This is a genomic window from Pseudomonas sp. 300 (assembly GCF_055803035.1).
The window spans coordinates 702,860-749,737 of the sequence record NZ_JAVLRV010000001.1; the positions used below are offsets into that span (position 1 = coordinate 702,860).

Genomic DNA, 46,878 nt, shown 5'->3' on the forward strand with positions numbered 1-46,878 from the left:
CAGGCGTTGCGCGAAGACGGCCCGGCACTGGTCGACCTTCGAACGTGCCCGGCGCTGGCCGAGTTGTGCTACAGCAATACGCAGGCCTGGCGTGGATTGCTGATCGTCAGCGAGGTGCCGTCATCGCAATTGCTGGCGCATTTACGCCGCATGCTTACCGTGACTTGCGGGCTGCATCATCGGGCCTTGTTGAATTATTACAACCCGAACACGGCCAGTTACTTTTTCGACGCCTGCGACGCCCGGGAATTGAGTCGCTGGCTGGGTCCGATCAGCCAGTTGCACTGGTTCGGCGGAACTTGGGCCGATCGCGCGATCGGCAGTCAGGGCTGGCAGCAGTTGCTCAACCCGGGGCTCGCCGTCAGCCAGTTGGCGGTCGAAGAATGCCTCAGCCCCCGTCAGCGCGAAACCCTGCAAACCTGCCTGCTGGAACAGCATGCCTGGCACTGGAGCCAATCCACCGGGACCGATTACAGCCGCCTGTGGTTCCATGTGCAGGAAGGGCTGGCGCTGGGTTTCAGCGAACGGCCGGTCCTCGATGGCTGGTTATGGCTACGCTTGCAGTACCCCCGCGCATCGCTGGTGCCGCCGTTGTCGGGGCTGACCCAGCAGGAGCGCCTCGATAGCCTGCGCAATCGGTGGCAGAACGATCAACCCTGAACACGAGGTTGTGCATTGATGGCGAGCACTTTGCGGCGACTGTTCAACCTGGCAATCGGCGGGTGTCTGTTGTTCGCGATGACGGCGTGCTCGCCACTGAAATTGCTCAATGCCCTGACCCCCGACGGGAGTTTCGACAAGACCGAGGGCATCGCCTACGGTGCTGATCCACGGCAAAAACTCGATGTGTATGTGCCGCGTCATCTAATGGCAAACGCCCCAGTGGTGGTGTTTTTCTATGGCGGCAGCTGGAACAGCGGGTCCCGCAGCGATTACGGGTTTGTCGGCGAGGCTTTGGCGTCCAGGGGGATTATTGCGGTGCTGGCGGATTATCGGTTGTATCCGCAGGTGCGTTATCCGCTGTTCCTGGAGGATGGCGCACACGCGGTTGCCTGGACGCACGAACACATTCGGCAGTTTTCCGGGAATCCGCAGCGGTTGTACCTGATGGGCCACAGTTCCGGGGCGTACAACGCGGCGATGTTGGCGCTGGACCCCGGTCTGCTCGGGGCGGTGGGCTTGTCGCCGCACAACCTCAGCGGCTGGATCGGTCTGGCGGGACCGTATGATTTTTTGCCGATCAAGAATCCGGACGTACGACCGGTGTTTTTCTGGCCGGATTCACCGCCGCAGTCGCAACCGATCAATCACGTCAGTCGTGGCGCGCCGCCGGCTTTGTTGATGGCCGCGACAGACGATGATCTGGTCAACCCGACGCGCAACACCGGCGGGCTGGCACGCAAGCTGCGCGAGGCGGGCGTGCCGGTGCAGGATCTGTACTTTTCGCGTCCCGGCCACGCCACGCTGGTCGCGACGCTGTCACGACCGATGCGCGGTCTGGCGCCGGTGCTGGAGCAGATCGCCGCGTTCGTGAAGGCGACGCCGGGTCAGTGAGCCCGACCGCTGAACCAGCCGTCGTTGTTGTGCAGAAACCAGGCAATTACACCAAGGGTCAGGCTGCGTAGCACCATGAACAACAGGAAAGTTATCCACAGTCCGTGGTTGCCCAAACCTTGCAATGCCCAGCCAAATGGCAGCAGCAGAATCACGGTCAACAGCATGCCGTTGCGCATTTCACGGGCGCGGGTTGCGCCGATGAATAGCCCGTCGAGCAAGTAGCTCCAGACCGCGATCAAGGGCAGGGCGGCGAGGTAGGGCAGATAGATGAATGCCGTGTCGCGCACGCTCTGAATGTCGGTCTGCATCTCGATGAACAGGTGCCCGGCGAACAGAAACAGCACGGCAAACCCCAGGCTCGCCAACAGCGACCAGCCACAGGCAACGACCAGTGAGCGGCGCAGGGCATCACGGTCGCGAGCACCAATCGCATGCCCGCACAACGCTTCCACCGCGTGGGCCAGACCATCGAGCGCATGGGCGGTCAGCAGCAGCCCGTTGAGCAACAAGGCGTTGGCCGCGACGGTGGCGTCACCCAGGCGTGCGCCCTGTACGGTGATCAGGAAAAACACCGATTGCAGCAACAGGCTGCGGATGAAGATGTCGCGGTTGACCGCCAACAACGGCCGCCAACTCTGCCACAGCGCCAGCGCGGCCCAGGCGATGTGGCCGGGGTAGGCGCGCAGGGCCTTGCGGGTCATCAGCAGGCCGATCAGCGCGCCGGTCCATTCGGCGATCACTGAGGCCCGGGCCGCACCGACTACGCCCCATTCCAGGCCAAGGACAAACCACAGGTTCAGCGCAATGTTGACCAGGTTGGTGCTGAGCAAAATCGCCAGCGGCGCCCGGGCGTTTTGCGTGCCGAGGAACCAGCCGACCAGTGCATAACTGGCCAGCGCCGCGGGCAGACCGAACAATCGCGTGTGGAAGAATTCGCGGGTCAACTGATCCAGTTCTGGCGAAGGTTGCATGAAGTGCAACGCGACACCGCTCAACGGAACGCCCAGCGCACCCAAGGCAATGGCCAGCCCCATGGCCAGCAACAGACCCTGCAACAGAATCTGCCGCAACGCCGCGCCATCCCCGCGTCCGGCGGCCTGGGCGGCAAACCCGGTGGAGCCCATGCGCAGAAAGCCCATGGCCCAGGCGAGAAAGGTATACAGGCTGGCCCCGACCGCGACGGCGCCCAGTTGATGGGCGTGAGGCAAGTGGCCGATGACCGTGCTGTCGACCAGCGCCACCAGCGGCACGGAAATGTTCGAGAGGATCATGGGCGCAGCGAGCGCCCAGACCCGGCGATGGGTCGGGCGGTCACGCCAGTCGGCAATCAGGTTGGACATGCAGGCTCCTTGGAGAGCCGGCATTGTAGCGGTAGATTCCGAATCAGCTCAGTGAACACAATCTATAAAACGTCACACGTCCAATGTGAGAGCGGCGGTGCGACGATTCGACTTGCCCGAGATGAGGCCGGTAAATCCACCACCTATGTTGACTGTCAGGCCGCTATCGCGGGCAAGCCCGCTCCCACAGGGATTGCTGGTGTCAGTGGATTATCCAGCTCAACAACCACAACCCCAGCAGCAACCAGATGATCCCCATGATGATCGACGCATTCATGAATGCCCGGATCGCTGACCACAGCAGCATCAGCCCCAGGATCAACGCGATGATGTTGATGATCGACGTATCCATGCCCAGCGCGCGGGACAATCCTTCGACGAAGTTGCCGCCGGCGTTGCTCAACAGATTGAACAGGCCACTGAGGGCGTCAATGATAAAGCGGATGACCGAACCGAGCGCCTGGCCGAGCCATTCGAAAAAACTTTCTACCTGCATGTCGTTAACGTCCTGATGTAAGTGGTTGAGCCTTGGGCCATTGATCGCGCTGGCGAGTTCCCTGCAAGCATAGTGGTTTTGCGGCGTGTGCCGCTTGCCTTAACGTTGCATCCCCCCGAAGCTATACGCCTTCAGGAGAGCCCGATGAACCTTGTTGAACTGACCGAACGCCTGCACGCCATCCGTGACCGCAATGACTGGCGGCAATTTCACAGCCCGAAAAACCTGGCCATGGCCGCGAGCGTGGAAATGGCCGAGCTGGTGGAGATCTTCCAGTGGCTGAGTGAAGACCAGTCGCGCCAGTTGCCGGCGGACAAACTGGCCCATGCCGGGCAGGAGGTCGGTGACATCGTGCTCTATCTACTGCTGCTGTGCGGCGAGTTGGGGCTGGACATGAATGAAGTGGTGCGCAGCAAGCTCGCGGACAGTGAACGGAGGTTCAGCCGATGAGCGACCGTCATTTCGATCAGCTGGCAACCCGTTTCGCCGAAAAGATCTACGGCGGCGCCAAGGGCGCGATCCGCCTGGCGGTGCTTCAGGCCGACCTGGCCGAAACCCTGCCTGACCGTCCGCTGCGTGTGCTCGACATCGGCGCCGGCCTTGGCCATATGTCGTTGTGGCTGGCCCAGCGCGGGCATGACGTGACACTGGCCGAGCCCGCCGAGCCGATGCTGGAAGGCGCCCGCCAGCGTTTTGCCGACGCCGGCCAGACGGCTACTTTCATTCAGGCGCCGTGGCAGGATTTGCTCGGCCAACTCACCGAGCCCTACGATCTGGTCCTGTGCCACGCGGTGCTGGAATGGCTGGCCGAACCCCATGCGATCCTGCCGGTATTGCATCAATTGACCCAGCAGGATGGCTGGTTGTCCCTGGCCTTCTACAACCGCGATGCGCTGATCTACCGCAACCTGCTCAAGGGCCACTTCCGCAAAATGCGCAAGAACGACATGGCCGGTGAAAAGCAAAGCCTGACGCCGCAACAGCCCCTCGATCCACGAGAATTGGCGGCGCAACTTGAAGGCCTGTGGCAGGTCGAAACCCAGAGCGGGGTGCGGGTTTTTCACGATTACATGCCGGTGGAATTCCAGGCTCGCGCCGAATTGGTGGATTTACTCGAAATGGAGCTGGCCCACCGGCGTCACCCAAGTTTTGCCGGGCTTGGGCGCTACTTGCACTGGATCTGTCGACCGGCCTGATCGGAGCGCGAAATGAAAACTCGTTCAGGGTTGCTGGTGATTTGTCTGGGGTTGGCTGCCTGCCAGGGCACCAATCCCTATGTGGCAAGTTCCAAACCGTTGCCGCCGGCGCCACCCGAGGCGGCCAACACCTTCGATCGCAGCGCCTACCCGGCTGCGCCGCGTGACTACGGCCGCTACCGCAGTTGGGCCTGGCTCAATGGGCAACTGCCGCCGGGCTCGGCGTGGGCGGACTCGGCGCAAGTCGCCGAAGCCGTGAGCAATGCCCTCGATCAACGCGGCTTGCGCCCGCTGCACGACAATCGTCCGGCAGACCTGTTCGTCAGCGCCAATCTGCATCTGGAAACCCGCTTGCGGCAGGTTCAGGACGACTATGGTTATTACGGCGGCTATGGCGGGTACAACCGTTACGGCAGTGGTTATGGCATGTACAACACGGTGCCGATCGTTCGCACGTATTCGGAACAGGTCGTGGTGGTGAGGGTGGACCTGTTCGATGCGCAAAGCGGTCAACCGGTTTGGAGCGCGAGCGCCGAAACCGCCAACAAGGGTAGCCAGAGCGCACGCGCCGATGCCATACGGGAGGCTGTGGAAAAGGCCATGTCGGCGTATCCTCCCAGTTAGCTTCTGCAATCAAGAAGCGTTCCGCAGGTTCATGTCTTCAACCGGAGAATCATCATGTTCCGCCGTCTCGCTTTACTGGCCATCGCCGCGCTCCTCAGTGCCTGCGCCGGCAACCAGGTCAATCATGACTTCGACGCCAGCCGCGACTTCGCCGCCTATCGCAGCTGGAGCTGGAAAGACCCCGCCCTGCAATATCGCCCCGATGACCCACGGATCAAAAGCGACCTGACCGAACAGCGCATCCGCCAATCGGTGGCCGATCAGCTCGATCAGCGTGGCCTGCGCCCGGCCGCTTCGGGCAAAAAAGGTGATGTGAGCGTGCAAACCTACCTGATCGTCGAAGACCGTCAGCAACAAGTGACGACCAACTACGGCGGCGGGTGGGGCGGCCCATGGAATGGCTACTGGGGCGGGCCGATGTACAACGAAACCCGCAACATCAGCTACAAGGTGGCGATCATCCAGATTGACCTGCTCGACGGCAAGGACGGCAAACTGGTGTGGCGCGGCAGTGACGAACAAATCCTCAGCCGCTCACCGAACCCGTCGGACCGCAGTACGGCGATACGCGAAACGGTCGGCCGGATACTTGCCAACTACCCACCCAGGTAAACCGGCATCCCGCCCCCACAAGTTTTTTTGGGCGGGGATGGCGGGTTGCCAGCAGGCTCTCCCAGCCTTGTCTACACTGCTTTTCACCAATGGAGGTTGCGCCCGGCAGTGCGCCGGCAAAGGAGTGCGCCATGTCTCCCCGCTTGCAGTTTCGCGGCCCGGCCCGGCAACGGGGGGCGATCGGATTGATGGCGGCCCTGACCCTGGCCATGGCCCTGGGCTTCACGGTGCTGGTCATCGACAGCGGTCGGCTCTATCTGGAACAACGGAAGTTGCAGCGGGTGGCGGATACTGCGGCACTTGAGGCCGTGACCCGCGATGGCAATTGCCTGCCCGGGCTCAGCGCTGCCAGTTACGCCACGCAAAGTGCGACGCGTAATGGTTTTACCGTCAACGCCACTGGCACGCTGACGGTCAGTTGCGGCACCTTGCAGACCGGCGCGGACAACCTGCGCGCCTTCAGCGTCGACTCGACAAAAAGCGCCGCCGTGCGCGTCATCGCCACCCAAACCGTTGCCACCAGCGTGGCCGCCGGCATCGGCGCTTTGCTGTCCGGCGGGCCCTTCGCTTTAACCACCCAGCTCAGCGCCACCGCCGTGGCGGCCGAGCCCAAGCTGACATTGGCGCAACTCAGCATTCGAAGCAGCCTCGTGGGCGCCGATACCTCCCGATCGAACCTGTTGAACCCGCTGTTCTCGACCCTGTTGGGCGGCAACGTCAACCTCTCTGCCGTGGGCTGGGACGGTTTGATCAAAACCGACGTCAACCTGTTGCAGTTCATGGATCGACTGGCGATAAAACTGGGTGTGGCGGCGGGCGACTACACCACGTTGTTGAACACGCAAGCCAGCGTGACCCAGTTCATCCAGGCCGCCGCCGATGTTCTTCCCTCCAACGGCTCCACGGCGACCGTCAAGACCGCGCTGGGTAATCTGCAATTGGCGGCCACCAATGCCTCACCGATCAAGTTGGGTGACTTGCTCCAACTGCAAACCGGCGCACAAGCGGCCAGTCTCGACGCCACGGTGCAACTGTTCCAGTTGGTTCAAGGGTTTGTGCAACTGGCGAACAAGAACAGCGCGGTGGCCGCGGTATTGCCGGTGAATGTGTTGGGGCTGGCTGGCATGACCACCCGCATCAAAGTCATTCAGCCGCCGCAGTTTTCTGCGGTAGGGAACCCCGCGCTGGCGAAAGTGGCACCGCTGGGCGCGAACAAAATATACGTGCGCACTGCACAAATCCGCATCCTCGTGTCGGTAGACCTGACGTTGATCAATGTCGTCTTGCAAACCGTCAATGCGCTGTTGCAGACGGTCATAGGCCTGATCAATACAGCTCTGGCGCCGGGCTGCATCCTGGGGAGCTGCACCCAGACGGACCTGCAATTACTGCCCGATGGATTGAACCTCGACGTCGGTCTTGAAGCCGGTGTCGGCAGCAGCTACGTCACCGATTACTCCTGCGTCAGCTCTGCAAACAAGAGCCTCACCGCCACCACCAATATTTCCGCGGTGCAACTCAAGGTCGGAAAAATCGATCCGGTGATCTGGCTCTCCTCTTCCGCGGCGCCCAGCCTGTCGCCGTTGACCTTGGTGGATATCGGCTCCAAGACCTGCCACTTGCTTAGCTGCGGCGCACGCACACCGTTCGGGGGCGGCGGTTTGGAACTCATGATAGACAGTCCTGTTGGCGGCACCACCGAGCCCAATTACACCTTCGCCAATCCGCATGAGGTCAATGTGGCCCCAGACCCCACGCACCCGGTGACGGTGTCGGGTGTCGTGGGCAGTTTGAAGGGGACGCTTACGGGTATGACGTTGATTCAACACCCCCCAACCATTGGCAGTCTGTTGGGGGCGCTGCTCAATACCTTGCTGTCGACGCTGGCCGATGTGACCCAGCTTCTGGTCACGGCCATCAGTGGCCTGATCACGCCACTGATTGACCCGATCGTCGACAGCCTGTTGCTCAACCTCGGCATCGACGTCAACAAAGTCGACGTTGGTTTTAACCTGACCTGCGGGCAAAAAGGCAAAGCCTATCTGGTGATCTGATCGTCCACGACAATCGGCAGCTCGATACAGAACCGTGCGCCCTCGGCCGAGTTCCGCACGCTGAGTTTGCCGCCCATGTTCTCGACGATCCCATAGCTCACCGACAAGCCCAGCCCGGTGCCGACGCCTACTGGCTTGGTGGTGAAAAACGGTTCGAAGATCCGCTCCAGCAGGCGTGGATCAATCCCGCCGCCGTTGTCCTCGACCCACAGTCGAACCGACTGCGCATCACGTTCGGCGTACAGCGAAATCCACGGTTTGAATTGATGATCAGCCTCACGTTTGACGAGGAGCGCATCCCGGGCGTTGACCATCAGGTTGATCAGTACTTGTTCCAGCTGATCGACATGACCGCGCACCAGAGTTTCGAAGCCGGTCTCGCTGACCCGCAACTCGACACCTTTGCCGCGCATGCCTTCGGCCAGCAACGACAGTGTGCCTTCGATGGCTTGAACCGGATTGAAAGGGTGCTGTTCGATCTCCGAGCGGCGGCCGAACACCCGCATGTGATCCACCACCCGCGCCGCGCGCTGGACCTGCGCATCGATGCGGTTGAGTTTGTCGGTCAGGTAATCGATCTGCACATCGCCGTTACTCAAGCGCTTGAGCACATTGACGATGGCCATGCGCATCACGTTCAGCGGCTGGTTGATTTCATGGGCCAGGCCGGTGGCCATTTCGCCGAGCGTGGCCATTTTCGCGCTCTGGGCCAGTTGCTGTTGCGAACGGCGGACTTCGGTGTTGTCGCGGCCCACGGCCTGAACCTCAAGCAAGCGACCTTGCGCATCGAACACGCCGCGATCCGACCAGACCCACCAGGCGTGTTCCCGGCCCGGCAGCTGCAGGTTGATTTCCGCCGTGCTGACCGGAAACTCCGGGCTCAGTTGGCCCAGCCGGCGCAGAAACGCTTGCTGTTGTTCTGCCGACATCCAGCTGCCCAGGTTCACGCCTGGCAGTTGCTCGGGCTGGCATTCCAGATACGTCGCCAACGGGCGGTTACCAAAGGTCAGGGTCAGGTCCGGCCGATAACGGCAGATCATCGCCGGTGAATCCTCGACCAGAATCCGATAGCGCTCTTCGCTTTGTTTGACTTGCTCGGCGGCCAGGGTCGCGTCGGTCACGTCCAGCCATAACCCGACGGCTTCGACCGGCAGGCCAAGGTCGTCGCGTAACAGCTTGGCTTCGTCGAGCAACCAGTGGTAGTCGCCGCGACTGTCACGCAGGCGGTAGCGCGCACGGACCGACCCTTCGCGAAGCAGTTGCCGAGAGCGCTCGAAATAGCGCTCGCGGTCCTCGGGATGAACCCGTTCTACCAGTGCTCCAGCTGCGCAATCTGCGAGGGTCCACCCCAGCAAAGGCAACAGGCTGTCGCTGAAAAAGCTCGGTTGCAGCGCACCTTCGGCATAACGCTGCACATAGATCACCGCCGGTGAACTGGCGATCAGGTTGTCCAATCGGGCATGAGCCGCCGCTGCCTGCTGCTCCTGATTTTTGATGTCGCTGATGTCGAGCATGAAGCCCACCAGCCGGCGGTTTTTGCCGATGCCCAAGGCCTGGCCCTGCAGGCGATACCAGATCGGCGTGTCGCGCTGATGCAGGCGCACACAGAGCAGCAAAGGCGTGCCCTCATCCTGCAAGTCTTGCAGGCGACTGCGCAGTTCTTCGCGGTCGGCGGGATGGATCTGCTCAAACCAGTCAGGCAGGGGCAGGCGTGTGCCGGGCAGGTCGAGGGTGCTGGCCAGCGACGGCGCCAATTGCACCTCGGTACCGTCGCTGAAAACCTCCCACCAACCGGTGCCCAGCAGGGCTTGTAACGAGTCCAGTCGCTCCAGTTGCACATGGTGCCGATGCTCGCGCAAGCGCTCCAGCAGCGGGCCGGCGAGCGCCGCGGTGAGCTGCAACCAGTCGCGGGCGTTGACGTCGGGTGCTCGCTGCTGCACCGGGTAAAACCCGCACAGCAACCACGCGACCACGCCTTGCGCATCGTGATAGGGCACTGCAAACCCTTCAGCATTGCCGAAAGTGGCTTGCAGGCGCGGGTGCTCGCCGAGGGCAAGAGGCTGCGGGGCCGAACCGTTCAAACTGTCGAGCCCGGTGCCCAGGCGCTGACCGTTTTGCCACAGTTGTGGGGCGTCGAAGCCAGCGTAGTGCTGGTGGATCTGCCAACCGTCTGCGTGCTCATCCTGCAACGCCAAGGCGATGCAGGGGACTTGATAACGCTGCGCCAGGCTCTGCAATTGCTCCGCCAATACCTCGGGCAGACGCGCCAGGCTGCACAGGCGCAACTGGTCGCCGATCTGCGTCGCGAGCCATTGGGATTGTTCGCGGCTGCGCGATTGCTGGCGTTCGAGCAACAGGTCGCCGATGTCCAGCAACTGCAGCAGCCAGGCGTCAGCCCACGGCTGCACCCAGCCGCGCAGGTGCAGGGGTTGCCCGCTGAGGCTGTAAAAGTCCAGATCCAGCGGTTGCCCTTGCCAATCGGCCGGCGTGCCTTCAACGGCGAGGCCGCTGTGGGGCAGGAGAAAATCCAGCAGGTGCGGCGCCCGCGCGGCAGTCAGTTGCTGGGCCAGCCCATGCCGCAGCGGACCGGTCAGATGAAGCACTCGGCCTTCGGCATCCAGATGCATCTGTAAACCGACATCAGGCACGCTCAAGCGGTTCGGAGCGTCCTGGGTCGGTGGCGGTTGGCGGTTGAGCAGGCGCCCGAACAGTCTGTCCCCGGAACTCAAAATTGCAGGCTCGAACTGGCGGTGAGCGTGGCCGGCAGATTGGGTACCGAGCCGATCCCCGGCAGGGTCAGAAACGGAATGACTTGCCTGAGTTTGCTGGTGGGGTAGTTGATGGAGACCTTCAATACCCCGCCCGCGTAAGTGGCGGTGGTATCGGTGGCGACATTGAAATTCAGCGCCGCCGGAATCCAGGCCAGTTGCCGGCTCAGTTCAGCCGTGGCAACGGTCTTTATCACGGTGTCGTAACCGGGGGTGTTCGGGTCGAGTGCGACGCTTTGGCGCACGGCTTCGGCGGTCGACTGGTTGAACGATTGCATAAGCAATAGCGGCAAGCTGTAGGTGACGATGCCGTAGAACACAGCGAAAAATATGACGAACACCAAGGCGAACTCAATCGCGATGGCACCTTTTTGCTGGCGGGGGAGGTTTGTTTTCATGAGTGCGTCTACCCTGACAATCACTGCGTAATGTCAGCATAGAATCATTCAGCCAAAACGGACGTTTTTTACCGAATGCAGAGTTTTTTCCTACTGATTTGGCTGACGCTATGCGCCGCGCAGGATATCCGGCAGCGGCACATCGCCAATCACCTGACCCTGGGCGCAAGCGTGGTGGCACTGGTGTTTCTGGGGTGGACCGGCCGCACCTGGCTCGGGGCCGAAGCCGTGCAGGGTGGTTGGGCTTTTCTGTTGGCGCTGGCCTTCACGTTGCCCGGCTATGCGGCGCGGCGCCTGGGCGCAGGCGATGTGAAACTGATGACAGCGTTGGCTCTTGCGACGGACGGTATGCATGTCCTTGGCACATTTATGGGCGCCGGATTGGCCAGCGTAGGTTGGCTGCTGCTGGCGCCAAGAGTCTGGCTTCATATGAGTCAAGGCCTTAGGAATCATCTTCGATATCTAGGGCCCGGAACGTCAAACAAGCAGCCATTTGCACCGTTTGTATTGCTGGGTTTTTTGCTCTCCCTCGCCTGGATTCAGTAGTCACCTGTTCTATGTACATAGTCAAAAAGTACGTCTACTTTCAAATCAGTAGTTGTACAGCCCGCGGCTGTCGGTAAAGGAACAGCCAGCCTTTGGTTTTGCAGGGAGTTGCATGTGAACAAGCCTACCTCCGCAGTGAAAGTCCTTGTGGTCGATGATCAACCCTTGATTGTTGAAGAACTTTGCGAGTTTCTTGAAAGCAGCGGTTACCGTTGCGTGCCATGTGAGTCCAGCGCGCAGGCAGTCGAACGATTCGCTGAAGACGTGGACATCGGCCTGGTGCTCTGCGATTTGCACATGCCCGGGCTGGACGGCATCCAGTTGGTCCAGGAACTGCAAAGGTTGTCCGGCAAGCATCGGGCATTCGAAGCGATCATGCTCACCGGGCGCGCGGACAAGCAAGATGTGATCAAGGCTTTGCGTGCCGGGATTGCCGATTACTATCAGAAGCCGATTGACCTGGATGAGTTGCTCGAGGGCATTGCGCGACAGGAGGTGGCATTGCGGGAGCGGCAGAAGAGTTTGCAGCTGGGGCATTTGAATCAGAAGCTGCAGTACCTTTCCGAGTCGATCGATGACCTGTATCAGGATTTGGACAAGGTTCGGCGTAGTCCGCCGTTATCGGGTTCTTCTGATAGCGATGTCAGTGAGCTGGATCGGATTGAGATCCCGGCGGTTTTCAATCAACTGTCGCCCAGGCAGTTGGACGTGGCGCGTTTGGTGGGCAAGGGGCAGACCAACTATCAAATTGCCTGTGAGCTGGGGATTACCGAAAACACGGTGAAGTTGTACGTGTCGCAGGTGCTGCGGTTGACGCACATGCATAATCGGACGCAGTTGGCGTTGGCGTTGTCGCCCAGCAATTCGGGTTTGCGCCAGAGGGTTACGGCTCACTAGCACTGTGCGTCCGCTCAATGATTGGGCTTGTCAGCGAAGGCATCCAGAATCCCCAACCTTTCGCTGGCAAGCTGTTGCCTGCATGATGCGGGACCTGCGCATCCATCGCGCCACTTAGGCTCGTTAAGGGGGGCTGTTATCCCCCCGATCCACTGTCAACCTTCCCGCCCTCATCCTGATCGAAAAACTGCGGGATCTCATGCTCATAACTCTTCAGCCAGCGCTGCATGCTCAACTCGCGTTCCGTCGCGGTTGAGGTTTGCTGTTGGGGGGACGCTGCCTTGTTGCTTCTCTGCAATTGCAGCCAGCCTTCGGTTTCCTGTTGTTGCGGCGACGCCGGGCCAGCGTCGATTGCGTGCGCAGCGATAGGCAGGGTCAGCAGGCCGAGGCAGCAGATCAGTGTCGTTTTCATGACGTCTCCCTATTGAAGGCTCGGGGCCGCGACGGCGGCGACCTGGTTGGCATTGGCCGGGACTGCTTTGCCCGGGGCCTTGAGTTTTTCCGCGCGGGCCTGGGCTTCGGTGACTTGGGCAGGGCTCAGGCCAAGGCGGCTGACCAGTTCGGCGGCGCGGCTCCAATCGTCCTGGTAGATCAGCAACGTCACCAGATTCAACGCCGCCAGTTGATCGCTTTGTTTGAGTTCCATCGCCGTCAGAAACTCGAAGCGCGCATCTTCGACGCGCAATTGATTGAGGTACACCACGCCGAGGTCGTTGCGGATTTTTTCATCGGTGGGTGCCAGCCGTGCTGCGCGTTGCAAGTGGGTTTGAGCCTGGCTGTTATCGCCCTTCGCGGCGGCGAGTTGGCCCAGGCCGTGTTCGGCTTCGGCCGTGAGGCAACTGCCGAGCAGGCTGCGGTACAACGGCTCGGCTTCGCTGCGGCCCAACAATCGGTAGACCCTGGCCTTGCGCAGGCGCACGTCGGCGAGGTTGTCGGGCAGGCTTTGCAGGTTGGCCAGGCTGGCGTGCAGTTTGCCATCGTTGGCCATGTCGTCGGCCAGGTTCATTGATAGCTGCTCATCGGAACTCAGCTTGCCGCAATGGGGGGTGTTGGTCAGGGCGTTCCAGGGCGTCTGGCCGTTGCTCGCACAACCGCTCAGCAGCAGCAGACTCAAACCGGCAATCATTGCTTTCATCAGGTTCCCTCTAGGAAGCAAAGGCCCGGGCCAGGGCGGTAAAGCCGGGGCCGGCCAGCACGATCAACAACGCCGGGAAGAGAAACAGCATCATCACGACGGACATCTTGGCGGACATCTTGGATATGTATTCCTGCAAGCGCGTCAGGCGCCGGTCATCGAGCAACTGTTTGAGGGCCAGCAGGGATTTCATCGCGCCGCCGCCCTGGTGAATCAACTGCTGAAGGATCACGCAGGTGTCGGTGAACTCATCCACCGCCAGCAACCGGGTGGCCTTGTTCAGTTCTTCGCCCAGCTCCAGGCCGGAATCGACACGGGCCAGCACCAGGCGCAGTTCATGGGTCAGCGCCGGCAGCAATTGTTTGCCTTCGTTGCTCAGGACGCGCAGCGACTGCTCCACGGCCATGCCCGATTCGAACAGGATGCGCAGCAGCGGGATGAAGGTGGAGATCTCCATGGCCAGTTGTTTTTGTCGACGTTTGGCGGCCGCGGCCAGCAGGCGTTTGGGCAGCAGGTAGCCGATGCCGGTGGCGAAGGCCGGGGCGATCCAGTGGTTTTCCACAGGCGCGAAGAACAGGCTTTGGACCAGCACGCTCAAGGCCAGCGCGAGTACCGGCACGCCCACCTGGAACGCCGCGAACAATGAGCGTCGCCGGGTACTGCGCCAACCCAGACGGTTGAGCAGGATCCGGGTTTCATTGTCCAGATTGACCGAGCGCTGGCCGATGCGGCTGCTGCCCAAGGCTTGCAGCCAATGCTCGACGCGTTCGGCGTTCGGCGATTTGCCATCCAGCCGTTGCGCCACCTGTCGGACCTGCCGCTGCTGCTTCAGCAATCCACTGATGAGCAGGATCCCGGCGGCCAAAAACAGCAGCGCGCTGATCAGCAAGGGGATCTTCATACGCTGCGCAACATGCGCCAGAGCGCAAGGCTGCCCACCAGCTGCAGGCCGAACGCCGTCGCGAGCATGATTCGCCCGGAATCGTCGTGCCACATGGCGAGCAAATAGTGAGGATTGGCCATCAGGAAATAGCCGGCCAGGCCAATAGGCAAACAGCCCAGTACCCACGCCGTGACGCGGGTTTCACCGGTCATGGCGCTGAGCTGGCGCGCAGCCTGTTCGCGTTCGCGGATCATCTTTATCAGGTTCTCCAGCAGCTCGCTGGCGTTGCCGCCGTAGCGATGGTTGACCTTCAAGCCGAGGGCAAACAAATGCAGTTCGTCTTTTTCATACAACCTGGCGAGGTCGGAAGCGGCGTCCGGCAAACTGACCCCCAATTGCACGTTGCGTTGCACCCGGCCCATGGCCTGTTTCAATGGATGTTCCGCAGTCTCGATGGCGCCCAGCACCGCATCCGCCAACGTTCGCCCGGACTTCAGGCTGCGCACCGAGTGATCGAGTAGCTGCGGCAGTTGTTCGATCATGCGTTTGAGCCGGCGCTGATAACGCCAACTGACATACAACCGCACCGCCAAGGGCGGCACCAGCAACAGCAGCAGGGCGCCGATCCAGCTGCCGACGGCAAAACCGAGCAGGATGCCAAACACCCAGAGTGTCAGCCACAGGCCGATGCGCTCGGTGGGGCGGCCGAGGCCTGCGCGTAAAAACGCCCGTTCCAGGCCGGTCCACGAGGATTTCTCGACCACTCGCTGCGGCTGCTCGTGGGCCAGTCGATCAAGGACCCGATCGGTCCCGGACTGGCGAATACCGCGATAGAACAAGCGCACCGACAACCCGAACAAACCCAGGCAGACGAGGATGAGCAGCAGCGGTTTGAGCATGCCGGGGCCTTCAATACGCGGAGGGAGAAAGCGCCGACTCGCGGCGCAGTTTGTCGCCAGCGGGGTTGACCGCCTCGCGCAGGAAACCGAACCCGCCGCGCCGGTCGAGACGGAACAGGGTGTTGGTGACGTAGACGTCGTCGCGGATGCCGATCACCTCCACCACTTCGCTGACACAGCGGCGGCCATCGGGCATGCGCGTCAACTGAATCACCACGTCCAGCGCCGCGCAGATCATTTGCCGCAGGGTCCGTTCGGCGATGGTGCGGCCGGTCAGGCCGACCAGCGTTTCCAGACGCAACAGCGCATCCTGGGCGTTGTTGGCGTGCACGGTGCTCATGGAACCGTCGTGGCCGGTATTCATCGCGGTGAGCACATCGACCACTTCGACGCCGCGAATCTCGCCGAGGATGATTCGGTCGGGACGCATCCGCAGGGCGTTGCGGATCAGGTCGCTGGCCTTCACTTCGCCGTGGCCCTCGGCATTCGGCGGCCGGGTTTCGAGGCGCACGACGTGCGGGTGGCCGAGTTGCAGTTCGGCCACGTCCTCGATGGTGACAAGCCGTTCGTGCGGGCTGATCAACTGGCTGAGGATGTTCAGCAACGTGGTTTTGCCGGTGCCGGTGCCACCGCTGATCAGGATGTTGCAGCGTTTGCCCACGGCCTCCTGAATGAACTCCAGGATCGCCTGATCGATGGTTTGCATCGCCATCAGGTCGGTGCTTTTGAGCATGTCTTTGCGGAATTTTCGAATCGACAGGCACGGGCCGTCGAGGGCGATCGGGGGAATGATCGCGTTGACCCGGCTGCCATCCGGCAAGCGCGCATCGACCATCGGCGATGACTCGTCCAAGCGTCGGCCGAGGGGGGCGAGGATCCGCTGCATCACGCGTTCGACGTGATGCGCGTCGATAAAACGCAGGTCGCTCTGATGCAGGACGCCGTCGCGTTCGACGAACACCCGATGCGGCCCGTTGACCAGGATTTCGCTGACCGCCGGATCGCGCAGCAGCACTTCCAACGGTCCGAAACCGGTGAGCTCATCGACGATTTCTTCGGCCAGACGCTCCATCTCATAGCGGGAAATCGCCAGGTGCAAACGGGCGATGTACTCGGCTACTTTGTCGATGACGAACTGCGACAACACTTGCCGCGAGCCTTCCAGCAGGTTTTTTCCCGACTCTTCAATGGCGTCGATGATGTAGCGGTGCAGCACCAGTTTGAGGCCTTCGTGGTCCGTGTTGCCAGTGGTGGTGCGCACCGGAGCGCCGAACAGTTTTTCGCCGTTCATGGCGTGCCCCTCAAGCGGGTGAACCAGCCCGCCTTGGGTTTCGTCAGGCCTTCGGAGCGCCTGGCCAGGCATTCGCCGAGGTTCCGCAGGCTTTGGGTCAGGCCTTCGCGGGGGGCCAGTTCAAACAGGGTGACGCCCTGGTTTTTGGCATTGAGGCGTACTTCCGGGCTGTAGGCGAGCGTTGCGATGACTTCCATGCCGAAGCTTTTACCCAGGGTTTCCGAGTCCGGCGGAACGTTGCGCAGGTAGCGGTCCACCAGCAGTCGGGCGTGATCGAGCTTCATGCCTTTTTCGCGCCAGAGGGTGAGCAGGGCCAGATTACGGCGGCAGTCGATCACGTTCTGGTCGGTGTACCAGATCAACTTGTCGCAATGGCTGACAAAGGTGCGCAAGGCTTCACTGTCGGACTGGCCGGTGAGGTTCACCACGATGTGCTGGAAGTGTTGGCGCAAGGCGCTGAGCAACATGTACAACTCGGCGGCGCTGGTGTGGTCCAGGGGCTCATCGTTATTGGCATAGGCGAGGATTCGCAGCCCGGCATCACAGCTGGTGAACGCGCTGTCGATCAGCGTCGCATCGAGGCGCCGCAAATGCCGCAGGGCATCGCCGAAGTGAAACGAGCTTTCCAGGCCGAGCAGTGCCAGGCTGTCGCCGCGTGGCAGGCCAAGGTCGAGCAACAGCGTTTGCTGCCCACTCTTCTGCACCACTTGCGCCATGTGGGTGGCAAGCAGTGCCCCGTCGGCGTTGCTCTGCACGCCGTAGAGCACGGTCAACCCGCCCAGTTGTGTATTCGGCGCCACCGACGGCATGCGTTTGCTCAGCCGGCGCACCAGGCCGGCGACCTCACTGGAGCGCGAGCCATACGCGACGAAATCCCGGGCACCGGCGCGCATCGCATTGAGTACCAGCTGATTGTCCATGCCGTCGCCCAGCGCGACGATCGCGAGCATCGGTTTGGCTTCCAGCGCACCTTCGATCAATGCGCTCTGGGCCACCACGTGTTCACGATCGAGGCCGACGAATACCAGGGTGGCGAAGGTCACGTCCACCAGCGCCAGCAACTCGTCGAGGCTGCCGCCACCGGCGCTGACCACCTGGCCCAATGGCGCGAGGGCGCCTTGCAGCCACTCAAGGTCGGTGCTGTTGCGTGTAATCGCGAGGAAGGTCTGACTCAGGCTTGGACTCTGGCTCATTGCGATAACCCGCTGCGTTTGTCGAAGTTGCCGTTTTCGAGGAAGTACAGGCGATACCAGTTCGGGTCGTAGTTGCGCAGTTTTTCCCCGGGCAACGAGGGCAACTGTGCGTTGGCGGCCAGCGGTTGCACCAGGTGCGGCGTGACAATCATCAGCAGTTCGCGTTCTTCGCGCTTGAGCTGAGAGTTGCGGAAGAACGCACCGAGAATCGGAATATCGCCCAGCCCGGGAAACTTGCTGACTTCGGACGCGTTGTGCGTGCTGATCAAACCGCTGATGACGAAACTCTCGCCGTCGGCCAGCGAGATGCTGGTGTCGGTGCGGCGAATGGTGAACGCCGGCACGGTGGTGCCGCCGATGGTCACGCCGTTGTTGTAATCCAGTTCGCTGACTTCCGGTGCCACTTTGAGGGCGATGCGGTCGTGGCTGACCACGGTCGGCGTGAGCGTCAGGCGGATACCGAACTCCTTGTATTCGATGGAGTAGCTGTTGCTGTTGGCGCTGGGCACGGGGATCGGGATTTCACCACCCGCGAGGAAACTCGCACTCTGTCCGCTGAGGGCCACCAGGCTTGGTCGCGCCAGGGTGTAGGCGAAGCCGCTGCCTTCCAGGGCGTTGACGATACCGAGGAATTTGCTGCTGCCACCGCCCCAGACAATGTTGAAGCTGTCGTTGAGCAAGGGAATGCTCGGCGCCGCGATACGTGGATCGATATTGAACAGCGGCACGACGCCCGGCGTGACGCCGGTGTTGGGTACCGTGCCAGGGGCGCCGAAGAGAAAGTTGTTCGAGGCCTTGCCGAAAATCGAGGTGCCGGCCTCTTTCAGTTTGGTCCGGCTGACTTCGACAAAGCGGATATCGGTCTGCACTTGCGACGGCAGCAACGGGTTATCGGACGGCAGTTGCGTGGCAGTGGTCATGGCCGCCGTGGCCCGCCCCTGAACGAACACCATGCTCTGGCGCGGTGCGCTGGCGCAGGCTGTCCAGACCATCAGGCTGGTGGCGCCGGGCGCCATACCAGTGAGCAAAAAGGCTTGGTTGCCATTGACACGCACGTCGGCGATTTTCGGATCGCCCACGGCCACTCGCGTGATCGCCACCGGGGCCTGCACCTCCTTTTGCAGCCCTTCTCCGACTTCCAGCACTGCCGGCAATGCCGCGAGTGCGGCGCAATTTCCAACGGCGGCGAACGTCGCCGTCAGCGGCAGTCCGCTTAACAAAGTGACCCAGAGCAGGCCTTGAAACATGGGCATGGAACGTCTGCGCATTTAGATGCGTCCTTGCACGATTCAGGGAGTTTGTTGCGTGATTTCGTTGCCGCGAATGACTTCCACACTCGACTTGCGCGGTGCTGCGACGATGCTGCTGGTGGTGATGGGCTTGGGCGCGGGCGTCATGGCCAATTGGTTGAACTGGATCAGCTCGCGGTTGGTGTCGGCGAGGTTGGCCGAAGCCTCGCTTTCGCCAGCCCAGTAACGGGCCAGGCGTTTCTCCTCGGCGCTGCGTACCGCCAGGCGCAACACCCCGGCCTGAGCCGCAAGCATCAGACGACTCAAGAGTGCTTCGGGAACGGCGAGCACCACCGTCCGCGCGCTGACGCGCGACTGTTCCTGCTTGAGCTTTTCTTCGCTGCTGTGCGCCGGGCTGGCGGGTTGGCCGTCGTTGGTCAGCCCCAACTGCTCGCCGACCGCGAGTACGCGCAGGGCCGGGACCACCAATTGAGCCGATGGCTGCGGGTTGTTGCTGTCCAGACGCAAAAACAGCAGCACATCTACATAATCCCCGGGCGTCAGTTGCCCTCCAGCATTGATAACTTCATCGACGGCCACGGCGAGGGCGCGCTCATCGGGGCGAATCATTCGCGCCAGTTTGCTGCCGGCCTCGAAGCTTTCGTCATTGAGCCAGGTGCCGGCGGCCAGGGCGCGCCAGGTCGTCTTTCCGATGGCTTGATCGATCCGGCTCAGGCTGCCGGCGGGGACGATGGCGAGTTTTTCCACGGCCACGTCGGCTGCGGTGATTTGCTCGAACGGCGCGAGGTCCCGCAGCAGTACTACCACCGGATGACGGGTGGGATCCTCGACGGAAGCAGGTGCCTGTGGGGTGGGATCGGACGAACCCCTGTCAACTTGCGCGACAGGTTCGGCAGTGGGTTGACGGCTTAGCGTCAGGCCCCAGTAACCGGCAATCATGGCGCCCACCAGCAGCACGCCGGCCAGGCCCAGGGTGACACGACTGTTCATAACGGCTCTCCCTTTCCTGCTGCTCAAACAACCTCGTCTTTTCCAACGAGACAACTTCTCAAACAGGCAGCTATGAACTTGAACTATTTCGCTATTTGACGGTAGCGCAGCTAGAGCGAAACGCCATTACTGCTTTGAAAATAACTGGCGAAGGGCGCAAAGCATGCGGTTTTTTTAACGTCAACGAAAGGGCTAGTACTTTAGTGATAATTCGTTTTTACAGTTGTTGGCAGGGGGAATGCCGACAATGCTGATGCTGGCATAGGGGAATCATGTTGCGACAGCGCAACACCCGCCGCCATCAAGGAGAAATGTCATGTCCTTCACCAAGCTCGCTCAGAAGATCAAATCCGAAATCGCTTTTTACAAAGGTTTGGCAAAAGACACTGAGGGGGCTTCAGGTATCGAGTACGCGATTGTTGCGGCGATGGTGGCTGTAGTCATTGCGGGGCTCAGTGCGGGAATGGGCACGACGATCACGACTATCTTTGGAAAAATCACCACGGCATTGGGTGGCACTCCGTAAGTTGCCGCAATTAAAAAATCCAACGTTAGCGATAGTTCATTCCAGGTGTTGCCTATGAACGCGCCCGCTGTTGCGCGCCAACAACTTCTGCTGGTCGATGACGAGGAAGATGCGTTGCTTGAACTGGCAGAGTTGCTGGAGGGCGAGGGTTTTGATTGCCTCACCGCCACGTCGGTCAAGCTCGCGCTGCACCACCTGACTCGTCACCCCGATATCGCGTTGGTCATCACTGATCTGCGGATGCCGGAGGAGAGCGGCATGTCGTTGATCAAGCGGTTGCGCGAGCACACGTCGCGTCAGCATTTGCCGGTGATTGTGACGTCGGGGCATGCGGACATGGAGGACGTCAGTGACATGTTGCGCTTGCAGGTGCTCGACCTGTATCGCAAGCCGATTTATCACGTGCGGTTGCTGGAGACGTTGAACACTCTGTTTCCGCAACCACGGCTGAATCTGGCGAGTCCTTAGCAATCCCCCCAACACCATCGGACCCTGTCGGCGCTGCGGAGTGACGCTTCGACTTGCCAGCGATGACGTCCTGAAGTCCCAATCGCTCAGCCTTTGCGGTTTCTGCAGGGGCGGGGTGCCCGGCCTACAACTGATAACTGAAACTGATGCTGTACCTCGGCTTGCGATTGAACGTATCCAGCGCCTCATCCGACATCGGCTTGGCCGCTTCAAGCGCGATGTTGTAGTACTTCGCGTCGCCAAATCGCAATCCGACCGCCGCCGAGGACAGGTTGTTGCCCTTGATCGGCAACTCGTTGAACCAGGTCCTGGCGCGATCCATCACCACATAAGGTTGCAGCACCCTGACCCAATTGCCGTCGCGGTTGAAGCTGTAGTTCAGCTCATACGCCACGCCCCAACCCTTGTCGCCCGAGGCCTGGTCATCGGGGTAGCCGCGGCCGAAGTTCTGTCCGCCGAAAACCGCGCGTTCACTTTCGGGCAAGGTGTCGTCGCTCCAGTACAGCGCGGCCGAAATCACTCCCTGCCAGTTGTCGAAAAACTTGTCGCTCTGCACCCCTGAGAACCGCAAGCGAAAGAAGTCCAGGTCTAGCTCAGGGTTGTTGGTTTTTGCTCCCATGCCGTCGATGCCCTGATACAGCCCGCCGCTGAGAATGCGCAGTTGTTTTTCATCGGCCTTGCGCCAGTCGCTTTCGAAGGCGAGGGCGCGAATGTCGGTGCGTTCCTCAAGGGTCAGCGGGAAGCCGACGACCTGATAACGCGTCTTGTCGTTGACCGCGTACAACCGCGCACCAGCGCCGAGCAGCTCGTTGGGCGAAGCAATGAACGGGTGACTGAAGCCAATGGAGTAGCGATCGTTTTCCCGGTGCGGTTTGAGTTCGATGCCGTTGTCCAGTTGCACGTTGGTGCCCGGGTCGGCGCGGTAACGCGAGGCGGACAAGGCCAGCTGCGTGCCTTCTGCGTTGAGGAACTGGTTGTAGTCCAGGCGGTAATAATGCTCATCGTCGTCCCCGGGTGGAAACAGTCCGCTGAGGCTCAGTTGTTCACCCATGGCCGTCTGCGAGTTGCTGCTCGCGCCGAGCAAGGCCTGGGTGCCGTTGCGGTTGTCCTCGGTCGCACTCAGTGAGCTGGTAAACGGCTTGCGACTGGCCTGGGCAACGAGGTAAGCCGCGCCGTCGGTGGTGCCCGGCGGCGGCACTTGTGCCTGCAAGGTCACGCCGGGAATGCGGCTCATCAGCGTGGTGTAGCGCTCGAAAGTCTTGCGCGTCAGGGGGCGCTCGGTTTGCAGTTTGGCCACCAGTTTGTCGAGCAGACCCTTGACCCGCCCGACGTCGCCCTGCAACCGGTAATCCTTGATGTAACCCTCCACCAGCACCACGCGCACCACGCCATTGTCGAACGACTGTTGAGGCAGAAACGCGTAGGACAGTAGATACCCGTCCTGTTGATAGCGACGCGTGATGCTGCGGGTGGCTTCGATCAGATCGGCGAGGCTGGTTTCGTGGCCGAGCAACGGCTGGAAGAGCGTTGCCAGTTCGCCGAGCGGGTAAATCGTCCCGCCTTCGATCTGCACGGTTTTGAGGGTGACTTTGGTACCCATCATCAACGGTTGGCCCTGGGTCGCTCCGGGCTCCGGCACTTGCAGCGGCGCAGAGGTCGGGCGGTAGGCGTCGGCGGGGAGGTTCGGGACAGGGAGGTTGCGAATGGTTTCGTTGCTGTTGAGAAAACTCGGAAGGGTGTCTGCAAAGGTACAGGTACTGACGGTGAGCAACAGCAAAGACGCAACGCGCATAGGACACTCCCTGTTCAATTCGCTACATCATTTGGATCTTCGTGTTCCAAAGAAAGGGCGGAAGACTCATGCGAATCTTCCGCCTCCAACCAAGCGTAGGCGCTGTAGGTAAGGCCGTCGAATCGGCCAGGTGCAATTCAGCGTTTGTTGCCGCCCAGGCCACCGAGGAGTCCGCCCAGACCACCGCCGGTCCCGCCATTGGCCAACCCGCCAACGCCGGTGACGGTATTGCCCAAGGAGGTGACAGTGTTACCCAGTGCCGCAGTGACCGGGTTGGCATTGCTGGCGACAATCGCGCCGCCGAGGTTGGCGACCGCGCCGCCGGCCTGGCCGGTCAGACCCGCGATCGGACTGCCGAGGCCGGTGGCGGCGCCGACGTTTTGGGTGAGGCCGGTGACGGCGCTGGTCACCGGGTTGAGCGCTGTGCCGATGTTGCCACCGACGCTGGCCTGTGCGGCGGTCGGGCCGAGATTGGCGACACCGCTGCCGCCCAGGCCGCCGCCTACAGTGGCGACCAGATTGCCGCCGGCAACAGCGTTTTTGCCAGCCGTGCCGACCACCCCGTTACTGGCGCCCAGGCCCTGGCCGAGATTGACCACCGCGCCGCCGACGGTTTCCAGCAGGCCGTTGCCACCCAGACCACCGCCGCTGCCGGTGCCTGAATCCTTGCCGTTGGACACCAGGCCACCAGCCTTGCCAACCGCGGTGCCGGTGTCGCTCAGGGCGTTGCCGAGGGTGTCGGTCACTGGATTGCCATTGCCGGCATCGGCGACGTTGTCACCCACGCCATCGACGGTATCGCCGACTTTCTTGATCACGCCTTTGAGCGGATCGCCCAGGCCGGTGGCGTCGCCCACTTTGTCCGTGGTGTTCTCGACCAGGGCAATCACCGGCACCAGTTTGCTTCCGACTTCCTTGGTCACCGAACCCAAAGGACCTGTGGTGGTTGCGGTGCTCAAGGTGTCGCCGAGCATGGTGACTCTCTCGCCGACGCCATCGAGCACTGGCGCGACTTTGGTGACCACGCCGCCCACCAGCGGGACGCTGCTGGTCGCGGTGGCGAGCTTGCCGCTGACATCGGAGACACCGTTGCCGACATCCTGTACCACGCCGCCCACCGAGGCGGCCGTGACGCCAAGGCCATTCGGGTCGGTGGCCAGTTTGCCAATGCCGTTGCCCAAGCCGTCACCCAGTGTGGTGACCACATTGCCGGCGGTGTTGGCGACGCTTTGAACCACGCCACCCACCACGGGAACTGAACTCAGGGAATTGCCGAGCTGCCCGACGCCATCGCCGAGGCCGCTGACGGTTGTGCCGACATCCTGTACCAGTGTGGTGGTCACCAGCGGCGAGACAGTCGGCGTGGTCGGGCCACCACCGCCTGTACCTCCACCGGTGCCGCCGCCCGTACCGCCACCACTTGCGCCACCGGCGCCCGTCGTGTTCGTGCTGTCAGGGGACGAGCCGTCGGAGCTGCTGTGATGACCACCGCCGCCGCTGCTGCATCCGGTCAGGCCGAGAGAGAGGACAAGCGCCAATGCTGTTGCCGAATTACACCAAACGTGAGTGTTCATGAGTGAGATTCCTTGCACCTGTAACAACGTCGTTGTTTTCGATAGCTCGCCGGTTCTGTCGTCGGCAATGCCTTCGTCCGTTGTCCACATAACAATCGCAAAGGCTCTGAATCACCATTCTCCAGTTGGTATTAACCCCTTATATACGGGCGTGCGGGTGCCGCCTAAGGACTAATACCTTGGGAGAAGTGTCAAAGAAAAATCCGTTTTAAATCAATGGGGCAGTTTTAGGGGGGAGGGTTGGAGGCAGCAGAAAAACTTAAGTTATATATACACAATTAACCAGGTATCCATCCCGAGTCACTGACCCGACGCGATCCTGTGGGAGCTGGCTTGCCAGCGATGGCGGCCTGAAAATCAACGCACATCCGAAGGTCTCATCGCTGGCAAGCCAGCGCCTGCAGGTTATGTGTGGGGTTCGAATCTGCTGTCAGGCAACCGGTCGCCATTGCCCGACCATGTGCTCCAGCTCCGCCGCGCCTACCAATTGGAAATCGCCGCTGGCCCCCGCTGTGCTGGCGAGCAGAGTCACCTCGCTGGGCAGGCGTACCGGCTTGCGAAACTGCACGGCAATCTCGACGTTGGCGATCGGTAAGTGATCGCTCAGCGCCGCGAGTGTCCGCGCCTTGTTCCACAACCCATGGGCAATGGCTGTCGGGAAACCGAACAGTTTGGCGCTCATTGCACTCAGGTGAATCGGGTTGTAGTCCCCGGACACTTTGGCGTATTGCCAGCCAATGTCTGCCGGCGCTTTCCAGCGGGTGACTTCAGTCAGCGGCAACGTCGAAGTCAGCACATCCTCGACCGGCTCGCCTTCCAGTTTGACCCCGCGACAGAGCATCCGGCTTTGCGCTTCCCACAACGGCCCGAGCTGATCATCGAGCGTGGTCAGCAGGTCGAACGTCGCCCCCTTGGCATGGGGTTGCAGGTTCTGCACCTGCACGCTGACCCGCGCACGGTTGACGCCGCCCATGGGCCGCAGGACGCGAATGCGGTTGCTCAGATGAATCAACCCCAGCAGCGGGAAGGGGAAATCCTTGGCAGTCAGCCGTTGCATCTGCAACGCAAACGCCAGGATGTGGGGATACGTCGGCGGCAACAAACCATTGTCGGCAAACCCGCAGACGTTGCGATAAGCCGCCAGGCGTTTCGGATCGACATCGACCCAGCAACGCAAACCCGAATCGGGCAGCGTCGTGCCGGTGATCTTGCGGCGCGTCGCGGCCTGCACGTACAACCCTGGCAGGCTCGGTTCGCGGTTGAGTGTGTGCCAATCAGTGATCATCGCTAAGCCCCCAAAACACTTTGTCCACAGACCCGCAGCGCTTGTCCGGTGAACGCGCCTGTGCCCGGTTGTGCCAGCCAGGCCACCGCTTCGGCAACGTCTTGCGGCAGGCCGCCCTGGCCCAGCGAACTCATGCGTCGGCCGGCTTCACGCAGGCCGAACGGAATGTGCGCAGTCATTTGCGTCTCGATGAACCCCGGCGCCACCGCGTTGATGCTGATGCCGCGCGCGTTGAGCAGCGGCGCCCAGGCCTGGGCCAGACCGATCAAACCCGCCTTGCTCGCCGCGTAATTGGTTTGCCCTCGATTGCCGGCGATGCCGCTGATGGACGCCAGCAAAATCACCCGGCCGTTGTCGCGCAAGGTGCCACTGTCGAGCAATGCCTTGGTCAACACTTGCGGGGCATTGAGGTTGACCGCGAGCACGGCGTCCCAGAATTCCGGGGTCATATTGGCCAGGGTTTTATCGCGGGTGATACCGGCGTTGTGCACCACGATGTCGACGCCGTCAGGTAACTGTTCGATCAACTGCGTGGCGGCATCTTCGGCGCAGATGTCCAGTGTGATGCTGCGTCCGCCGAGGCGTGCGGCGAGGGCGTCCAGATCGGTTTTCGCCGCAGGCACGTCGAGCAGGATCACTTCGGCGCCGTCACGGGCCAGGGTTTCGGCAATCGATGCACCGATGCCGCGCGCGGCGCCGGTGACCAGCGCCTTGAGCCCCGACAACGGACGCGTCCAGTCCGTCACCGGCGTGGCGCAGGGGGTCAGACCAATCACTTGCCCGGAGACGAACGCACTTTTTGGCGAAAGGAAAAACCGCAGCGGGCCTTCCAGTTGATCCTCGGCACCTTCGCCGACGTGAATCAGTTGCAAGGTGCCGCCACTGCGCAGTTCCTTGGCCAGCGAACGACTGAAACCTTCCAGTGCACGCTGAGCGCTGGCCGCAAACGGATCGCTCAACGTCTGCGGCGCGCGCCCGAGAATGACCAGGTGCGCAGAGTCGTCGAGGTTTTTCATCAGTGGCTGGAAGAACTCGCGCAGCTGTTTGAGCTGGTCGGTGTGCACCAGATGACTGGCGTCGAACACCACTGCCTTTAGCTTCGGGCCGTGACCGGGAATCCACGCGGTGGCGATCGAAGGCTCGCTGCCGTAGCTGTAAATCGCATCGGTCAGGCGGTTGGCGAAAGCGCTGACGTTCTGTGCCAGCGGCCCGCCGCCGATCAACAGCGCCCCTTCGACAGGACGCAGTCGGCCCGCCTGCCAGCGTTCCAGCCGAACCGGCGCCGGCAGACCCAAGGCCCCGACCAGACGATGGCCGATGGATGAATTGACGAAGTCGATATAGCGGTCAGACATGGAACGCGCTCCAGCAGCTGGGGTTCAAAGTGTGGACCACGAATGGCAATCAGTCGTTCGATCCACGAGATAAGGCCTACGCTTGGACATTGCAGATTGGTTTTATCCCGGGATTTTGTGGCGATCCCTGTAGGGGTTTAGCGCACATTTGGATTTTCATCAGGAGCTTTTCATGACTCAGCTGCGTCGCGTCGCGATCATCGGCGGTAACCGGATTCCCTTCGCCCGCTCCAACGGGCCGTACGCCACCGCGAGTAACCAGGCGATGCTCACCGCCGCACTCGAAGGCCTGATCGAGCGTTTCAACCTGCACGGTTTGCGCATGGGCGAAGTGGCGGCGGGCGCAGTGCTCAAGCATTCCCGGGACTTCAACCTGACCCGCGAATGCGTGCTTGGCTCACGGCTGTCGCCGACCACGCCGGCCTATGACATTCAGCAAGCGTGCGGCACCGGTCTGGAAGCGGCGTTGCTGGTGGCCAATAAAATCGCTCTGGGCCAGATTGAGTGCGGCATTGCCGGTGGCGTCGACACCACGTCCGACGCGCCGATCGGCATCAACGAAGGGCTGCGCAAAATCCTCCTGCAAGCTAACCGTGCCAAGACCACTGGCGACAAACTGAAAACCTTTTTGCAACTGCGGCCTGGGCATCTCATTCCGGAGTTTCCGCGCAACGGCGAGCCGCGCACTGGACTGTCTATGGGCGATCATTGCGAGTTGATGGCGCAGACCTGGAGCATTCCGCGCGCCGAGCAGGATCAACTGGCGCTGGAAAGTCATCAGAAAATGGCAGCGTCGTATACCGAAGGCTGGCACAACGACCTGATGACGCCGTTTCTCGGTCTGACCCGCGACAACAACCTGCGCCCGGACCTGACCCTGGAAAAACTCGCCTCGCTCAAACCCGCCTTCGAGAAAGGCGCCAAAGGCACGCTGACCGCCGGTAACTCGACGCCGCTCACCGACGGCGCGTCGCTGGTGCTGCTGGGCAGTGAAGAATGGGCGAAGGAGCGCGGCTTGCCGATCCTCGCGTATTTGCGCGATGGCGAGGCGGCGGCGGTGGATTTTGTCAACGGTGCCGAAGGGCTGTTGATGGCGCCGGTGTACGCGGTGCCGCGTTTGCTGGCGCGCAATGGCCTGACCTTGCAGGACTTCGATTACTACGAAATCCACGAAGCCTTCGCCGCGCAAGTACTCTGCACCTTGAAGGCCTGGGAAGATCCCGAGTACTGTAAAACCCGCCTCGGCCTCGATGCGCCACTGGGCTCCATCGACCGCAGCCGGCTCAACGTCAAAGGCAGTTCGCTGGCGGCGGGGCATCCGTTTGCCGCCACTGGCGGACGTATTGTGGCGAGCCTGGCGAAGTTGCTCGACGCTGCAGGCAAGGGGCGAGGGCTGATCTCGATTTGTGCGGCGGGTGGGCAAGGCGTCACCGCAATCGTTGAGCGTTGAATCAAGACCTGTGGGAGCGAGCCTGCTCGCGATGGCTGCGGCACATTCAACATTAATGTCGTCTGACAGTCCGCCATCGCGAGCAGGCTCGCTCCCACAGGGGATCAGCGGTGTTGAATGCGGGAGTGGCTTGGCCTAACGTCGACTCTTTAGCAACCTTGCGACACAAGGCTCATCAATGCCGACTAACGGACAACTCTCCCTCGAACGAACAATTCCCGCACTGACCGTGCTGCCGCGCCCACTGTATGCGCGGGCGGAAAGCCTGAACGCCGGTTCGTGGACGTCGTCTCACCGCCACGACTGGGTGCAGTTTTCCTACGCGATCAGCGGCGTTCTCGGTGTGCACACTGCCGAGGGCAGTTTCTTTGCGCCGCCGCAGTGGGGGATCTGGATTCCGGCGGATGTCGAGCATCAGGTCGTGACCTCGATGCGCGCCGAGATGCGCAGCCTTTATGTGCGTCGTGAGGATTGCCAATGGGCGGACGACCGGTGTCGGGTGCTGGAGGTGACGCCGCTGGCCCGGGAGTTGATCAAGAGTTTTTGCCTGCTGCCCGTGGAATATCCACAGGGCGACAGCCCGCAAGCGCGGCTGGTGAGTGTGTTGCTGGACCAGTTGGCGAATCTGCCCGAAGTCGGTTTCTCGCTGCCGTTGCCGCGCCATGAGCGCTTGCTGGGCCTGTGCAACGAGCTGATCGAAAGTCCGGAGCGCAACGTGACCTTGCAGGAGTGGGCGCAGCGACTGGGCACGTCGGAGAAAACCCTGATGCGCTTGTTCCAGCGTGAAACCGGGCTGAGTTTTCGCAGCTGGCGGCAACGGATGCGGCTACTGTCATCGTTGAGTTTGCTGGAGGAGGGGGACAGCGTGACGAATGCCGCGTTGTCGTGTGGATATGACTCGACATCGGCGTTTATTGCGGCATTCAAAGGGTTGTTCGGGTTTACGCCGGGAGAATTGTTCAGGCAGTGACGGCCTCATCGCGGGCAAGCCCGCTCCCACAAGGACAGCGCAAAACTCTGTGGGAGCGGGCTTGCCCGCGATTGACGCGACGCGATGCTGGATCAGGTTTTGAAACGGCGAACCAACCCGTCCAGCTCATTCGACAACCCGGCCAGGCTCTGCGAATCAAGCCGCGCCGAGTTCGCCAGTTCGGCCACCAACTGTGCATCGCCATGAATCTGGCTGATGTGCCGGTTAATGTCTTCGGCCACCTGATGCTGCTGTTCAGCGGCCGTGGCGATCTGGGTGTTCATGTCGCGGATCACGTCCACCGATTCACGAATCAGCCCGAAGCTGCTGCGCGCCTCGCCGATGCGGGTCACCGACTGTTGCGACACTTCCAGGCTTGCGTGCATTTGCTGAGTCACCTGGCTGGTGCGCTTGGCGAGGTTGCCGAGCAGACCGTCGATTTCCGCCGTGGAGTCGGCCGTGCGTTTGGCCAGTGCCCGCACTTCGTCCGCCACCACCGCAAAACCGCGACCTTGTTCACCGGCCCGCGCCGCCTCGATAGCGGCGTTCAGCGCCAGCAGGTTGGTCTGTTCGGCGATTGAACGGATAGTCCCGAGAATCGATTGGATGTCATTGCTGTCGCGCTCAAGTTGTTGCATCGACTGCGCCGATTGTTCGATTTCCTGGCTCAGGCGATCAACGCTGGTCACGGCTGCATCAATCTGTTGCTGACCTTCGCGCGCCTGGCGCTGGCCACTGTCGGCCGACTCAGCCGCCTGGCTGCACGAGCGTGCGACTTCGTTGGCGGTGGCGACCATTTCGTGGAACGCGGTGGACACCATGTCCACGGCTTCACGCTGACGTCCGGCCGCTTCGGCCATGTCGCTGGAGACCTGGGTCGAGCTCTTGGAGGTGGCGAGGATTTTGGTCGCGGCGCCGCCGATGCTTTGAATCAGGTTGCGAATCGCGGTCAGGAACTGGTTGAACCAGTTGGCCAGTTGCGCGGTTTCGTCGCTGCCACGGATTTGCAGGTTTTTGGTCAGGTCGCCTTCACCCTGGGCGATACCTTCCAGGCCATCGGCCACGCTGCGGATCGGACGCACGATGACGCTGGCGAAACTGGCGCCGACGATGGCGAAGACCACGGCCAGCACGGCGGCGATGATTGCGATCAACCAGGTCAGTTGGGTCGCGGTGCTCATCACATCGCTTTGCTTGATCAGGCCGATGAAGGTCCAGCCCAGTTGCTCGGACGGCCAGACGTTGGCCATGTAGCGCTCGCCATTGAGTTCGACTTCGACCAGGCCTTTGCCGGCCTTGGCCAGTTGCGCATAACCCTCGCCGAGGCTGCCCAGGGCCTTGAAGTTGTTTTCCGGTTGTTTCGGATCGACCAGGACGGTGCCGGAGTTTTCCAGCAACATCAGGTAGCCCGTTTCGCCGAGCTTGATCTGTTTGACCAGTTCGGTGAGTTGTTTGAGCGAAACGTCGATGCTGACCACGCCGCCGTTGGTGCCCAGCTTGTTGTCGATGGTGCGTACGGTGCTGACGTAGGACGTATCATTTTCGGCCCAGTAATAGGCCTCGGTACGGAACGGCTTGCCCGGTTTGGCCTGGGCCGCCTTGTACCACGGCCGCTGGCGCGGGTCGTAGTTGGCCAGCTTGGCATCGTCCGGCCACGACACGTAACCGCCGGCCGCTGTGCCGAGGATCGCGTAGGCGTAGGACGGATGGGCGTTGCCCAGGTCTTGCAGGAAACCGAAGACTTTTTTGTCCATCTCGCCTTGGGGAATGCTGGCGGCGTTGGCATTCATGTAGGTCTTGAGGCTGTCGTCGGAGTTTGTGATCAGCGGTTGCTTGGCCAGGTATTCGACGTTCTGGCTGATGCCGTCGAAGAACAGTTGCATGGCGTTGCTGACCTGACGGATCTCGCGACCGCTGTTGTCGACGAATTCGTCCTTGGCATCACTGCGCAAGTTCAGCACAACGAGGGTGGCAACCAGTACCACGGGCAAGCAGGCAATGATTGCAAACGCCCACGTCAACTTCTGTTTGATGTTCATCCGCGCTCCAGATTTTCTTGTAGGCCCACGCAGTGCAGATGACTCGCGGAATTATTGGCAGCCGTAAACGTACTTTTTGAACCCGATCCCTTGGGCGCGTCATCGTTTTTTGTCGGAACGATCGTCGGACAATTCACTTTGTTACTGATGACTTCGGCTGCTGAAGGCGGAAATTTAGGGCTATTGAAAAAAATCCTGCGGTGGATAGAGATCGGTATGTCGGATTCTGTCGTAAATCCCCTCGCATCCCTTCTCCAACAAGTGCTGCCGGCTCGGCTATGATCCTTGTCGGTCGATGGGCATCGGCGGGTTTGCCGGTTTTTTTCGGCACATTGTGTGCATCCGCTACGTTCATAGGTCGGCAACCCCTCCCCCGAATGAGTGGATTGCCGTATAACGAATGACTTTCGCGTGTTTGGTAATAAAGGACCCACAATAAAAGCTGATGAAGACTCCAAAACGCATTGAACCCCTGATCGAGGACGGTCTGGTCGACGAGGTGCTGCGCCCACTCATGAGTGGTAAAGAAGCAGCTGTTTATGTGGTGCGCTGTGGCAACGAGTTACGTTGCGCGAAGGTCTACAAGGAGGCGAATAAACGCAGTTTCCGTCAGGCGGCCGAGTATCAGGAAGGTCGCAAGGTACGCAACAGCCGTCAGGCTCGGGCGATGGCCAAGGGCTCCAAGTTCGGCAAGAAAGAAACCGAGGACGCCTGGCAGAACGCCGAAGTGGCGGCGCTGTTCCGTCTGGCCGGCGCGGGTGTGCGGGTTCCTAAGCCTTACGACTTCCTTGAAGGCGTGCTGTTGATGGAGCTGGTCGCCGACGAGTACGGCGATGCCGCGCCGCGTCTGAACGACGTGGTGCTGGAGCCGGACCAGGCGCGCGAATATCACGCGTTCCTGATCTCGCAGATCGTGCTGATGTTGTGTACCGGTCTGGTGCACGGTGACCTGTCCGAGTTCAACGTCCTGTTGACGCCGACCGGCCCGGTCATCATCGACTTGCCGCAAGCGGTCGACGCGGCGGGCAACAACCACGCGTTCAGCATGCTGGAGCGTGACGTGGGCAACATGGCCTCCTACTTCGGGCGGTTTGCCCCGGAGTTGAAAAAGACCAAGTACGCCAAGGAAATGTGGGCGTTGTACGAAGCCGGCACCTTGCACCCGGCCAGTGTCTTGACCGGCGAGTTCGACGAGCCGGAAGAGTTGGCCGACGTCGGCGGGGTCATACGCGAAATCGAGGCGGCACGCCTGGATGAAGAACGCAAACAAGCGGTCCGCGCGGCAGATGATGCGCCGCCCGGCAAAACCGAAGAACCGCCTCCACCCTGGATGCAGTGATCGGTTGAAAAGAAACCCGGCTTCGGCCGGGTTTTTTATGGGGGCACTGTTTTGAAACCGCGTCGCCTGCATCGCGGGCAAGCCACGCTCCCACAGGTCATGTGTCGTCCATTGAATGAGCGGCTGACACTCAACTTGTGGGAGCGTGCGGTGCGGCGATCCGACTTGCCCGCGATGGCGTCAGGCCAGACAATCCACAACGCCATACACCCCACACTCAAGGATTGAATGTGAACACCTCCACCCGCAACGCCCAGTTGATCATCGCCGCCCGTTTGGTCTCGGACTTCGGCGCGTTCCTCAACATGGTCGCCCTGGCCACCTATGTCTACCTGCTCAGCAACAGCGCCATGAGCGTCGGCATCTTCCTCGCCAGTCGCGTGGGTGGCGGGATTGTCGCCAGTCTGATCGGCACGAGGTTTTATCGCCGCTGGGCCGGGCGTCTGCCATTGATCGCTTTTGACCTGCTGCGCGCCGGGCTGCTGGGATTGCTGCTGGTGCTGCCCGTCAGCCAACAAGCGCTTTTTCTGCCGGTGATCGCTTTTGGCCTGGGCTTGGGCAATTCAATGTTCGCCATCGGCCTCAACAGCCAGTTGCCGCACTTGATAGATGGCGAGCACTTGCTCAAGACCAACGCCTGGATCACCTCCGCGTCGTCGGCGGCGATGGTCGGCGGAAGTCTGGTGGCCGGTCTGTTGGTGGCGGCGTTTGGCTTTGAAACGGTCTTCGCGCTGAACGTGGTCACTTATCTGCTGGCCGCGTTGTTCATCCTGCCGCTGCGGTTTGCCGGATCGCCTCCCGGTGCGCAGCCCGATGATGGACGAGGCGAATGGTCAGCCCTGCGCCAGGGGCTGCGCACTGCGCCGGTGGTGGCGGCCATGCTCGCGGTCACCATGGCCGACACCTTGGGCAGCGCCGCGCACAACGTCGGCTTGCCGATTGTTTCAAAGCTGCTGACTCCGGAATCGGCGAGCACCACCCTGGGCCTGATGCTGGCGGTATGGGCCGTTGGCAAGCTCATCGGCGCGCGGATCGCCAGCCGCTTGAAAGGCTCGGGCAACGTCAACCTGGAGCGGCGGTTTTTCTTCGGTGTGTTGCTGATGTCCTGCGGCTTCATCCTGATGTTTCAGCAACAGACCCTCTACGGTTTGTTGCTGTTCTCGCTGCCAGCAGGGTTGGGCGACGGTTTCTCTGAGGTCGGTCTGATGTCACGTCTGCAGCGTGAACCGGACCATCTGCGCCTGCCGATTTTCAGCTTCCTGACCTTGCTGCAAATGACTGGCTTCGGCATCGGTATGCTGATCGCCGCGCCCTTCTATTCATGGTGGACGCCCGGCGCCGTGGTGCTGTTGTTCCACGGCATTCCTCTCACCACGTTGCTGGTGGTGAAGGTGCTCGCGATCAGGGGCGAGCGGGTACGGCGCAGCAACCCGACTCAAGATTTTTGAGGATCGGGCAGTCCGGACGGTGATCGCCGTGGCAGTGCTCGACCAGGTCCTGCAGGGTGTCGCGCAACTGACCGAGTTCGAGGATTTTCTGGTTGAGCTCGTCGATGTGCTGACGAGCCAAAGCCTTCACGTCAGCGCTGGCGCGCTGACGGTCCTGCCAGAGGGTCAGCAGCTTGCCGACCTCTTCCAGGGAGAACCCCAAGTCCCGCGAACGCTTGATAAAGGCCAGCGTGTGCAAGTCGTCAGCGCCGTAAACCCGGTAACCGCTGTCGGTACGATGGGCCTCCTTGAGCAAACCGATGGACTCGTAATAACGGATCATCTTCGCGCTCAGTCCACTTTGGCGGGCTGCTTGGCCGATGTTCATCGGTTGTCCTCCAGATCCTTGGGTTTCCAGGTTTTCAACAGTAGCGCATTGCTCACCACGCTGACGCTCGACAATGCCATCGCCGCGCCGGCCAGCACCGGGTTGAGGAAACCGAACGCGGCCAACGGAATGCCGATCAGGTTATAGACGAAGGCCCAGAACAGGTTCTGACGAATCTTCGCGTAGGTCTTGCGGCTGATCTCCAGCGCCGCCGGCACCAGACGTGGATCGCCGCGCATCAGGGTGATGCCCGCCGCGTGCATGGCGACGTCGGTGCCGCCGCCCATGGCAATGCCGATGTCGGCGGCGGCCAGGGCCGGGGCGTCGTTGATGCCGTCACCGACCATCGCCACCACGCCGGTTTTTTTCAATTCGGCGACGGTGGCGGCTTTGTCGGCCGGCAGCACTTCGGCGTGCACGTCGGTGATGCCTAATGCCTCGGCGACCACTTTGGCGCTGCCGCGATTATCGCCGGTCAGCAAGTGGCTGCTGATGTGGCGGGCGCTGAGTTGTTGCACCGCTTGCAGCGCACCGGGTTTGAGCGTGTCACCGAAGGCGAACAGACCCAACACGGTCGGTTCGGGGCTTTGCTCGATCAGCCAGGACAGGGTCCGGCCTTCGGTTTCCCATGCGGTTGCCGCGTCGGCCAATGGGCCCACGCTCAACCCGCTTTCTTCCAGCAAACGACGATTGCCCAGCGCCAGGCGCCGACCGTCGAGGTTGCCGGCAATGCCGCGCCCGGTCAGGGATTGGCTGTCGCTGACATCGGCCACGGTCAATCCGCGTTCGGCACAGGCATCCAGAACGGCCTTGGCCAAGGGGTGTTCACTGCCGCGTTGCAGGGCGCCGGCCATTTGCAGCAGGGCGGCTTCGTCACCGTCGATGGCGTTCAGATGAGCGATGCGCGGTGCGCCCGAAGTCAGCGTGCCGGTCTTGTCGAAGACCACCGCGCTGACTTCATGGGCACGTTCCAGTGCTTCGGCGTCCTTGATCAAAATCCCGTGGCGCGCAGCCACACCGGTGCCGGCCATGATCGCCGTTGGCGTGGCCAGCCCGAGGGCGCAAGGGCAGGCGATCACCAATACCGCGACGGCATTGATCAGCGCGGTTTCCATCGGCGCGCCGTACAGCCACCAACCGATCAGGGTCGCCAGTGCAATCAGCAGCACCGTCGGCACAAACACCTGGCTGACTTTATCCACCAGTTTCTGAATCGGTGCTTTCGCCGCTTGCGCGTCTTCGACCAGACGGATGATGCGGGCGAGCACGGTTTCTGCCCCCAATGCCTGGGTGCGAACCAACAGGCGACCTTCACCGTTGATGGCGCCGCCGGTGACTTTGTCGCCGGGTTGTTTCGGCACCGGCAGGCTTTCGCCGCTGATCAGCGCTTCGTCGGCGTGGCTCTGGCCTTCGACCACTTCGCCGTCCACCGGAAAGCGTTCGCCGGGTTTCACCAGCACCAGATCATTCAGGCGCAAGGCGCTGATGGCCACGTCCTGCTCGTGACCGTCGATGACTTGAATCGCCCGCTCCGGGCGCAAGGCTTCGAGGGCGCGAATGGCGCTGGCGGTCTGGCGTTTGGCGCGGCTTTCGAGGTATTTGCCCAGCAGCACCAGGGCGATCACGACCGCAGAGGCTTCGAAGTACAGGTGCGGCATACGCCCGGCGGCGGTGGCCCATTCGTAGAGGCTCAAGCCATAGCCGGCGCTGGTGCCGAGGGCGACCAGCAAGTCCATGTTGCCGGCGCCGGCGCGCAGCGCTTTCCAGGCGGCCACATAAAAGCGTGCGCCGAAGATGAATTGCACTGGCGTTGCCAACGCGAATTGCACCCACGCCGGGAGCATCCAGTGCACGCCGAACGGTTGCAGCAGCATCGGCAATACCAGCGGCAAGGCGAGGGCGATCGCCATGATCAACACCCAGCGTTCGCGGTGCAGGCGCTGTTGTTGAGTGTCGGTTGTCGGGTGTTCGACTTCCCAGACGCTGGCGTGGTAGCCAGCCTTGGTCACTGCGCTGATCAGGGTTTGCGGATCGATCTGCCCGAGCAGTTCGAGGTGGGCGCGTTCGTTGGCCAGGTTGACGCTGACGCTTTTGACGCCGGGCACTTTGGCCAGCGCTCGCTCGACCCGACCGACGCAGGACGCACAGGTCATGCCGTCGATGCTCAATTCCAGACTCTGCTGCGGCACGCTGTAACCGGCCTGCTGCACCGCGTCGATCAACGCCGGCAAGCGGTCGCTGGGCGCTTGAACCCGCGCCTGCTCGGTGGCCAGGTTGACGCTGACGGCGCTGGTGCCGATGACTTTGCTCAAGGCACGCTCGACGCGCCCGGCGCAACTGGCGCAGGTCATGCCGGCAATCGGCAAATCAAACGTGGTGGATTCGGACATCGGTCGCACTCCCTGTAGTAGATGCCTACAGGATCAACCTTGCCATGCTGGCAAGGTCAAGCGCCATGATTCAGATCAACGCTGTGCTTTTATAGGAGCCGCCGGGCGGCGTTCCTGCAAAAGGACGGGGAGATCAGTAATCGAGGGCTGTCGGCTTCAGATACATCCCTTCCTGCGTCATCGCAATCCGGAACTTCAACACATCCCCGGCCTTGAGCGTGATGTTCTGCGAGCCCGGCGCCAGCAAGCCTGGGTTGCAGCCCGGCGCCTGACCCGGCAGCAGCTTCAGACGCAGGGAAACATTGCCCGGCGGCAGGTTGAACGAGGTGCTTTGTTCCTGAAACAACCGCGCCGACAGTTGATCCTGGAGGTACACGCCGATTTCGCAGTTGGTTGATACTTCCAGGCGCTCGCGGGAAATGATCAGCACACCGTAATCCTCCCCGGCAGCATTGACCGAGGGTACGGCGGCAAAAAGGCTGAGGAAGCCAAACAGGCTGAGAGCTGACCAGCGCATGGCTGAATCTCCTGAGATCGAGTCATTGATGCACGCAGCTTGGCCGAGCGCGGCGCCGATTGCCAGCCCGGCAGATCACTTCAGAACTTGACCTTGCCATGGTGGCAAGCTCAAGACTGCTCGCAACCTCACTAAAGGAGTCATTCCATGCAAGTGTTCAACGTTCAAGGCATGTCCTGCGGTCACTGCGTCAAAGCCATCACTCAAGCGCTGCAAGCCAAGGATCCTGCGGCCAGCGTGCGGATCGACCTGGCGGCAAAGGAAGTTGGCGTCGAAAGTACGTTGACCGTGGATCAGGTGATCGCCGCGATCAGCGAAGAAGGCTACGAAGTGAAAGTCGCTTAAGGCCAAACGCAAAAACCTGTGGGAGCGAGCTTGCTCGCGATAGCGGTTTGACAGTCACCGAAATGTTGAATGTTGCATCGCTATCGCGAGCAAGCTCGCTCCCACAGTTTCTGAGTTTTAACTGACAGGTATCAGCTGTCCGTGGTTTTTTAATTGTTAGCGAGCTATCGGAATGTTCAAGGCGTCGACGCGCGGCTAAACTACGGGGCCGCCGACCTCAGTCCCACTGGATGCCCGATGAACTTCCGTACCATTTTGATACTTGGCGCCCTGAGCGCTTTTGGCCCCCTGGCGATTGATTTCTATCTGCCCGCGTTCCCGGCCATGGCGCTGGCGTTCGGCACCGACGAACAACACGTTCAACTGACACTGGCGGCGTATTTCCTCGGTTTGTCCATCGGTCAGTTGATGTACGGCCCGGTGGCGGATCGTTTTGGCCGACGCATTCCGTTGCTGACGGGTGTCGGTCTGTTCACCGTTGCTTCCCTGGCGTGCGCCTATGCGCCGAATCTGGAGTGGCTGCTCGGTGCGCGGTTCGTCCAGGCGCTGGGCGGTTGTGCGGGGATGGTGATTTCACGGGCGATCGTCAGTGACAAATGCGATGCGGTGGGTTCGGCGAAAGTCTTTTCACAGCTGATGCTGGTCATGGGCCTGGCGCCGATTCTCGCGCCGATGCTCGGCGGGTTGCTGGTCAATACCACGGGCTGGCAGTCGATCTTCCTCGTGCTGACCGGTTTCAGTGCAATGGCGGCAGTGGCCGTGGCGCTCGGCTTGCCGGAAAGCATGCCCGCGCATGTGCCACGCCAACCACTGTCGGGCGCGCTGCGGCAGTACGGTCGCCTGTTGTCGGATCCTGTATACCTCGGCCATGCCCTGACGGGTGGTATCGCCATCGCCGGCATGTTTGCCTACATCGCCGGCTCGCCGTTTGTCTTCATCAAACTCTACGGCGTGCCGGCCGAGCACTTCGGCTGGTTGTTCGGCACCAATGCGGCGGGGTTCATTCTGGTCGCGCAGGTCAACGCACGGCTACTGGCCAAGCGTGGCCCGGCATTCCTGCTGGCGCGCACCGTGTGGATCTACCTTGCAGCGGGTCTGGCGTTGTTTGCGGTCAGCTCGCTGCACACCGAGCAGTTGTGGCCGTTGCTGATTCCGCTGTTTATCTGCATCGCCAGCCTCGGTTGCATCCTGCCCAACGCCTCGGCTTGCGCCATGAACGGGCAGGGCGCGCGTGCCGGCAGTGCGTCGGCGATGCTCGGTTGCCTGCAATTCAGCGTCGCCGCCGGGGCCGCGTCGCTGGTGGGGATTTTGTACGACGGCAGCGCCATGCCGATGGCCATGGTCATCAGCCTGTGCGGAATTCTGGTGGTGAGCATAGCGATGCTCACCCGGCGTTTGCAAAATGCCCGGGCGTTGGCACAAGCCCAGGTGTGAGGAAGGTCTCAGCCGGCAGCGCGCTGCTGCTGGGCGGGAATCTGATGAGGGGCGAGCAATCGTGCTTCGAGGGTTCGAGTGAAAGCGCGCGCTTCGGCTTCGCTACGGAACGTCACCGCGTGTTGGTCCAGGCGGACCTGCCACTGGGATTTTGCCAATTCTTTTATCAGGATCTTCATTACTGACCTCCTCGGTTAAAAGATTGCATCGCAGAGTTCACGATTGTAGACCCGAATACGATCGAAATTATGACAAGGGTCAACCTTCTGACTGACGGTGTCGTCCATTCGGACGACACTTGTATCAATCTGTCTCAGAAGCCTTCGAGGACAATCTTGCCCTTGGACTTGCCGCTCTCCAGCAGCTCATGCGCACGCCGCAAATTTGCTGCATTGATCGTTCCGAAGTGCTCGCCCACCGTGGTTTTCAACGTCCCGGCATCGATCAGCGCGGCCACGCGGTTGAGCAAGTTGTGTTGCTCGATCATGTCCGCGGTTTCGAACAGCGAGCGGGTATACATGAACTCCCAGTGCAGCGACAGGCTCTTGCGCTTGAGCTTGGTCACGTCCAGCGCCTTCGGGTCATCGATCAGCGCCAGTTTGCCCTGCGGCGCCAATGCTTCGACCAATTGATCCAGATGCTGATCGGTCTGGGTCAGGCTGGCGACGTGGGTCACCGAGTTCACGCCCTCGCGTTTGAGCGCTTCGCTCAGCGGTTGGCTGTGATCGATCACCAGATCAGCGCCCAGTTCACGCACCCAGCTCTGGGTTTGCGCACGGGACGCGGTGCCGATGACTTTCAGCCCGGTGAGCTGGCTGGCCAGTTGCGTAAGGATTGAACCGACACCGCCGGCCGCCGCGACGATCAGCAAACTCTGGCCTTCATCAGTATTGCCTTCGCGCACTTGCAGGCGTTCGAACAACAATTCCCAGGCGGTGATCGCCGTCAAAGGCAGCGCGGCGGCTTCGGCGAAACCGAGGGTTTTCGGCATATGGCCGACGATCCGCTCGTCCACCACGTGCAACTCGCTATTGCCGCCGGCGCGGGCAATGGAGCCGGCGTAGAACACCTTGTCGCCAGCCTTGAACAATGTCACTTCACTGCCGACCGACTTGACCACACCGGCCACGTCCCAGCCCAGCACTTTGGCTGCGCCGCCTTCAGGCTGCACGTTCTGGCGGACTTTGGTGTCCACCGGGTTGACCGAGATGGCTTTGACTTCCACCAACAGATCGCGCGGTCCGGCGACCGGTTCTGGCAGTTCGATGTCTTGCAGGGCGTTGGCGTCGCTGATCGGCAACGAGGTGTAATAGGCAATGGCTTTCATCAGGGATTTCCGAACAGTAATAGAAGAAGGGGTCAAGCCACGGAGCGCAGGCGCTTGAGTTCGAAGTGCTCGAGAAAGTCGCCGGCCTTGGCGCGAAAGTCTTGAATGTGCGCGCTCGCGTCATGGGCCTGCAGCGCTTCGTCGCTGCTCCACTGCTCGATCATGTAGAAGGCGAGTGGATTGGCCAGGTCCTGATGCAGGTCGTATTGGCCGCAACCGGCTTCGGCGCGGGTCGGCTCCAGCAGTGCGCGCAGGTGCTGTTCGAGGGCGTCCTGCTGACCGGTTTTGGCGATCAGGGTGGCAATGGCGGTAAATGGCTGGGACATGTTCGACTCCGATGACGGGCTGATTTCGATGGGGTGGATGATTGGCTATTTCTCTGCAAGATAAAACCCGCTAAAAGAGCAGTCTCTTTCAATTTTTTTTTGATAATCGAGGCTTGAGATGCTGCGTTTCGATGACTTGCAGTTGTTTGTCCGGGCCGCGGACCTCGGCAGTCTGTCGGCGGCGGCGCGGGGAATGGACATGTCGGCGGCGGTCGCCAGTGCGGCGTTGAAGCGCATCGAACAGCAACTCGGCGCGCGGTTGCTCGCCCGTTCTACCCGCAGCCTGCGCCTTACCGCCGAGGGCGAAGGGTTTCTCGAATACGCCCGGGCCGCCCTGAGCAACCTCGACGAGGGCCGCCGTTTGCTGGCCAGCGGTCAGGACCAGGTCAGTGGCGTGTTGCAGCTGTCGGCGCCATCGGATTTCGGTCGCAACCTGTTGCTGCCGTGGCTGGACGAGTTCCAGCGTGAGCACCCGAAACTCACGGTGCGCCTGCTGCTGGGCGACCGCATCGCCGACCTGTTCCGCCAGCCGGTGGACATTGCCCTGCGCTACGGCGAACCGGAAGACTCCAGCCTGGTGGCGCTGCCCATCGCCCCAAATAATCGCCGCGTGCTGTGTGCCGCCCCGAGCTACCTGGCCCAACACGGCGAGCCGCGGCAACTGGAGCAACTGGCGCAGCACAACTGTCTGCTATTCATGCTCGGCAGCCGGGTTCACGACCACTGGAGTTTTCACGACGGCAAACGCGAGGTCAGTCTGACCGTCAGCGGTGACCGTTTCAGTGACGATGCCGATGTGGTGCGCCTATGGGCCGTGGCGGGCGCCGGAATCGCCTATAAATCCTGGCTGGATGTCGCCGCCGATGTGTTGGCCGGTCGCTTGAAAGTGCTGATGCCGGAGCTGCTCTGTGAGCGCGCACCGCTGAATTTGCTGTGCGCCCATCGCGCACAATTGAGTAAGCCGGTGAACCTTTTACGGGAAATGCTCGCCAGCCGATGCGCCGGTTTAAGTAGTCAATTTCCGATGTTGGCGGTGACTGATCATTAGTCGCAGGCAAATAGCGAAATTTCACTCAGGAACTATCACCATCAAGGGATTTCAGAGGGCAGGAACCGACGGTTAACGCGCTTATACTAGCGCTCGCCTCAGGTTCGCACGGTCGATCTCGCCAGGGTGAGCCCGCGTTTGAGTCGGCCTGGCCGGCGGTCGATCGCCGAGCCTTTGCACAATGCGCAAGGCAATGGCTTGTGTGAGTGGATGGCTTTGCCCGGTTTGTCGCGGTTTCCGCGTCTTGGCCGACGACACATTACTGGTCAAGATGTCTCTGAGCAGTAGACGAAACGATTCAACAGGGAGTGAATACATGGAACATGCACCTTGCATCAGCCAGATCGCCACGTTGCTGGCTGACCCAAAGCGCAGCGCAATGATGTGGGCCTTGATGGACGGCTCAGCGCGACAAACCGAAGAGCTGGCCTTGCTGGCCGGCCTGTCACCATCTTCGGCCAGTGCACACCTGGGGCGTTTGTCCGCCGGAGGTCTGTTGAAAGTCGAAACCCGGGGCCGCAAGCGGTTTTTCCGCTTGGCCGCGCCCGAGGTCGGCGCTGCGATAGAAGCACTGGCCAGTGCGACAATTGCCAGCGCACCCCGAGACATCCCGGACGTATTAAAACGCACCGCACCTCTCTCCAAACCTCAGGCGGCACCTTCATCGTTGTTGCGCGCGCGACTCTGCGACGATCATTTGGGGGGCACGTTGGCCGCCGATCTTTACCAGCGTTTGCTGGATACCGGCTGGATCGAACAGTTCGAGCAACGGGTGTCGATCACTCACAAGGGCGCCACTCAGTTGGCCAAACGCGGTGTGTTTGTCCAGGCGCTGGCGCACAGCCCCCGCCGAGCCGCTTGCGCCTGTCCCGACTGGAGCGAAAGACGTCCGCACATGGGCGGTTCGCTGGGCGCGGCGTTGCTGCAATTGTTCATGCAATCCGGCTGGCTGAGCTTGCCGAACGATTCGCGAGCCTTGCACGTGACGGCGACGGGGCAGCGTGAAATCCATCGGTTCGCCAAGGAGACCGAGCTGGAAATGGCGTTGTAGACGCCTCGGGAGCGACGTCTGGAATCTCGGGCGTCGTTCAGAGCTGTGGCCATGTCGCATCCAGCAATAACCCTCAGCGGCTATCGCGCACACTCGATCCAGGGACTTTCGGATTGGGGGATGTGGCATGGAAACACGCGGCTTCAGCGCGGCAGAACGTTTGGAACGGCTGCCTGTCAGTGGTTATCACCGGATCATTTTCATCATCATTGCCCTGGCGTTTTTCTTCGACTCCATGGACCTGGCGATGATGACCTTCCTGCTCGGCTCGATCAAAACCGAGTTCGGCCTCAGCACGGCGCAGGCGGGGTTGCTGGCCAGTTCGAGTTTCTTCGGCATGGTGCTGGGCGCGTCGCTGTCCGGCATGCTCGCCGACCGTTTCGGTCGCAAACCGGTGTTCCAGTGGAGCATCGTGTTGTGGGGCATCGCCAGTTATCTGTGCTCCACGGCACAGAACGTCGAAACACTGACCTTGTTCCGCATCCTCCTGGGGATCGGCATGGGTATGGAGTTTCCCATCGCGCAATCGATGCTGTCCGAGCTGATACCCGCCAAACGACGCGGGCGTTACATCGCGTTGATGGACGGTTTCTGGCCGCTCGGGTTCGTCGCGGCCGGGGTACTGTCGTACTTCCTGTTGCCGGTGATCGGCTGGCGGGACATCTTCCTGGTCCTGGCAGTGCCGGCGGTGTTCGTCCTGGCGATTCGCTTTTTCATTCCCGAGTCACCGCGCTGGCTGGAACAGGCCGGGCGGCATGAGGCGGCAGACAAGGTGTTGCTGGGCATCGAAGAGCGGGTCCGGTCCTCGCTGGGTCAATCGGATTTGCCTGAGCCTGTGCGCCTGCCGCATGTGACGAGTACGCCGGGCACTTTCTTTTCGGCTTTGCAGCAGATCTGGTCGCCGCTGTATCGCCAGCGCACGATGATGATCTGGAGCGTCTGGTTCTTTGCCTTGCTGGGTTTCTACGGCCTGACGTCGTGGCTCAGCGCGCTGTTGCAACAGTCGGGTTTTGCCGTGACGCAATCGGTGTATTACACGGTGCTGATTTCCCTCGGCGGGATCCCCGGTTTCCTTATGGCGGCGTGGCTGGTGGAGCGTTGGGGGCGTAAACCGGTATGCGTGGTGACGCTGCTGGGCGGCGGGGTGATGGCGTTTCTTTACGGTCAGAGCGCCGTGTTTGGCGGCAATGTCGGCTTGCTGATTACCTCGGGGCTGTTGATGCAGTTCTTCCTGTTCGGCATGTGGGCGGTGCTCTACACCTACACGCCGGAGTTATACCCGACGTCGGCGCGGGCCACGGGTTCGGGGTTCGCCTCGGCGATTGGACGCGTGGGTTCGTTGCTCGGGCCGTTGGTGACCGGGCTTGTGTTTCCGATGACCGGGCAGGGCGGCGTGTTCGCGCTGGGGGCGATGTGCTTTGCGATTGCGGCGGGAGTGGTGTGGGTGTTCGGGATGGAGACGCGGGGCAAGACACTGGAGGAGTTGACTGAATCTTCTGTCATCGGCTGAACGCATAACCTGTGGGAGCGGGCTTGCCCGCGATCGCGGTGTATCAGGGGCCAACGATCTTGACTGGCACTCCGTCATCGCGGGCAAACCCGCTCCCACAGGGGTTATGCGGTGAGGCTTACGGTTTTACCAGCCGCGCATCCAGGCTGTTCTGCGCCAGACGCTTCGCCTGATCCTGGGTCATGCCCAGATCGGTGTACAGCGCATGGAAGTTCTCGGTCACATACCCGCCGAAGTACGCCGGGTCATCCGAGTTCACGGTGACTTTCACGCCGCGTTCAAGCATGTCGAGAATGTTGTGCTGGGACATGTGATCGAACACGCAGAGCTTGGTGTTCGACAACGGGCACACGGTCAACGGGATCTGCTCGTCGATGATCCGCTGCATCAGGCGCTCGTCTTCGATGGCGCGCACGCCATGGTCGATGCGCTGGATTTTCAGCAGGTCGAGGGCCTCCCAGATGTACTCGGGCGGGCCTTCTTCACCGGCGTGGGCGACGGTCAGGAAGCCTTCGTGACGGGCGCGATCAAACACACGCTGGAACTTGCTCGGCGGGTGACCCATTTCCGAACTGTCCAGGCCGACGGCCACAAACGCATCACGGAACGGCAGCGCCTGGTCGAGGGTTTTCTCGGCTTCTTCTTCGCTCAAGTGGCGCAGGAAACTCAGGATCAAACCGCTGGTGATGCCCAATTGCTGCTCGCCATCCTTCAGCGCCGCGGCGATGCCGTTGAGCACCACTTCGAACGGGATGCCACGGTCGGTATGGGTTTGCGGGTCGAAGAACGGTTCGGTGTGAATCACGTTCTGCGCCTTGCAACGCAACAGGTAGGCCCAGGTCAAGTCGTAGAAATCCTGCGAAGTGCGCAGCACATCGGCGCCCTGGTAATACAGGTCGAGAAACTCTTGCAGGTTGTTGAAGGCGTACGCCTTGCGCAGGGTTTCGACATCGCTCCACGGCAGGGCGATCTTGTTGCGTTCGGCCAGGGCGAACAGCAACTCGGGCTCCAGTGAACCCTCCAGGTGCAAGTGCAGTTCTGCCTTGGGCAGGGCGTTCAGCCAATCGTACATTGTCGACATCTCATCAGGTGCAATGCCGGCATTCTACAGATGCTGACTGCAATAATTGGTAAAACCTGACCAAGCGGTTCATCAGCCAGCGCCCTGTTCCCGCCGGTAAGCGTAGGTATCGGCGAAGCGCGAGAGCAGGAATTCGGCGCAGGTGGTGGCCGGGTATTTCGCCGGGTGCGACTCATCCTGACAACCGGGCAGGCATTCGATGCGCGTGTCGGGATGCGGCTCGGCGAAGAACGGCATTGAGTAACGGTCCACCCCTAACGGGCTGATCACCCGGTGCGGGGTCGACAGATAACGGTCGTTGCTCCAGCGCGCCATCATGTCGCCGAGGTTGACCACGAACGTGCCCTCGATGGGCGGTGCGTCGATCCAGTCGCCTTTGACATTGCGCACTTGCAGGCCACCGGCCGCGTCTTGGTACAGCAGGGTGATGCAGCCGTAATCTGTGTGGGCACCGGCACCTTGCTGATCTGCCGAGCTGGCGTTGTGACGTGGCGGGTAGTGGATCATCCGCAGCACGCTGACCGGCTCATGGAAACGCCTATCAAAGAAGTCGCGATCGATGTTCAGCGCCATCGTCATTGCGCGCAACAGGGTTTGGGCCAGCGCCTGCATGTCGACGTAGTGCTGCTCCATCAGTGCTTGCCAACCGGGTATCGAGGGATGACGGTTGGGGCCGCGCAGCGGTTTTTCCGCGAGGACTTCCGGGTGATCGGCCGGCAAGTGCAGACCCATGTCGAAGGTTTCTTTGAGGTCGCTGGGTTTGCTCGGGTCGAGCTGTTCGGTGGCGATGGCGCCGTAGCCGCGATGGTGACGGGTCTGGGTGATGTCGATGGTGAGTTTTTCGGCAGCAGGCAGGGCGAAGAAACGGGTGGCGTGATCGAGCACGGCGTCGATGCGTGCGGCGCTGATCGGGTGACCCTTGATGTAGAAAAAGCCCCACTCGCGGCAGGCGCGGTCGATGTGCGTGGCGACGGTTTGCCAGGCGGTTTGGTCATCGCTGTAGAGCGGGCCGATGTCGATGATGGGAAGGCTGTTCATGCGATTGTCCTTAGGAGTACGCAGATCTGGAATACACCGGAGCACCTGTGGGAGCGGGCTTGCCCGCGA

General features: G+C 61.4%; 45 protein-coding genes and 1 pseudogene (1 of these 46 running past the window's edge). 20 read left to right on the plus strand and 26 right to left on the minus strand.

Annotated elements, in window-relative coordinates; translation table 11 throughout:
* A protein-coding gene (locus Q7W83_RS03185; protein ID WP_150654565.1) for a DUF4123 domain-containing protein crosses the window boundary here: on the plus strand, nucleotides 1–660 show its 3' portion. It extends 123 nt beyond the left edge of the window; the window shows 660 of its 783 coding nt (coding positions 124–783); its start codon lies beyond the left edge, outside the window; it ends in the stop codon at nucleotides 658–660.
* An 18-nt stretch (nucleotides 661–678) separates the two neighbouring features.
* Nucleotides 679–1,554: an alpha/beta hydrolase gene (locus tag Q7W83_RS03190; protein WP_150634528.1), complete on the plus strand. Its 876-nt coding sequence runs from the start codon at nucleotides 679–681 to the stop codon at nucleotides 1,552–1,554.
* Here the strand turns inward: Q7W83_RS03190 and Q7W83_RS03195 are convergent.
* Nucleotides 1,548–2,897, minus strand: a complete 1,350-nt coding sequence (locus Q7W83_RS03195) for an MATE family efflux transporter (protein ID WP_150639610.1) — start codon at nucleotides 2,895–2,897, stop codon at nucleotides 1,548–1,550. The two genes, Q7W83_RS03190 and Q7W83_RS03195, sit on opposite strands and share 7 nt — an antisense overlap.
* A 202-nt stretch (nucleotides 2,898–3,099) precedes the next feature.
* Nucleotides 3,100–3,393: a hypothetical protein gene (locus tag Q7W83_RS03200; protein ID WP_150634530.1), complete on the minus strand. Its 294-nt coding sequence runs from the start codon at nucleotides 3,391–3,393 to the stop codon at nucleotides 3,100–3,102.
* Between the two features lie 144 nt (nucleotides 3,394–3,537).
* On the opposite strand from Q7W83_RS03200, the gene Q7W83_RS03205 reads away from it, so the two are divergent.
* From Q7W83_RS03205 to Q7W83_RS03225, 5 genes are all read left to right on the plus strand, one after another.
* Nucleotides 3,538–3,843, plus strand: coding sequence for a MazG-like family protein (locus Q7W83_RS03205; RefSeq protein WP_150639609.1), 306 nt, complete (start codon nucleotides 3,538–3,540; stop codon nucleotides 3,841–3,843).
* The gene (locus tag Q7W83_RS03210; protein WP_150639608.1) at nucleotides 3,840–4,589 is read left to right on the plus strand and encodes a methyltransferase domain-containing protein; all 750 of its coding nucleotides are present in this window, start codon (nucleotides 3,840–3,842) and stop codon (nucleotides 4,587–4,589) included. Before Q7W83_RS03205 ends, Q7W83_RS03210 begins: the two co-directional genes overlap by 4 nt.
* A 12-nt stretch (nucleotides 4,590–4,601) precedes the next feature.
* Nucleotides 4,602–5,213 carry a DUF4136 domain-containing protein gene (locus tag Q7W83_RS03215; RefSeq protein WP_150639607.1) on the plus strand — a complete coding sequence of 204 codons (612 nt, stop codon included), beginning with the start codon at nucleotides 4,602–4,604 and terminating at the stop codon, nucleotides 5,211–5,213.
* A gap of 54 nt (nucleotides 5,214–5,267) precedes the next feature.
* Nucleotides 5,268–5,825: a DUF4136 domain-containing protein gene (locus tag Q7W83_RS03220; RefSeq protein WP_150639606.1), complete on the plus strand. Its 558-nt coding sequence runs from the start codon at nucleotides 5,268–5,270 to the stop codon at nucleotides 5,823–5,825.
* A gap of 131 nt (nucleotides 5,826–5,956) precedes the next feature.
* A complete protein-coding gene (locus Q7W83_RS03225) occupies nucleotides 5,957–7,879 on the plus strand; it encodes a pilus assembly protein TadG-related protein (protein ID WP_473655659.1) in 1,923 nt (640 codons plus the stop codon).
* Here Q7W83_RS03225 and Q7W83_RS03230 read toward each other — a convergent pair.
* Nucleotides 7,864–10,608 (minus strand): PAS domain-containing sensor histidine kinase, encoded by a 2,745-nt coding sequence (locus Q7W83_RS03230; protein ID WP_150654568.1) that lies wholly within the window; start codon nucleotides 10,606–10,608, stop codon nucleotides 7,864–7,866. The two genes, Q7W83_RS03225 and Q7W83_RS03230, sit on opposite strands and share 16 nt — an antisense overlap.
* Nucleotides 10,605–11,045 (minus strand): TadE/TadG family type IV pilus assembly protein, encoded by a 441-nt coding sequence (locus tag Q7W83_RS03235; protein ID WP_150634536.1) that lies wholly within the window; start codon nucleotides 11,043–11,045, stop codon nucleotides 10,605–10,607. The genes Q7W83_RS03230 and Q7W83_RS03235 overlap by 4 nt, the downstream gene beginning before the upstream one ends.
* Before the next feature lie 75 nt (nucleotides 11,046–11,120).
* Between Q7W83_RS03235 and Q7W83_RS03240 the strand changes: the two genes are divergently transcribed.
* On the plus strand, nucleotides 11,121–11,591 hold the full coding sequence (locus Q7W83_RS03240) for a prepilin peptidase (protein WP_473655660.1): 471 nt from the start codon (nucleotides 11,121–11,123) through the stop codon (nucleotides 11,589–11,591).
* Between the two features lie 114 nt (nucleotides 11,592–11,705).
* Entirely contained in the window at nucleotides 11,706–12,488 is a 783-nt protein-coding gene (locus tag Q7W83_RS03245; protein WP_150639602.1) for a response regulator transcription factor, read from the plus strand.
* A gap of 136 nt (nucleotides 12,489–12,624) precedes the next feature.
* On the opposite strand, the gene Q7W83_RS03250 is transcribed toward Q7W83_RS03245, so the two are convergent.
* The 8 genes from Q7W83_RS03250 to cpaB are packed head-to-tail and all read right to left on the minus strand — an operon-like array spanning nucleotide 12,625 to nucleotide 20,129.
* On the minus strand, nucleotides 12,625–12,900 hold the full coding sequence (locus Q7W83_RS03250; RefSeq protein ID WP_150634539.1) for a DUF3613 domain-containing protein: 276 nt from the start codon (nucleotides 12,898–12,900) through the stop codon (nucleotides 12,625–12,627).
* A gap of 9 nt (nucleotides 12,901–12,909) precedes the next feature.
* A complete protein-coding gene (locus Q7W83_RS03255) occupies nucleotides 12,910–13,623 on the minus strand; it encodes a tetratricopeptide repeat protein (protein WP_150639601.1) in 714 nt (237 codons plus the stop codon).
* A 10-nt stretch (nucleotides 13,624–13,633) separates the two neighbouring features.
* Complete coding sequence (locus tag Q7W83_RS03260) at nucleotides 13,634–14,524, minus strand: type II secretion system F family protein (protein ID WP_473655661.1); 891 nt, start codon at nucleotides 14,522–14,524, stop codon at nucleotides 13,634–13,636.
* Nucleotides 14,521–15,405, minus strand: coding sequence for a type II secretion system F family protein (locus Q7W83_RS03265; protein ID WP_473655662.1), 885 nt, complete (start codon nucleotides 15,403–15,405; stop codon nucleotides 14,521–14,523). The genes Q7W83_RS03260 and Q7W83_RS03265 overlap by 4 nt, the downstream gene beginning before the upstream one ends.
* Before the next feature lie 10 nt (nucleotides 15,406–15,415).
* Nucleotides 15,416–16,696 carry a CpaF family protein gene (locus tag Q7W83_RS03270; protein WP_150634543.1) on the minus strand — a complete coding sequence of 427 codons (1,281 nt, stop codon included), beginning with the start codon at nucleotides 16,694–16,696 and terminating at the stop codon, nucleotides 15,416–15,418.
* A complete protein-coding gene (locus Q7W83_RS03275) occupies nucleotides 16,693–17,889 on the minus strand; it encodes a CpaE/TadZ family protein (protein ID WP_458377961.1) in 1,197 nt (398 codons plus the stop codon). Before Q7W83_RS03275 ends, Q7W83_RS03270 begins: the two co-directional genes overlap by 4 nt.
* Nucleotides 17,886–19,157, minus strand: coding sequence for a type II and III secretion system protein family protein (locus tag Q7W83_RS03280; protein WP_150634545.1), 1,272 nt, complete (start codon nucleotides 19,155–19,157; stop codon nucleotides 17,886–17,888). The genes Q7W83_RS03275 and Q7W83_RS03280 overlap by 4 nt, the downstream gene beginning before the upstream one ends.
* A 21-nt stretch (nucleotides 19,158–19,178) precedes the next feature.
* Nucleotides 19,179–20,129, minus strand: coding sequence for a Flp pilus assembly protein CpaB (cpaB, locus tag Q7W83_RS03285; protein WP_150634546.1), 951 nt, complete (start codon nucleotides 20,127–20,129; stop codon nucleotides 19,179–19,181).
* A 316-nt stretch (nucleotides 20,130–20,445) separates the two neighbouring features.
* Between cpaB and Q7W83_RS03290 the strand changes: the two genes are divergently transcribed.
* Nucleotides 20,446–20,655 (plus strand): Flp family type IVb pilin, encoded by a 210-nt coding sequence (locus tag Q7W83_RS03290; protein WP_150654572.1) that lies wholly within the window; start codon nucleotides 20,446–20,448, stop codon nucleotides 20,653–20,655.
* Between the two features lie 54 nt (nucleotides 20,656–20,709).
* Nucleotides 20,710–21,123 carry a response regulator gene (locus tag Q7W83_RS03295; protein WP_150634548.1) on the plus strand — a complete coding sequence of 138 codons (414 nt, stop codon included), beginning with the start codon at nucleotides 20,710–20,712 and terminating at the stop codon, nucleotides 21,121–21,123.
* Between the two features lie 124 nt (nucleotides 21,124–21,247).
* Here Q7W83_RS03295 and Q7W83_RS03300 read toward each other — a convergent pair whose 3' ends face one another.
* The 4 genes from Q7W83_RS03300 to Q7W83_RS03315 all read right to left on the minus strand — a co-directional run bounded on the left by Q7W83_RS03300 (nucleotide 21,248) and on the right by Q7W83_RS03315 (nucleotide 27,129).
* Nucleotides 21,248–22,915, minus strand: coding sequence for a ShlB/FhaC/HecB family hemolysin secretion/activation protein (locus Q7W83_RS03300; RefSeq protein ID WP_473655663.1), 1,668 nt, complete (start codon nucleotides 22,913–22,915; stop codon nucleotides 21,248–21,250).
* Between the two features lie 137 nt (nucleotides 22,916–23,052).
* Complete coding sequence (locus tag Q7W83_RS03305) at nucleotides 23,053–24,489, minus strand: collagen-like triple helix repeat-containing protein (RefSeq protein WP_473655664.1); 1,437 nt, start codon at nucleotides 24,487–24,489, stop codon at nucleotides 23,053–23,055.
* Between the two features lie 430 nt (nucleotides 24,490–24,919).
* Nucleotides 24,920–25,774 carry a MaoC family dehydratase gene (locus Q7W83_RS03310; RefSeq protein WP_473655665.1) on the minus strand — a complete coding sequence of 285 codons (855 nt, stop codon included), beginning with the start codon at nucleotides 25,772–25,774 and terminating at the stop codon, nucleotides 24,920–24,922.
* Between the two features lie 2 nt (nucleotides 25,775–25,776).
* Nucleotides 25,777–27,129 (minus strand): 3-oxoacyl-ACP reductase, encoded by a 1,353-nt coding sequence (locus Q7W83_RS03315; protein ID WP_473655666.1) that lies wholly within the window; start codon nucleotides 27,127–27,129, stop codon nucleotides 25,777–25,779.
* Between the two features lie 172 nt (nucleotides 27,130–27,301).
* On the opposite strand from Q7W83_RS03315, the gene Q7W83_RS03320 reads away from it, so the two are divergent.
* Both Q7W83_RS03320 and Q7W83_RS03325 read left to right on the plus strand, forming a co-directional pair.
* Nucleotides 27,302–28,579 carry an acetyl-CoA C-acetyltransferase gene (locus tag Q7W83_RS03320; RefSeq protein ID WP_473655667.1) on the plus strand — a complete coding sequence of 426 codons (1,278 nt, stop codon included), beginning with the start codon at nucleotides 27,302–27,304 and terminating at the stop codon, nucleotides 28,577–28,579.
* Nucleotides 28,580–28,757: 178 nt separating this feature from the next.
* Entirely contained in the window at nucleotides 28,758–29,549 is a 792-nt protein-coding gene (locus Q7W83_RS03325; RefSeq protein ID WP_150639592.1) for an AraC family transcriptional regulator, read from the plus strand.
* A gap of 92 nt (nucleotides 29,550–29,641) precedes the next feature.
* On the opposite strand, the gene Q7W83_RS03330 is transcribed toward Q7W83_RS03325, so the two are convergent.
* Nucleotides 29,642–30,409 carry a methyl-accepting chemotaxis protein gene (locus Q7W83_RS03330; RefSeq protein WP_412072603.1) on the minus strand — a complete coding sequence of 256 codons (768 nt, stop codon included), beginning with the start codon at nucleotides 30,407–30,409 and terminating at the stop codon, nucleotides 29,642–29,644.
* A gap of 90 nt (nucleotides 30,410–30,499) precedes the next feature.
* Nucleotides 30,500–31,588 (minus strand): annotated as a pseudogene (locus Q7W83_RS03335) (cache domain-containing protein); the annotation flags it as partial.
* Nucleotides 31,589–32,033: 445 nt separating this feature from the next.
* Here Q7W83_RS03335 and Q7W83_RS03340 point away from each other — a divergent pair.
* Together Q7W83_RS03340 and Q7W83_RS03345 are read left to right on the plus strand one after the other, a co-directional pair.
* On the plus strand, nucleotides 32,034–32,927 hold the full coding sequence (locus Q7W83_RS03340) for a PA4780 family RIO1-like protein kinase (protein WP_010463815.1): 894 nt from the start codon (nucleotides 32,034–32,036) through the stop codon (nucleotides 32,925–32,927).
* Nucleotides 32,928–33,157: 230 nt separating this feature from the next.
* Nucleotides 33,158–34,375: an MFS transporter gene (locus Q7W83_RS03345; protein ID WP_150639591.1), complete on the plus strand. Its 1,218-nt coding sequence runs from the start codon at nucleotides 33,158–33,160 to the stop codon at nucleotides 34,373–34,375.
* On the opposite strand, the gene cueR is transcribed toward Q7W83_RS03345, so the two are convergent.
* From cueR to Q7W83_RS03360, 3 genes are all read right to left on the minus strand, one after another.
* Nucleotides 34,329–34,742 carry a Cu(I)-responsive transcriptional regulator gene (cueR, locus tag Q7W83_RS03350; protein WP_150639590.1) on the minus strand — a complete coding sequence of 138 codons (414 nt, stop codon included), beginning with the start codon at nucleotides 34,740–34,742 and terminating at the stop codon, nucleotides 34,329–34,331. The two genes, Q7W83_RS03345 and cueR, sit on opposite strands and share 47 nt — an antisense overlap.
* Nucleotides 34,739–37,132, minus strand: coding sequence for a heavy metal translocating P-type ATPase (locus Q7W83_RS03355; RefSeq protein ID WP_473655668.1), 2,394 nt, complete (start codon nucleotides 37,130–37,132; stop codon nucleotides 34,739–34,741). Before Q7W83_RS03355 ends, cueR begins: the two co-directional genes overlap by 4 nt.
* Before the next feature lie 133 nt (nucleotides 37,133–37,265).
* Nucleotides 37,266–37,649 carry a hypothetical protein gene (locus tag Q7W83_RS03360; RefSeq protein ID WP_150634121.1) on the minus strand — a complete coding sequence of 128 codons (384 nt, stop codon included), beginning with the start codon at nucleotides 37,647–37,649 and terminating at the stop codon, nucleotides 37,266–37,268.
* 147 nt (nucleotides 37,650–37,796) lie between these two features.
* On the opposite strand from Q7W83_RS03360, the gene Q7W83_RS03365 reads away from it, so the two are divergent.
* The gene (locus tag Q7W83_RS03365; protein WP_150634120.1) at nucleotides 37,797–37,994 is read left to right on the plus strand and encodes a cation transporter; all 198 of its coding nucleotides are present in this window, start codon (nucleotides 37,797–37,799) and stop codon (nucleotides 37,992–37,994) included.
* Between the two features lie 237 nt (nucleotides 37,995–38,231).
* Nucleotides 38,232–39,428: a multidrug effflux MFS transporter gene (locus Q7W83_RS03370; protein ID WP_150634119.1), complete on the plus strand. Its 1,197-nt coding sequence runs from the start codon at nucleotides 38,232–38,234 to the stop codon at nucleotides 39,426–39,428.
* Nucleotides 39,429–39,436: 8 nt separating this feature from the next.
* Here the strand turns inward: Q7W83_RS03370 and Q7W83_RS03375 are convergent, their stop codons facing one another.
* From Q7W83_RS03375 to Q7W83_RS03385, 3 genes are all read right to left on the minus strand, one after another.
* A complete protein-coding gene (locus Q7W83_RS03375; RefSeq protein ID WP_191623755.1) occupies nucleotides 39,437–39,607 on the minus strand; it encodes a hypothetical protein in 171 nt (56 codons plus the stop codon).
* Between the two features lie 134 nt (nucleotides 39,608–39,741).
* The gene (locus Q7W83_RS03380; RefSeq protein WP_473655669.1) at nucleotides 39,742–40,755 is read right to left on the minus strand and encodes a zinc-binding alcohol dehydrogenase family protein; all 1,014 of its coding nucleotides are present in this window, start codon (nucleotides 40,753–40,755) and stop codon (nucleotides 39,742–39,744) included.
* A 32-nt stretch (nucleotides 40,756–40,787) separates the two neighbouring features.
* Nucleotides 40,788–41,081, minus strand: a complete 294-nt coding sequence (locus Q7W83_RS03385; RefSeq protein ID WP_150634117.1) for a putative quinol monooxygenase — start codon at nucleotides 41,079–41,081, stop codon at nucleotides 40,788–40,790.
* Between the two features lie 118 nt (nucleotides 41,082–41,199).
* On the opposite strand from Q7W83_RS03385, the gene Q7W83_RS03390 reads away from it, so the two are divergent.
* The 3 genes from Q7W83_RS03390 (at nucleotide 41,200) to Q7W83_RS03400 (ending at nucleotide 44,690) form a co-directional block, all read left to right on the plus strand.
* The gene (locus Q7W83_RS03390) at nucleotides 41,200–42,129 is read left to right on the plus strand and encodes a LysR family transcriptional regulator (RefSeq protein ID WP_150634116.1); all 930 of its coding nucleotides are present in this window, start codon (nucleotides 41,200–41,202) and stop codon (nucleotides 42,127–42,129) included.
* A gap of 316 nt (nucleotides 42,130–42,445) precedes the next feature.
* Nucleotides 42,446–43,180, plus strand: a complete 735-nt coding sequence (locus Q7W83_RS03395; protein ID WP_150634115.1) for an ArsR/SmtB family transcription factor — start codon at nucleotides 42,446–42,448, stop codon at nucleotides 43,178–43,180.
* 127 nt (nucleotides 43,181–43,307) lie between these two features.
* A complete protein-coding gene (locus Q7W83_RS03400; protein WP_150640041.1) occupies nucleotides 43,308–44,690 on the plus strand; it encodes an MFS transporter in 1,383 nt (460 codons plus the stop codon).
* A gap of 118 nt (nucleotides 44,691–44,808) precedes the next feature.
* Here the strand turns inward: Q7W83_RS03400 and Q7W83_RS03405 are convergent, their stop codons facing one another.
* Entirely contained in the window at nucleotides 44,809–45,762 is a 954-nt protein-coding gene (locus tag Q7W83_RS03405; RefSeq protein WP_150634113.1) for an adenosine deaminase, read from the minus strand.
* Nucleotides 45,763–45,843: 81 nt separating this feature from the next.
* A complete protein-coding gene (locus tag Q7W83_RS03410) occupies nucleotides 45,844–46,809 on the minus strand; it encodes a 2-oxoglutarate and iron-dependent oxygenase domain-containing protein (RefSeq protein WP_473655670.1) in 966 nt (321 codons plus the stop codon).
* Between the last annotated feature and the right edge of the window lie 69 nt (nucleotides 46,810–46,878).

What these genes read in the sequence shown, in the direction of transcription:
- Q7W83_RS03190 (WP_150634528.1), top strand. Translation starts at nt 679, where the DNA reads ATGGCGAGCACTTTGCGGCGACTGTTCAACCTGGCAATCGGCGGGTGT.
- Q7W83_RS03195 (WP_150639610.1), bottom strand. Translation starts at nt 2,897, where the DNA reads ATGTCCAACCTGATTGCCGACTGGCGTGACCGCCCGACCCATCGCCGG.
- Q7W83_RS03200 (WP_150634530.1), bottom strand. Translation starts at nt 3,393, where the DNA reads ATGCAGGTAGAAAGTTTTTTCGAATGGCTCGGCCAGGCGCTCGGTTCG.
- Q7W83_RS03205 (WP_150639609.1), top strand. Translation starts at nt 3,538, where the DNA reads ATGAACCTTGTTGAACTGACCGAACGCCTGCACGCCATCCGTGACCGC.
- Q7W83_RS03210 (WP_150639608.1), top strand. Translation starts at nt 3,840, where the DNA reads ATGAGCGACCGTCATTTCGATCAGCTGGCAACCCGTTTCGCCGAAAAG.
- Q7W83_RS03215 (WP_150639607.1), top strand. Translation starts at nt 4,602, where the DNA reads ATGAAAACTCGTTCAGGGTTGCTGGTGATTTGTCTGGGGTTGGCTGCC.
- Q7W83_RS03220 (WP_150639606.1), top strand. Translation starts at nt 5,268, where the DNA reads ATGTTCCGCCGTCTCGCTTTACTGGCCATCGCCGCGCTCCTCAGTGCC.
- Q7W83_RS03225 (WP_473655659.1), top strand. Translation starts at nt 5,957, where the DNA reads ATGTCTCCCCGCTTGCAGTTTCGCGGCCCGGCCCGGCAACGGGGGGCG.
- Q7W83_RS03235 (WP_150634536.1), bottom strand. Translation starts at nt 11,045, where the DNA reads ATGAAAACAAACCTCCCCCGCCAGCAAAAAGGTGCCATCGCGATTGAG.
- Q7W83_RS03240 (WP_473655660.1), top strand. Translation starts at nt 11,121, where the DNA reads ATGCAGAGTTTTTTCCTACTGATTTGGCTGACGCTATGCGCCGCGCAG.
- Q7W83_RS03250 (WP_150634539.1), bottom strand. Translation starts at nt 12,900, where the DNA reads ATGAAAACGACACTGATCTGCTGCCTCGGCCTGCTGACCCTGCCTATC.
- Q7W83_RS03255 (WP_150639601.1), bottom strand. Translation starts at nt 13,623, where the DNA reads ATGAAAGCAATGATTGCCGGTTTGAGTCTGCTGCTGCTGAGCGGTTGT.
- Q7W83_RS03260 (WP_473655661.1), bottom strand. Translation starts at nt 14,524, where the DNA reads ATGAAGATCCCCTTGCTGATCAGCGCGCTGCTGTTTTTGGCCGCCGGG.
- Q7W83_RS03265 (WP_473655662.1), bottom strand. Translation starts at nt 15,405, where the DNA reads ATGCTCAAACCGCTGCTGCTCATCCTCGTCTGCCTGGGTTTGTTCGGG.
- Q7W83_RS03270 (WP_150634543.1), bottom strand. Translation starts at nt 16,696, where the DNA reads ATGAACGGCGAAAAACTGTTCGGCGCTCCGGTGCGCACCACCACTGGC.
- Q7W83_RS03275 (WP_458377961.1), bottom strand. Translation starts at nt 17,889, where the DNA reads ATGAGCCAGAGTCCAAGCCTGAGTCAGACCTTCCTCGCGATTACACGC.
- Q7W83_RS03280 (WP_150634545.1), bottom strand. Translation starts at nt 19,157, where the DNA reads ATGCGCAGACGTTCCATGCCCATGTTTCAAGGCCTGCTCTGGGTCACT.
- cpaB (WP_150634546.1), bottom strand. Translation starts at nt 20,129, where the DNA reads ATGAACAGTCGTGTCACCCTGGGCCTGGCCGGCGTGCTGCTGGTGGGC.
- Q7W83_RS03290 (WP_150654572.1), top strand. Translation starts at nt 20,446, where the DNA reads ATGTCCTTCACCAAGCTCGCTCAGAAGATCAAATCCGAAATCGCTTTT.
- Q7W83_RS03295 (WP_150634548.1), top strand. Translation starts at nt 20,710, where the DNA reads ATGAACGCGCCCGCTGTTGCGCGCCAACAACTTCTGCTGGTCGATGAC.
- Q7W83_RS03300 (WP_473655663.1), bottom strand. Translation starts at nt 22,915, where the DNA reads ATGCGCGTTGCGTCTTTGCTGTTGCTCACCGTCAGTACCTGTACCTTT.
- Q7W83_RS03305 (WP_473655664.1), bottom strand. Translation starts at nt 24,489, where the DNA reads ATGAACACTCACGTTTGGTGTAATTCGGCAACAGCATTGGCGCTTGTC.
- Q7W83_RS03310 (WP_473655665.1), bottom strand. Translation starts at nt 25,774, where the DNA reads ATGATCACTGATTGGCACACACTCAACCGCGAACCGAGCCTGCCAGGG.
- Q7W83_RS03315 (WP_473655666.1), bottom strand. Translation starts at nt 27,129, where the DNA reads ATGTCTGACCGCTATATCGACTTCGTCAATTCATCCATCGGCCATCGT.
- Q7W83_RS03320 (WP_473655667.1), top strand. Translation starts at nt 27,302, where the DNA reads ATGACTCAGCTGCGTCGCGTCGCGATCATCGGCGGTAACCGGATTCCC.
- Q7W83_RS03325 (WP_150639592.1), top strand. Translation starts at nt 28,758, where the DNA reads ATGCCGACTAACGGACAACTCTCCCTCGAACGAACAATTCCCGCACTG.
- Q7W83_RS03330 (WP_412072603.1), bottom strand. Translation starts at nt 30,409, where the DNA reads ATGGCCGAAGCGGCCGGACGTCAGCGTGAAGCCGTGGACATGGTGTCC.
- Q7W83_RS03340 (WP_010463815.1), top strand. Translation starts at nt 32,034, where the DNA reads ATGAAGACTCCAAAACGCATTGAACCCCTGATCGAGGACGGTCTGGTC.
- cueR (WP_150639590.1), bottom strand. Translation starts at nt 34,742, where the DNA reads ATGAACATCGGCCAAGCAGCCCGCCAAAGTGGACTGAGCGCGAAGATG.
- Q7W83_RS03355 (WP_473655668.1), bottom strand. Translation starts at nt 37,132, where the DNA reads ATGTCCGAATCCACCACGTTTGATTTGCCGATTGCCGGCATGACCTGC.
- Q7W83_RS03360 (WP_150634121.1), bottom strand. Translation starts at nt 37,649, where the DNA reads ATGCGCTGGTCAGCTCTCAGCCTGTTTGGCTTCCTCAGCCTTTTTGCC.
- Q7W83_RS03365 (WP_150634120.1), top strand. Translation starts at nt 37,797, where the DNA reads ATGCAAGTGTTCAACGTTCAAGGCATGTCCTGCGGTCACTGCGTCAAA.
- Q7W83_RS03370 (WP_150634119.1), top strand. Translation starts at nt 38,232, where the DNA reads ATGAACTTCCGTACCATTTTGATACTTGGCGCCCTGAGCGCTTTTGGC.
- Q7W83_RS03375 (WP_191623755.1), bottom strand. Translation starts at nt 39,607, where the DNA reads ATGAAGATCCTGATAAAAGAATTGGCAAAATCCCAGTGGCAGGTCCGC.
- Q7W83_RS03380 (WP_473655669.1), bottom strand. Translation starts at nt 40,755, where the DNA reads ATGAAAGCCATTGCCTATTACACCTCGTTGCCGATCAGCGACGCCAAC.
- Q7W83_RS03385 (WP_150634117.1), bottom strand. Translation starts at nt 41,081, where the DNA reads ATGTCCCAGCCATTTACCGCCATTGCCACCCTGATCGCCAAAACCGGT.
- Q7W83_RS03390 (WP_150634116.1), top strand. Translation starts at nt 41,200, where the DNA reads ATGCTGCGTTTCGATGACTTGCAGTTGTTTGTCCGGGCCGCGGACCTC.
- Q7W83_RS03395 (WP_150634115.1), top strand. Translation starts at nt 42,446, where the DNA reads ATGGAACATGCACCTTGCATCAGCCAGATCGCCACGTTGCTGGCTGAC.
- Q7W83_RS03400 (WP_150640041.1), top strand. Translation starts at nt 43,308, where the DNA reads ATGGAAACACGCGGCTTCAGCGCGGCAGAACGTTTGGAACGGCTGCCT.
- Q7W83_RS03405 (WP_150634113.1), bottom strand. Translation starts at nt 45,762, where the DNA reads ATGTACGATTGGCTGAACGCCCTGCCCAAGGCAGAACTGCACTTGCAC.
- Q7W83_RS03410 (WP_473655670.1), bottom strand. Translation starts at nt 46,809, where the DNA reads ATGAACAGCCTTCCCATCATCGACATCGGCCCGCTCTACAGCGATGAC.